This window comes from Thioalkalivibrio sp. ALE30 (assembly GCF_000377465.1).
GTDB lineage: Bacteria > Pseudomonadota > Gammaproteobacteria > Ectothiorhodospirales > Ectothiorhodospiraceae > Thioalkalivibrio.
Map to the genome: position 1 here is coordinate 329,799 of NZ_KB898169.1, position 48,638 is coordinate 378,436.

Below are 48,638 nucleotides of genomic sequence, written 5' to 3' on the forward strand. Positions count from 1 at the left end.
GGTCGTTCATGATGTCGTAGATCAGGCCCTGGACCTCTTTGTGGTCCATGACCGGCACATTCACCCGGCGCATGTCGCCGTCGATGCGCACCATCGGCGGCATGCCGGCGGAGATGTGCAGGTCCGAGGCCCCGTTCTTGACCGCGAAGGCCAGCAACTGCGTGATATCCATGCATCCCCCTGTTGTCGGGCGCCACGCCAAGGCGCGCCAGCACCCGGGTGGCAGCCGCAACCACCACGCCCTGTCGCTTGATGAAGGGCCGCGTAAAAATCCGCGGTGACCTTGTGTTCTTCCGGACTATATCATAGGGAAATGACCACACCAGACCATGCCCTGAGCGCCGTTCGGACCCGTATCGAGGCCGCCTGCCGCGAGGCCGGACGCGACCCGGATACGGTCCGGCTGCTGGCCGTCAGCAAGACGCGCGACGCGGACGAGATCCGCGCCCTGCACGTCTGCGGCCAGTCTGCGTTCGGCGAGAACTACGTGCCCGAACTGGTGGACAAGTACGACGCCCTGGAGGCACCCCCCGCGCCGCTCGGACTCGAATGGCACTTCATCGGCGCACTGCAGGGCAACAAGACCCGCGCGGTGGCCGAGCGGGCGGCCTGGGTGCATACCGTCGATCGCGAACGCATCGCGCGGCGCCTGTCGGACCAGCGCCCGGCGGGCCTGCCGCCGCTGCAGATCTGCCTGCAGGTCAACATCAGCGAGGAACCGCAGAAGGCCGGCGTGGCGCCCGCCGAGGCCGCCACCCTGGCCGATGCCGTGCGTGACCTGCCGGGCCTGGAACTGCGCGGCCTGATGGCCATCCCCGCCGCCGAGGACGACCCGCGGCGCCAGCGGGAACCCTTTGCGCGCCTGCGCGCCCTGCGCGATACCCTGAACAGCCGGGGGCATACACTCGACACCCTGTCCATGGGCATGTCCGGCGATCTCGAGGCCGCGATCCTCGAAGGCGCCACCCTGGTGCGGGTCGGCACCGCCCTGTTCGGCCCGCGTCCACCCAAATAAGGAGTCTGCATGACGGAACACCGCTTCGAGGTCGGCTTCATCGGGGCCGGCAACATGGGCGAGGCCCTGATCCAGGGGCTGGTCCAGTCCGGCCACGCCGCCGAACGCATCGCGATCGCAGACAAGAGCGCCGAGCGCGTGCGCGACCTGCAGGCCCGCTACCCGGGTCTGGCCAGCGCCGAGGCCACGGAACTGGCCGCCGAAGCCGCCACCCTGGTCCTCGCCGTCAAGCCGCAGACCCTGCCGGATCTGGCCCCGACCCTGCGCGAGGCGGTGTCCCGCGGCGAGCCCCTGGTGATCTCCGTGGCCGCCGGCATCACCACGGCCCAGCTGGCCAGCTGGCTGGGCGACGCCACGCGCACGGTCCGGGCGATGCCGAACACCCCGGCCCTGGTGGGCGCCGGGGTCACCGGGCTGTACGCCGCCCCCACCGCCGGCCCCGCGGACCACACCACCGCGACCCGGCTACTGGAAGCGGTCGGACGCGCGATCTGGGTCGAGGACGAGGAGCAGATGCACGCGGTGACCGCCACCTCCGGCAGCGGGCCTGCCTACGTGTTCCTGATGATCGAGGCCATGCAGGAAGCGGCGCAGTCGCTGGGCCTGCCGGCCGATACCGCGCTGGAGCTGACCCTGGGGACCCTCGCCGGCGCCACCCGCCTGGCCACCGAGAGCGACGAGAGCGCTGCCGAACTGCGCCACCGCGTGACCTCCCCCGGGGGCACCACTGAACGCGCCCTGCAGGTACTGGAGGACGGCGACCTGCGCGACCTGATGCGCCGCGCAATGACCGCGGCCGCCGACCGCTCCCGCGAACTCGGCCGCTGAAACCCCAGGGAGACGCTGATTTAATCGCACGTCCGCGCTCGAGTCGCTTTTGCGTGCGAACAAGGCGCGGTGACCGCCGTGCAGTCATTCTGCACAAGGGAACCGCAACGCCGTTCCCGCGCCCGTTTTTGATCAACAACGGGCGGCCGAGCCCCTGCTCTCAATCGCTTGTGGGGTTGGTGGCCCCCGATTCTGAATGAATATGGCCCGATCCTGCGTTGCGCCGCTTGCGGGTAGAACCACTACCCGCTGCACGACGCGCCTTGTCTCGGAAAACAGGGGGCACCAACGCGGACGTGCGATTAAGTCAGCGTCTCCCTAGTTCACCACGGAGCGCACGAAGGCACGAAGAAGGGCCAGGTCAAGAGCGATTCACAGGAAGTTCGGAAGGAGGAAAATGGGTTGGGGGCTGAGGCCGGCGCCAGCCGCGACCGCAAAGGCAAAAGCGCGGGGCCGCGCCCCGCAGCCGCCCCACAAGACCTCTTCCTGACTTCCCTTCTTCCTGTAAACCCGCCCTTGACCTTCTTCGTGCCTTCGTGAGCTTCGTGGTAAAACCGCCCTTGCCTTTCAAAGTCTCGACGTGGGCCGTCAGCGCAGTTCGGCGAGGAGCTGGCGGATCATGCGCTCGGCCTGGGCGCCGTAGCCGCCGCCGAACAAGTGGTCGTGATTGAGGATGTGGTAGAGGTTGTAGAGCGTACGGCGCACGCCATAGCCCGGGTCGATGGGCAGGATCTCCTCGTACGCGGCCACGAAGTCCTGGCCGGGGTGGCCGAACAGCTCCATCATTGCCAGATCGGCCTCGCGGTCGCCGTAGTACACCGCCGGATCAAAGATCGTCGCGCGCCCGTCCGCCAGGAATCCCCAGTTGCCGCTCCACAGGTCGCCGTGCAGCAGCGATGGCTCGGGCCGGTAGTCGACGAAGAAGCCGTCCAGGGAGGCCTCCAGCTCCTCCAGCGCTCCCAGCAACGAGCGCGAGGCCCCGCGCTCGCGCGCCAGCCGGCGCTGGAAGCCCAGGCGCTCGTCGCGATAGAACGAGACCCAGTCGTCGTGCTCGGTATTCGACTGCGGGGTGCTGCCGATGAAGTTGTCGTGATCCAGCCCGAAGCGCGTCCGGGTCTTCTGGTGCATGTCGGCGATCCCGTGCCCCAGGGCCACACCGTCGCGACGCCCGCCCAGCGCGAGATCCTCCATCACCAGGAAGTGGGTACTGCCGGCGGAGCCAGTCCCCACCACCTCGGGGATCTTCAGCCGTTCGCAGCGCGCGAGTTCTTCCAGGCCGCGCGCCTCGGCGGCGAACATCGCGGCGCCATCGCCCCCGCTCAGCTTGACGAAGAAGCGACGCCCGTCGGTCCCGGTCAGGCGCTGCGCCTGGTTGATGGAGCCCCCGGAACAGGCCTGGCTTCCTGTCGGCTCGAACGGCGTTCCGGTATGGTCGGCAATGCACTGGGCCACCGCCGCCGTCACGGCATCGGGGCCCGCTGAATCGAATCGGTTCATCCTCGGCATCCGGGTTGCTCTGCAACATGCAGGGTACCGGCTGACGCAGGATTCGTCAGGAGACCCCCATGGCCTTTCGCAAGCTCGAACCCCTGTGCGACAAGATCGGCGCCGAGCGCATCCGCGCGGTGATCGACGACTTCTACCGCCGCCTCTCGGCCGACCCCGAGATCGGTCATCACTTCGAGCGCATTCAGGACTTCCCGGATCACGTGAACCGGATCGCCGATTTCTGGTACCAGAACCTGGGCGGGCGCCTGGAACAGCCGCCGACCATCGACATGGTCGGCAAGCACGCGCCGCTGAACCTGACCGAGGCCGACCTGGCCATCTGGATGCGCCACTTCAAGGCCACCACCGAAGAACACCTGGAGGCCCCGCTGGCGGCCGAATGGCAACAACTGGCCGACGGCATCGCCAGCCGCATGCGCGAGGACATCATCCGCGGCTAGTTCCAGCACCCTGTTCTTCACCACGAAGCGCACGAAGACACGAAGAAGGTCAAGGGCGGTTTTACAGGAAGAAGGGAAGTCAGGAAGAGGTCTTGTGGGGCGGCTTCGGGGCACGGCCCCGCGCTGTTGCCTTTGCGGTCGCGGCTGACGCCGGCACCCAGCGGCGGCCCCAGGCCCTCAACCCATTTCCCTACTTCCGATCTTCCAACCTTCCTGTGAATCGCTTTTGACCTGGCCCTTCTTCGTGCCTTCGTGGGCTTCGTGGTGAACAAACGTCCTAGCAGGCGTTGTCGGTGTAGCCCGGGGCGTCGCAGAAGGCGCGGCTGAGGGTGATGCCCGCATCGCCCGGCAGGGCGGCCAGGTGGCGTTCGCGGCTGGCGGCCAGGCGGTCCTGCGGCGTGACTGGATACAGCAGCGTGGACAGCGACGGCGGCTCCTGCCCCAGGCGCACCGCGTACAGGATACGGTAGGCAAACACCCGGCGAATGTAATCGCGGGTCTCGGAGAACGGGATCAGTTCGGCCCAGATATCCGGGTCCATCGCCCGATCCTCCGGCAGCCAGGAACGCACGCGGTGGGCCCCGGCGTTGTAGGCCGCGGTGGACAGCAGGCTGTGACCGCCAAAGCGGTCGAGGTTGCGCCGCAGGTAGTAGGTCCCGAGCCGGGCGTTGGTCGCCGGGTCGAGGATGTCCCAGTCGGAGTTCACCCGTACCCCGGCCGCCGAGGCGATCGAGCGGCCGGTCGCCGGCATCACCTGCATGATCCCCAGCGCGCCGGCCCCGGAACGCACGTCATGCAGGAACGCGCTCTCCTGGCGCGCGATGGCCATGGCCCAGGCCGGGTCGATGGCCTGTTCGCGGGCCCCGGTCACGATGAGGTCGTCAAAGGCCAGCGGGAAACGCAGCTCGATATCGTCCCAGTTACGCGCCCGCGCGGCGGTGAAGATGGCGCGGTCATGCCAGCCCCAGTCGGCGAAGGTGCGCGCCGCCGACTCCAGTTCCGGCGTATCCCAGCCCGCGATCGCATGGGTCCACTCGCGGCGGGCCTCGGCGTAGCGATCCAGGCGAACCAGCTCGCGCATGCGCTGCATGCCGGCATGCTCACGCATGGCCGCCCGGCGCCCGTCGTCCAGCACCAGGGGCTCATGCCCGATACGGTAGGGCTGGCCCAGCCGGTCAGCGGCCAGGAAGCCGTGGAAGTTGCGCTCGCGGGCGGCGCGCTCGTAGAAGCGACGGGCAGCCTCCAGCGACTCGGTCTGCTCCAGCGCCCGGGCGTACCAGTACTGCCACGCCGCCTCGTCACGCACGTCGCGATCCATGGCCCGGATCGCATCCATCACCGTCGCCCAGTCGCGCTCGTACAGGGCCGCCCGCACCTGCCACTGGCGCAACTGGGTATCGAACACCTCGGGTTCCAGGCGGGCCATGAAGTCCAGGGCCTCGGGGCGATAGCGCAGGGCCAGACGCAGGGCAAGTGCGTGCTGCACGCGCCCGGCGGCCTCGGTCGACAGCCCGAGCGCGTCTCCGGACGCCTCCCACCCCTCCAGCGCGGCGTCCAGATCCTGCCGGACCCAGCGGGTAAAGGCCCGCTCCAGCAGCGCCTCGGCCGAGCGGTGATCGTCGGCCTGGAAGTCGACCTCCACCACCCGCGGGGGGCGGCTGGCCAGGTCCAGCCAGCGTTCCGCCCAGCGGCGATCGGCATCCGCCAGATAGCGCCGCAGATAACGGGCAAGACCGGTCTGGCCAGCCTTTACGGCAAGCTCGAAACGCTCCCAGGCAAGCTCGCCGGTCAGACCGTCGGCGTCGCGCCAGGCGGCCAGCACGGGGTCGCAGGCGGACGGACGGGATTGTCCGTGCAGCCAGATGGACTCCATGTCTTCCAGCGCGGCATCGCGGTCGCCGGCCTTCAAGAGCGCCTGGCGCCGATAGCAGTCCTGCTCGACCGACAGCGACGGCTTCGCCCCGGTGGCCGCGACAAACTCAAGGTAGTCCTCCCACTGCTCCTCGCGCGCGAGGTGCGTCAGGTAACTACTGCGCAGCCGCGCGGCCAGCGGGGTGTCGTCATGTTCGCGCACGAAGTCGCGCACGGCGTCGGGTTCGGCGCGACCGAGATTGCGCGCGAGTTCGCGGTAATCCAGATAGGGGGTCAGCGGATAGCCGGTCAGGGTGCTGCGCGCGGCGCGGTAGGCGGTCATGTCGCCTCGGTTCAGCGCCCGCTCCGCCAGCAGGAACAGACTGCGCTCGAAGACGTAGCGGTCGTCCTCCGCGGCCGCCGCCGGCAGCGACGCGGCCAGAGCCAGCAACAGGCCGGCGAGCCCGACGATTACGTTCCTGGAAAGGCGCATGCCCTGCCCTCGCTTCAATGGTTGTTCATCATCGGCCAGCCCCGGGGCGCTTGCAACGGCTTCCGGGCGGTTTCGCGGGGGCATGTCGGCAGATCCGGCAAGAAGCGGCTCTGGATCAGGAATCCAGCACGCGAACCTCGCCGCGTGCCAGGCCGTCGAGGGTCCACGATCCGACCCGGTAGCGCACCAGACGCAGGGTCGGGTGACCCACTGCTGCGGTCATCCGGCGCACCTGGCGATTGCGCCCCTCGCGCAGAGTGATGGCCAGCCAGCGGGTCGGGATATGGCGGCGGAAACGCACCGGCGGATCACGCTCCGGAAGATCCGGTGGATCCATGCGCTCCACCTTCGCCGGGCGCGTGAGGCCATCCTTTAGCTCGACGCCCTCGCGCAGGGCAGCGAGCGCGGCATCGTCGGGCTCGCCCTCGACCTGGACCCAGTAGGTCTTGCTGGTCTTGTGGCGTGGCTGAGTCAGGCGGGCATTCAGGCGGCCGTCGTCGGTCAGGACCATCAGGCCCTCGCTGTCGCGATCCAGGCGTCCGGCCGGGTAGACGCCGGGGATTTCGATGTAGTCGGCCAGCGTCGGCCGCCCCTCGGGGTCGGTGAACTGCGGCAGCACACCCCAGGGCTTGTGGAACAGGACAATCCGGGCCATGAACGGCGCGTCAGTCGCAGCGCAGGGTGACGCGCTCGGCGAAGTAGCGACCGAGGTCGTAATCGACGCTGGCGCCGTAGTCCAGCGCCATCGCGCGCGCCACCATGGCCGGATCCGGGCGCGGACGCTCGAGCTGCGCCTGGCAGGTCGCATCCACCAGGCCGGAGGCATCGACAATGCGCGTGCCGTGCGGCTCCTGGTGCAGGATCTCGATGAAATACGTCGGGTCGTAGACCTTGTACTCCAGCGGCGCGACGGCGGGATCCACGGGGGTCTCCAGCTCCAGCCGGAAGCGGAAGTGCAGCAGCCCGTCCTCCATCGCCATGCGCGGTTCCGCGGCGGCGGCGATGCCGATCGCGTCGTCCGCCACCTGCAGATGGCTGTACCAGCGGTACTCGTCGAGGTTGTCCAGGATCTCGCGGGCCAGCCCCTGCAGGCGCGCCTCCGGGGTATCCCCCGGCTGATGCTCCTGGGCATCGTCGTGGAGGTATTGCCCGTAGGTCGGATCGAAGCGCCAGTGGTGGAGCATGTGGGTGATCTGCCCCGTGGCGTCGCGCTCGAAGCTGACGCGCAGGTCGATCCACGCATGCGGGTGGGCCTGCGCAGCGGCCGGCAGCAACAACGCCATCAGGATCAGGATCGCGGGGAATGTGCGGCTTGCGGTCATGCAGTCTGTCTCGTATCGGCGCCGGCCCAGGCATTGGCGGCGGCCAGGAGCGGTGCATGATAGGTTGGGGCCACCCCCAGATCCCGGAGCCAGACCGCTGCATCCGGGTCGGGGCCCCGGGGCAGCATCTGGTTGACTGCGGGCAGCCCCGGGATCCGGTCGGCGAGACCCGTCAGCCGGCGCGCACGGCGCAGGCGATCGGCCGCCCCGGCGATGGCCGCGGCGACCGCCGGGGCACGGCGGATATTGCAGCGGGCAACCGCCGCCGGGGCCGCCAGCACGGTGTCGAGGTCGCGCAGCCGGCGCAGGATGCGCGCGGCGGTTTTCGGGCCGACCCCATCGATCCCCGGAATGTTGTCGCTGGCGTCCCCGGCCAGCGCCAGCATGTCCGCGACCTGTTCCGGCCGAATGCGGAAGCGCTTCTCGATCCCGCGACGATCCACGTCGGTGCCGCGTTCCGGGTCATGCAGCCGGTCCGCCTCACCCAGAATGACCTGGGTCAGATCCTTGTCCGCACTCTTCACGTCGATGCGATACCCGGCCGCGCGGCCGGAGCGGGCCAGGCTGGCGATCAGGTCGTCGGCCTCGTATTCCGGGTCGGCCAGGGTCGTGAAGCCGAGCCTTCCCAGAAGCTCGCGGATCCGTTCAAACTGCTCGCGCAGCTCCGGCGGTGCCGGCGGACGGTGGGCCTTGTAGGCCGGTTCGATGCGGTGCCGAAAGCCCTGGCGCAGCCCGGTATCGAGGCAGAACGCCACGGGCCCCGGCGCGCAGGCCGGGAGCCACTGGCAGAGCGAATGGACCAGGCCGTGCAGCGCGCCGCCCGGACGGCCCTGCGGGTCGGGATCCAGGCCGCGCGCGAACCAGGCACGGAAGACGAAGATGCTGCTGTCGATCAGCGTCAGCGTCGGCAGCGCACCCGGGACCGGGGCACGGGATTCAGGCGAGGCGTTCAAGGTCCTTCCGCACCCCGGCGATCGACTGGTCGAAGGCGGCGCGTTCCTCGGCGTTCAGGCCCAGCTCGATGGCGCGTTCCATGCCGCCCTGACCGAGGATACAGGGCACGCCCATGGCAACATCGCGCTCGCCGTACTCGCCGTCCAGCAGCGCAACCGTGGGCAGCACCCGGCGCCGGTCCAGGGCGATCGCCTCGACCATCTCGGCGATGGCCGCGGCCGGGGCGCCGTAGGCGCTGGAGGTCTGTTTCAGGGCGAGGATCTCGGCCCCGCCGTGGCGGGTGCGCTCGACGATGTTGTCCAGCGCGGCCTGATCCATGAAGTGATGCAGCGGCACCCCGTTGACCGAGGAATAGCGCAGCATCGGGACCATCGCATCGCCATGGCCGCCCAGTACCAGCGCCTGGATGTCGTGGGTGGACAACCCGGTCTCCAGCGCAATGAAGGCGGCCATGCGCGAGGTATCCAGCACCCCGGCCTGGCCGAATATCCGGTCGCGGCTCCAGCCGGTCTTCTGCCAGGCGCGGTAGGTCAGCACGTCCACCGGGTTGGAGACCACCAGGATGCGGCTCTGCGGGGCATGGACCAGGATGTCCTGCAGGATCAGGTCGAGGATCTCGACGTTCTTGTCCAGCACGTCGGAGCGCGACATGCCGGGCTTTCGCGGCAACCCGGCCGTAATGATCACCAGTTCGGCACCGGCGATCACCGAGGGCTCGTGGCTGCCGCTCAGCCGGGTGTCGAAGCGCAGCAGCGGGGCGGTCTCCTGGATATCCAGGGCAGCACCGGCCGCCGCGCCCTCGCGCACATCCAGCAATGCGATCTCGCGGGCGACGTCACGCCGTGCAAGGAACTGGGCGGTGGATTCACCGACGCGCCCGGCGCCGACGATGGCGATCTTCTGCATGCGCTGCTCCTCCTCTGCGGTTGGGGCGGGCTACAAGCGGGCGACCCCGCTGTCGCGGGCAGCCTGACTGATCGCCTGTGGCACGGTATCGATCAGGCGCGGATCGAACGGGGTCGGCAGGATGTAGTGCGGGCCGAACTCGAGCGCATCCCGCCCGTAGGCATCCAGCACGGACTGCGGTACCGGCTCGCGGGCCAGCCCGGCGAGCGCGTGGACCGCCGCGACCAGCATCTCGTCGTTGATGGTCCGCGCGCGCACATCCAGCGCGCCGCGGAAGATGAACGGGAAGCCGAGCACGTTGTTCACCTGATTCGGGTAGTCCGAGCGCCCGGTGGCCATGATCAGGTCGTCGCGGGTCTCGTGCGCAAGCTCCGGGCGGATCTCCGGGTCCGGGTTGGACAGCGCGAAGACCACCGGCTTCGGCGCCATGGACCGCAGCATCTCCGGGGTCAGCAGGTCCGGACCGGACAGGCCGATGAAGACGTCGGCGTCACGGCAGGCATCCGCCAGGCTGCGCGCCTCGGTGTCCACCGCGAAGATCTGCTTGTACTCGTTCAGGTCGTCGCGCTGGCTGTGGATCACGCCCTTGCGATCCACCATGTACAGGTTCTTCTTGGCCGCGCCCAGGCGGACCAGCAACTGCATGGAGGCGATCCCGGCGGCGCCCGCCCCGACGCAGACGATCTTCGCCTCACTGAGCTTCTTGCCCTGGATCTCCAGCGCGTTGACCAGGCCGGCCGCGGTGATGATCGCAGTGCCGTGCTGGTCGTCATGAAAGACCGGGATGTCCAGGCGCTCGGACAGGCGGCGCTCGATCTCGAAGCAGTGCGGCGCCGCGATATCCTCGAGGTTGATGCCGCCGAACCCGCCGGCGATGCGCGCGACGGTGTTGATGAAGTCCTCCGGCTGCGGTGCGTCCACCTCGATATCGAAGACGTCGATATTGGCGAAGGTCTTGAACAGCACGCCCTTGCCCTCCATCACCGGCTTGGAGGCCAGCGCACCGACGTTGCCCAGCCCCAGCACGGCGGTCCCGTCGGTGATCACCGCGACCAGATTGCCCTTGCCGGTATAGCGATAGGCCAGCTCCGGATCCTCGGCGATCGCGCGCACCGGCGCGGCGACACCCGGCGAGTAGGCCAGGGAGAGGTCGTCCTGGGTCGCCGTGGGCTTGGTGACCTGGATGGCCAGTTTTCCGGCTGGCTGCTGTTCGTGGTACTCCAGCGCGCGCTGATTGAAATCCTTGGACATGGTGTAGCGGGGCCTTTTTTCGATCGGGAACAAATAAACGGCGTGCCGCCCGGCGCGAGTCCGGGCGACGGAAGAGATCCTTCAGTTGACCGGGTGCGTGGGGACGCGGCTGTTGCGCGCCTCTTCGTACAGTGGCCGGAAGCGATCGGCCATCCGGGTGAGGTCACGCTGGCGCGATTCCGGCGCCGGGTGGGTACTGAGGAAGACCGGGTGGCGCCCGTTGGACTGGGCCGCCATCTTGCGCCACAGGCTCGCCGCGGCGTCGGGGTTATAACCCGCGCGGGCCGCCAGCTCCATACCGATCTCGTCGGCCTCGGCCTCCATCGCGCGACTGTGCGGCAGCTGGACCGCCAGTGCCGCGCCCAGCGCCGCCCCGGTCAGGGCAATCTGCGAACGATCCCCCGTCATGGCGTAGCCGGCAACCGCCATGTTGCTGGCCAGCGCCACCGACATCTTCTCCGCGGTGTGGGCCGACAGCGCATGGGCGATCTCGTGCCCGATGATCTGGGCCAGTTCGTCGTCGGTCAGCTCCAGCTGCTCGATGATGCCCGAGTAGATCGCCATCTTGCCGCCCGCCATGGCGAACGCGTTGATGGTGTCCGGGGCCTCGATGACCACGATCTCCCAGTCCCAGTCCGCGGTCTCGGAGCGGTACTTCACGGCCTGGGCGACGACCTTTTCGGTAATGCCATGCACTCGCGCGGTCATCTCGGGGTCGGCATTGATCCGGCCTTCCTCCCGTGCCGGTGCCAGCATCTCCACGTAGGCGGTACGCGAGGCACTGATGGCCTGGCTCTCGGAGACCAGCATCAGCTGCGAGCGACCGGTCACCGGGTTGGTGGTGCACCCGGGGATCGCCACCGCAAGGCCACCGGCAACCAGCACCGCCAGGAGCAGAGAGCCCAGGCGACCGCGGACCGGCCGCCACGACTTGGGAAACGCACGCATTATTCCAGCACCTCGCTAGTCCTCTACCTCGAGATCGAGCGGATGCCGAATGCGCATCCGGAGTCGGTCTCTCCAAGGATACACCTGACCGCGCGCGACCACCGCCTCGCCGATCAAGGATTCGGGATCCAGCTCGGGCCAATGATCGCGGTCATCCCCGCGGATCAGCAAATCCAGGGGGCCCTCCAGCACCAGCACCCAGTGGCGCCCGGTCGCGCGCACCGCGGTCACCTCGGCCATCACCCGCAGCCGGCCCTGACGCAGCGCGCCATCCAGCGGGTCCAGCACCCGGGCGGGCATGGCCGCCGGGCGCTCCAGCCACAGCCCCCGTTCTGCGGCTCGCGCCTCGGCCTCGGCCGCGTACAGGCAGGCATCCAGCGGCACCGGTCGCGGCCCCGGCCGCGGCATCGCCGCGCCCGCCGCGATCAGATCCGCCGCCAGCAAGGCGCCATCTTCACTCCAGGCATGCATGCGCGGGGCACCTCCCGGGTCCCGCGCGGGGTCCGCGGGGCGCAGCGTCAGGCGCTGCCCCGCCGCAGCCAGGCGGGTTTCAAGGGCTTCACGTATTCCCTCATGCAGGCGCAGATCGCGCAGCGGAGTCAAGGCCTCCGGCAACGGGGCGGCCGGGGCCAGACCGATCAGGCGGATCGTCCGCCCATCGGCCAGGTGCAACCGGTCGAACCCCACGACACGCTCGACCTCGACCTCCTGCAACCCGCGCGGGTCCTGATCCGCCAGCCGGCACTCCGCCGCAGCCATTCCGGCCAGCAGCAGGAGCACAGCCCCCACAACGCAGACGAGGGCGCCCCGCAGGACGCCCTCGTCGGTTCGGACACGCCCCGCCATCGCGGTCACGTACCCGGTCGCGTTGCGCGCCTGACGGCGCGCCGCGGCTTCAGAATGCGAAGCGGCGGTTGAACTTGTCGACCTGGCCGGCGGTATCAACGATCTTCTGCTTGCCGGTGTAGAACGGGTGGCACTGCGAGCACACGTCCACATGCATCTCGTCGCCGGAGGCGAGAGTGGAGCGGGTCTCGAACTGCGTACCGCAGCTGCAGATAACCTTGACGTTGTGGTAGTTCGGATGGATGTCGGCTTTCATGGTCGGCTCACGCAGGTTCTGGCGAAAAGTCCAATAGGATAGCCGGCCCCGGGCCTTCAGCGCAAGACCGGTTTACGGTGCCATTTGGGCAGGGCATTTGAAATCCAGGCGGCAAACCCCTGAATGGCCACGTGGTTTTGCCCACCGAACAACCTGTGGATAACTTTGTGGACGAATTGTCGCCCCCGGAACGAGACGCTCGCGGGACGTCAAGGGGCGCCGCCACCGATGAGACAAGAAACCCACGCAACACCTTGATCTCAATTGTTTTACCCTCCGAAAACCACCACGACCCGGCGTCCCTGACGGAGACAGGCGTACCCGCTCGGACTGCGGAGACGGCTGTGCATAAAGCCGCGGTCCGCCCTCATCGCCCTGGCGAGTCCGGGACAATCGCCGTGTAGATGGCAGAGTAATCCGCGTCCGCCAGGCCCTGGGCCTGCGCCCGATCCAGCAGATCCGCCAGCAACGGCAACCATGGACCCACCAGATGGGCATCCTCGACCGCCTGCTCGGTCAGGCGCACATCCTTCAGCAAGTGCTTGACCGGAAAATTGGCCGTGCCGAAGTCGCCGGAGACCATCTTGCCCAGCTTCTTGTCGAAGGTCGGGGCGTACAGGGCGCTGTCACGCAGGATGTCCATGAAGGTATCCACCTCCACGCCCTCGCGGCGCACCAGCCCCAGACTCAGGGAAAACGCGGCGGTCAGGCTGGCGATCAGCTGGTTGAAGGCGAGCTTCAGGGCCGCGCCCTGGCCCACTGGGCCGACATGTCGCGGGGTCTCGCCCAGAGCCGCCAGCACCGGCTGCGCCCGAGCAAAGTCCGTGTCGCTGTCGGCTCCCGCCATGATCAGCAGCCGGCCGTCGCGCGCCTCCGGTATGGAGCCCAGTACCGGCGCCTCGAGATAGCATGCCCCGGCGGCCCGCACCCGCTGTGCCAGGGCGCGACTTTCGGCCGGCAGAATGGTCGCCATCTGGATCACGCAGCGCCCATCCAGCGCCCCGTCCGGCAGGTCGTCGAGCACCGCGCCAATGGCGCCGGCATCGCTGAGCATCAGCACCAGCACATCGGCCTCCGCGACGGCCGCGGCGGGGGCGTTGTGGACGGTGACCCCCTCGGCCGCCAGATCGCTCGCGCGAGCGACCGTGCGGTTGTAGGCCACCACGGGAAATCCGGCCTGCAAAAGACGCAGGCCCATGGGTTGCCCCATGAGCCCGCATCCCAGCAGCGCCACTCGGGACGCAGTCATGCTGACCCCCTACTTGATCTTGTCGTCCAGATCATCCGTGTACCCGAGCAGGGTATGCGGCGGCGGGGCCTCCTTCTGGTACTTGCTCGGCGTGACCGCCTCGGTCTGGTGCAAGCTTCGCCACAGGCCGATCACCATGATCAGCATGATGACCGAGAACGGCAGACCGACACTGATCGCGGCCGCCTGCAGCGCGGCCAGTCCGCCCGCCAGCAGCAGGATGGAGGCGACCACCCCTTCGAGGATGGCCCAGTACACGCGCTGGGTGACGGTCGGGTTACGCACGTCGCCGGAGGCCAGGGTATCGATGACCAGCGAACCGGAGTCCGAGGAGGTCACGAAGAACGTCACGATCAGCAGCGTCGCCGCCGCCATCACCGCCACGGCCAGCCAGTCGAAGAGCGGCAGGGCCTGGAGGGTGACGAACAGCGCGGTGGACACGTTTTCCGAAACGGCGCCGGCCAGGTCCGCAACGCCGTCGAGCTCGTAGCTCATCGCGGTACCCCCGAACACGGCCAGCCAGACGAAGGCCGCGGCGGTCGGGGCCAGCAGCACCCCGGCGACGAACTCGCGAATGGTGCGCCCGCGCGAGACCCGCGCGATGAACATACCGACGTACGGGGCCCAGGAGATCCACCAGCCCCAGTAGAAGATGGTCCAGGAGGTGGCCCAGCCGGAGTCCTCGATGGTGTCGGCCCACAGGCTCATCTCGGGCAGGGACTGCACATAGACGCCGGTGCTTTCCACCAGCAGACGCAGGATGAACAGGGTCGGCCCCATCACCAGCAGCAGGGCGATCAGGATCGCCGCCAGGCCAATGTTGAAGTTGGACAGACGCTTGATGCCCTTGTCCACACCCAGCGCCACCGAGACGACGGCAATCAGGGTGATGATCGCGACCAGGACGATCTGCATGAAGGTGGATTCCTCGATCCCGAACACGAAGTTCAGGCCCGAGTTGATCTGCATGACGCCAAGGCCCAGCGAGGTCGCCACCCCGAACATGGTGCCAAACAGCGCCACTACGTCGACGAGGTGCCCCCACGGACCATAGATCCGATCACCGATGAACGGGTACAGCGACGAGCGGATCAGCAGCGGGAGGTTGTGGCGGTAGGCGTAGTACGCCAGCGACAGGCCAACGACGATGTAGATCGCCCAGGCGTGCAGGCCCCAGTGGAAGAAGGTGTAGCGCATGGCCTCGGTGGCCGCCTCGGCACTCTCGCCCTCCGCATGCGGCGGACTGAGGTAGTGGAACATCGGCTCGGCGATGCTCCAGAACAGCAGCCCGATCCCCATGCCCGCGGAGAACAGCATCGCGAACCACGCGGCGTAGCTGAAACGCGGGGTCTCGAACTGGTCGCCCAGGCGCACGCCGCCGTAGCGGCTGAACATCAGATACAGGGAAAAGACCAGGAACACCGTCACGACCAGCATGTAATACCAGCCGAGATACTCCCCGATGCCACTTTGGAGCTGCTCGAAGATCGCCTCGGCGCGATCCGGGAAGATGGCCCCGAAAGCCACGAAGGCTGCGATTATCAGGCTGGCGGTATAGAAGACCGGGCTGCAGATCACGCCAAAGCCGCCGAGGCGGGTTTGCGTCAGACCCGGGGTGGACTGCTCATCCATTCGGTTTCCCCTTTTGTTCCTGTGGCAAGCGCAAGACCGAGCGGTCCGGTTCCGGAGTTTTCCGGAAGCCGCGCGGGGAGGCGCCCGATGGGCGTTGTCGCGGTAGGTGGGACAGCATCACCGTAGCGAAAGACTCGCCGCACTGCAAAACCGCGACAGGCGTCACGGCCCGCGCGGCCTCACGCCTCGGCGCGGGTCGAATTCCGGGCCAGCAGCAGGGCCCGAGCCTGCCCGCCCTGGCGCTCGCGCTCGATCTGCCAGCCCCCCGCGGCGAGAAAGGCGAGATCCGCCTCGGACTCGAGCTCCACATAAACCCGGCTGTCGGCGTGCAGCCAGCCCTGCGCGAGCAGGGCCTCCAGCACCGGTGGGACATGCCCCTGCCCGAACGGCGGGTCCACCAGCACGAGATCGTAGGCAAGGCCCTCGGGGGGCGGGCCGGCCAGCAGGCGCCGGGCGTCATCCCGACGCACGCTGACCTGCCCGGCGCCCAGGGTCTCGCAGTTGGCCTGGAGCTGGGCCGCGGCGCGCGCATCGCGCTCGACCAGCAGCACCGCATCGGCCCCGCGCGAGGCCGCCTCCAGCCCCAGCGCCCCGGTTCCGGCGAACAGGTCCAGCACCCGTGCGCCCGGCAACCGGGGCTGCAGCCAGTTGAACACCGTCTCGCGCAGGGCATCGGCAGTCGGCCGCAGGCCGCCCACCGCAGGGACCGGCAGCCAGCGTCGCCGCCAGGCGCCGCCGATGATGCGGATGCGCGCCGGGCGCCCGGCGGGGGCCCGCCTACTCCTGCCCACCCACGATCACCGTGACCATCGCATCCGGGTTGATGCGCTCGCGCAGCCGGGCATTCAGTTCATCCAGCTCCACCGCCTCCATGCGCTCGATGTAGCGCTCCAGGTAGTCCAGCGGCAGGTCGTAGAAGGCCATCATCCCCAGCAATCCGACGATATCGCTGTTCGAGGCCAGCGACAGCGGGAAGCTGTTGACCACATTCTCGCGCGAGGCCTCGAGTTCTTCGGCATCGACCCCGTCGGCGTGCCAGCGCACGAGCGCCTCGCGCAGGGCGGTCACCGCCTCGTCCGCCTGGTCCACGCCGGTCTGCATCCCGATCCGGAAGGGGCCCTCGGCCGCCATCGGCTGCAGGCGACTGCTCACGGAATAGGCCAGACCACGCTGGCTGCGGATCTCCCGAAACAGCCGCGAGGTAAAGCCGCCGCCCCCGAAGGCGTGATTGGCAAGCGTCAGGGCGTAATGATCCTCGTCGCCACGTCGCAGCGCCGGGGCGCCCATCAGGATATGGGCCTGCTCGGAGGGAAACTCGATACGCTCCTCCACCGGCTCGTCGCGCGGCTCCACGGCCGGCAGCGGCTCCGCCGCCGCGCCCTGCGGCAGCGCCGCGGAGATCCGGTCGGCCACCGCCTCAGCCTCCTCGCGCGTCAGGCCACCAGTGATCGCCAGGGCCCCGTTGCCGGTGGTGTAGAAGCGCTCATAGAACGCACGGGCATCCGCCGGCGCCAGGGCCTCCAGGGTCTCGCGCTTGCCGCCCGGCCAGTTGGCGTAGGGGTGGTCGCCATACATCAGTTCGTAGAAGCGCCGGCTGGCGACGCTGCCCGGGTCCTGGCGCTCGCGCTGCAGCCCCTGCAGGGCCTGGCGCCGGGCCCGCTCGAAGTCGGCCTCGGGGAAGGCCGGCGCGGCCAGCACGGCGGTCAGGGTCTCCACCGCGGTATTCATCCAGTCCGGCTCGGTCAGGCTGCGCAGGCTGACGATGGCCATGTCGCGCAGCGAATCGGTGCTGAATTGCGCGCCCACCGACTCGAAGCGCTCGGCCAGTTCGTCCGAATCCATCTCCTCCGTGCCGTGGCGCAGGGCGCTGCTGGTCAGCGAGGCCAGGCCGTGGTGGTCACCGTCGCGCGAGGCGCCGCCGTCGAACGTAAGACGCAGGTCGACCATCGGCAGGTCCGGCGCGGCCACATAGAGCACGCGCAGGCCCTCGTCGGTCTCCCACTGCTCGATCTCCACCGCCTGGGCCGGCAGCGCCAGCGCCAGCAGCCACACGAAGGCCGTCAGCCATCCCGCACGCATCATCTTGCCTCCCGTCATCACATGCCCCCCGCGGTTTCGCCATAGGGTTGCGCCGCACCCGGATCAGGCGGGTCTTCGCCATCCAGGGGCTGCGGGTCGAGGATTCCGACCGTGCGGCGCTGCGGCACCAGGTATTCGCGGGCCACGCGCTGCACGTCCTCGGCGGTGACCGCCCGCACGCGCTCGACGAAGCGATCGCCTTCCTGCCAGCCGACCCCGATGGTCTGCAGCATGCCCAGCTGGAAGGCCTGCGAGCGCACCGAATCGCGCTGGTACACCTCGGAGGCGATCACCCGCGCCTGCACCCGCTCGAGCTCGCTGTCGCTGACCGGCTCGTCCTTCAGGCGCTCCACCTGTTCCAGCAGGGCGGCCTCCAGCGTGTCGACGTCGGTATCCGCCGTGGGCACGGCCGCGATCAGGAACAGGTCATCCAGCCGGCTGAAGGGGCTGTAGCGGGCCGACGTCGCGCCGGCCAGCTCCTCGCCGCGCACGATCTCGCGGGCAAAGCGCGAGGCCTCGCCGGAATCGAGGATCCCGGCCGCCACCATCAGGGCATAGGCATCCACCGGATCCTCGACGGTGTTCAGCACCGGAGTCTTCCAGCCCATCATCAGGTAGGGGAGTTCGGCCGGGGCCTCCACCGTGATACGGCGCTCGCCCTTCTGCGGGGTCTCGCTGCGCGGCTTCGCCTCCGGCAGCTCCCCGGCGGGGATGTCGCCGAAGTGCTCGCGGGCGGCGTCGATCACCCGCTCGGCGTCGACATCGCCTACCACCACGACGACCGCGTTGTTGGGGTGGTAGTAGCGGTCGTACCACGCCTGGTTGTCCTCCAGGGTGTAGGCCTCGATGTCGCTCATCCAGCCGATCACCGGGTTGCCGTAGGGGTGGTTGAAGAACGCGGTGGCCATCAGCTGCTCGCGCAGCAGGGCGTTCGGCTGATCCTCCACCCGCAGGCGGCGCTCCTCCTGGACCACGCTCAGTTCCGGGCGGAACTCGTCTTCCTGCAGCTTGAGGTTCTGCATGCGTTCCGCCTCCATCGCCATCACCGTCTCCCAGTGATCGCGCCCGATCACCTGGAAGTAGCCGGTGTAGTCACGACCGGTAAAGGCGTTCTCGCGTCCGCCCAGGCGCGAGATGATGCGCGAGAATTCGCCCGGCTCGTAGCGTTCGGAGCCGCGGAACATCATATGTTCCAGCATGTGCGAGATCCCCGTCACACCGCTGTGCTCGTCGGCCGAGCCGACCCGGTACCAGACCATATTGGCCACGACCGGAGCCCTCCGGTCCTCCAGCACCAGCACCGTCAGCCCGTTGTCCAGCGTGGCCTCGACCACGTCCGATTCGATCTCCGGCGGCGCGGCCGACCCGACCGCCGGCCAGGCGCACACCAGCGCTGTAATGAGCACTGTGACCAGTTTTTTACCGCGCATGATTCATGAATCCTCGTGCTAGCATTGGCGAACTCTCTACTTGACCACATCGAGCATGTTCGGTTTCCGCAAGAAGAAGTCCGAAGACTCCACGGCCGCCCCGCCGGAGACGGCGAACGCCGAGCCGGAAAAGCCTGCCAGCGGGGGCTGGTTCCAGCGCCTGCGCCAGGGCCTGGCCAAGACCGGGCAGGCCCTGGGCGGCGATCTGGGGTCGCTGTTCCGGCGCAAGATCGACGACGAACTGTTCGAGGAGCTGGAAGAACGCCTGCTCCTCGCGGACGTGGGCCTGGATGCGACCCAGCGGATCATGGATCGTATCACCCGCGAGGTAAAACGCGGCCAGCTGGATGATGCCGAGGCGCTGATGGACGCCCTCGAGGCGGCCATGATCGAGATCCTCGAGCCGGTCTCGCAGCCGCTGGAGATCCCGGAGGCCGAACGCCCGTTCTCGATCCTCGTGGTCGGCATCAACGGCGCCGGCAAGACCACCACCATCGGCAAGCTGGCGCACCACCTCCAGGCCAACGGCCGCTCGGTGCTACTGGCGGCCGGCGACACCTTCCGCGCCGCGGCGGTGGAACAGCTGCAGACCTGGGGCGAGCGCAACAACGCCCCGGTGATCGCCCAGGGCACCGGGGCCGATTCCGCATCGGTGGTCTACGACGGGCTGCAGGCGGCGCAGGCGCGCGGCATCGATGTGATGATCGCGGACACCGCCGGGCGCCTGCATACCCAGACCAACCTGATGGACGAGGTGCGCAAGGTAAAGCGCGTGATGGGGCGACTGGACGAACACGCCCCGGACGAGGTCCTGCTGGTGGTGGATGGCGGAACCGGGCAGAACGCGCTGAATCAGGCGCGCCAGTTTCACGAGGCACTGGGCCTGACCGGGATCGTGGTGACCAAGCTGGACGGGACCGCCAAGGGCGGCGTGCTGTTCGCGCTGGCCGAACAGCTGGGGGTGCCGGTGCGCTTCATCGGGGTCGGGGAGAAGGCCGAGGACCTGCAGGTCTTCGATGCGCACGCCTTCGTCCGCGCCCTGCTCGGCCGCGACAGCGACTGACCCGCTCCGGATGATCCAGCTGCAACGCGTCACCAAGCGGTTCGGCAGCGCGGCAGAGGCGCTCAGCAATGTCAGCCTGCGCGTGGATGCGGGCGCGATGGCCTTCATCACCGGGCCCTCCGGTGCCGGCAAGAGCACGCTGCTGCGACTGATCGCCGGGCTCGAGCGGCCCACCCGCGGCCGCATCCGCGTCAACGGCCACGACCTCGACCGCCTCTCCAGCCGCGCCATCCCCGGCTTTCGCCGCAGTATCGGACTGGTGTTCCAGGATCACCGCCTGCTATTCGACCGTCCGGTGTTCGACAACGTCGCCCTGCCGCTGGAGATCCTCGCCTATCGCCGCCCGGAGATGCGCAAGCGCGTACGCGCGGCCCTCGACAAGGTCGGTCTGCTGCACAAGGAGGCGGTGAACCCGCGCACCCTGTCCGCGGGGGAACAGCAGCGGGTCGGGATTGCCCGGGCCATCGTCCACCGCCCGGTCCTGCTGCTGGCGGACGAGCCCACCGGGAACCTTGACCCGGCGCTGTCGCGCGAGATCCTGCAGCTGTTCGACGACTTCAACCGGGTCGGCATGACCGCGTTGATCGCCAGCCACGACCTGGGGCTGGTGGAGCGCATGGGCAAGCCGGTCCTGCACCTGGAGGACGGCCGCATCGAGGCGCGCGGCGCCGCGGAGTCCGCGACGTGAAACCCGGACGCCGCCTCCTGGACACCGTCCCGGCCTGGCTGGAGGCGCACCGGGATGCCGCCCGGCGCAGCCTCCAGCGCCGCCTGCAGGCACCCGTCCTGAGCCTGATCAGTATCGCCGTGCTGGGGTTCATCCTCGCCCTGCCCGCCTACCTCTGGGTCCTGCTGGACAATGCGCGCGCATTGTCCGCCCACGTCGACCACGAGCCGCGCATCGCCCTCTATCTCGATGCCGTGGAGCCGGACACGGTGGCGGCGCTCGAACGCCACCTGGAGACCGATGCGCGGATCGAGCGCTGGACCTGGATCGACGCCGACGAGGCCCTGGCACGCTACCGCGAGGGCCTGAGCGACCCGGGCCTGCTGGACTGGCTGGATGACAACCCCCTGCCGGATGTCGTGGACGTGCTCCCGGCCACCGCCGAGCCGGAAACCGTCGCGGCCCTGCGCCAGGCGCTCGCCGACACGGCACCGGGCGCCACCGTGGTCAGCGACGACGAGTGGGTCCGGCAACTCAACAGCCTGCATCAGCTGGGGCTGCGCATCCTGGCGGTCGTCGGGGCGCTACTGGGTCTGGGGGCCCTCCTGATCCTCGCGCTGGCCACCGCCTCCGAACTGCGCGAACGCCGCGAGGAGATCGCCATCTCGCGCATCAGCGGGGCCACCCACCGCTTCCTGCGGCGGCCGTCGCTGTACGGTGGTCTGATCACCGGGCTGGGGGGCGGGATCTTCGCCGGCCTCCTGCTGCTGGTCGGGATCGGCCTCAGCCGGGCACCCCTGGAACAGGCGGCCGCGGCATTCGACCTTCCGTTCCAGCTCGCGCTCCCCGGAGGCAGCCATCTGCTCACCCTGCTGCTGGCCGGGCTGCTCCTGGGCTGGCTGGGGGCCCGACTGGGCAGCGGTCATGCGCTGCGGGATGCCCCATAGGGTGCGCCCATTGGCAGAAAGTGGCCGGAACTTTTACAGGGTTTAGCACTCTCACTATCAGACTGCTAATCTAGAGCCATAGAATCGGGAGGAATCACCACGCATGACCCAGGCCCTGACCACCCCGCGCGTCGACATGCCCGTACCGGTGGGCGACCTCGATCACTACATGCAGGCCGTCGGCCGCATCGAGGTGCTGGACGCCGAACAGGAACGCGAACTGGCCGTGGCGCTGCACGAGCGCCAGGATCTGGATGCCGCGCGCCAGCTGATCCTGCACAACCTGCGCTTCGTGATCCACGTCGCGCGCGGCTACCAGGGCTACGGCCTGCCGCTGGGTGACCTGATCCAGGAAGGCAACGTGGGCCTGATGAAGGCCGTGCGCCGCTTCGACCCCAACCAGGGCGTGCGCCTGGTGTCCTTCGCCGTGCACTGGATCCGCGCCGAGATCCACGAGTTCATCCTGCGCAACTGGCGCATCGTGAAGGTGGCGACGACCAAGGCGCAGCGCAAGCTGTTCTTCAACCTGCGCAGCGCCAAGCAGCGCCTCGGCTGGCTGTCGAACAACGAGGTCTCCGCCGTGGCGCAGGATCTGGGCGTGTCGGAGAAGGACGTCTGGGAGATGGAGCGCCGCCTGTCGAGCCAGGACGCGAGCTTCGACCCGGGCCCCGAGGCGGACGACGAACAGGGCTACCAGGCCCCGTCCGAACGCCTGAGCCTGGAGGACCTGAGCGACGACCCGGCGCACGTCACCGAAGACGAAGACTGGGACCGTCACTACCAGGAGCGACTGAGCCAGACCCTGGGCGAACTCGACGAGCGCGCCCGCGACATCCTGATGCGCCGCTACATGGCGGACCAGAAGGCGACGCTGCACGAACTGGCTGCGGAATATGGCGTCTCGGCGGAGCGCATCCGCCAGATCGAGAACAACGCAATCAAGCGCATCCGCGCCGCCTTCGACGACTGACCCGGGCCTGCGGCCCGGCGATCCCGGCCCCGAACGCAAAAAGGCCCCGGCACAAGCCGGGGCCTTTTGGGTTACCGAACGGGGCGAGATGGCCCCGCCGGCCCGTTCCGCGCCGGATCAGCCGAACAGGATCACCGAGAAGAAGCTGATCCAGGACCAGATGATCAGGGCTGCCGTAAAGGTCAGCGGGAAGTTCTCAAAGGTAAACCAGTCGCGCATCTCGCAATCCTCGGAATTTTCCAACCAGAATAGGCGAAGGGTAAGCGGCACCGCGACGCGGCGCAAGTTCGACCGACGTCAGCGCTCGGACTTTTGGCCCGGACGGCCCTCGCGGTCCCGCCCGGGCGGGTCGTCTCCCGAACGGGTGGGGATCCGCGGGTCGTCGTCATCCATCAGGATGCGGTGCGCCGGTCCCTGGAGATCGTCGTACTGGCCGGAACGGATCGCCCAGAAGAGCACCAGCCCCACGACCAGGGCAAACAGCATCGCCAGCGGAATCAGGAGGTACAGGATGGTCATGACCCCAGTGTACCCAGCCAGACCAGCCGCTTAAACCAGCACCTACACCGGCGGCCGCGGCGGCGCCACGGGCTCGGCAGGGCGAACGGGGCTGCGCTCCGCGGTCTCCCGCGCCGGTCGCAGCCGCAGGGCGTTGCCCACCACCAGCAGCGAACTGAGGGACATGCCCAGTGCCGCCAGCCAGGGGGTCAGCAGGCCGGCGGCCGCCACTGGCAGCGCCACCACGTTGTAGCCGATTGCCCAGGCAATGTTCTGACGGATCACGCGCCGGGTGTGCCGCGCCTGATCCAGGGCCTGCGGCAAGTGGTCCAGGCGATCCGACAGCAGGACCAGGTCGGCCTGGGTCTGGGCCAGCTGGGTGCCGCCGCCCATCGCCATCGACACGTCGGCGCCGGCCAGCACCGGGGCATCGTTGATGCCCTCGCCGGCCATCAGCACCACCCGGCCCTCGGCCTGGCGCGCCCGCACGTACGCGAGCTTGTCCTCCGGCGTCAGTCCCCCCTCGGCCTCGGCGATGTCCATCTGCGCGGCAAACGCCTTGGCGGCCTCGGGGCGGTCTCCGGTCAGCAGGACCACCCGCAGGCCGCGCGCCCGCAGGTCACCGAGCACATCCCGCACCTCCGGACGCGGGGTGTCGGCCAGCCAGAACAACGCGACGGGCTGATCGTCGACGACCAGCCAGACCGGCGTGGCCAGCGGATAGTCCGCGGGTGCGGCCGGACTCGGTGCGTCGACGCCGGAGGGCAGCATGGAGGCCCCGCCAATCGACAACCGGCGCCCCTCGATGCTGCCCTCGAGGCCCCGGCCCGGCAGGTTCCGGACCCCGGTGGCGTGGATGCGGGAGGCCCCCGCCGACCCGGCCAGGGCCCGGGCCAGGGGGTGTTCGGAATGGGACTCCAGCGCCGCCGCCCACGCCAGCCAGTCGTCGCCCTCGGGGGCGGGCTGCAGGTCCTCGCGGGCGACCAGGCGCGGCATGCCGGCGGTCAGGGTACCGGTCTTGTCGAGGCAGACCATGTCGACCCGCGGCAAGGCCTCCAGGGCACTGCCGCGGGTCACCAGCAGACCCATGCGCGAGAGTGCGCCGGTGGTGGCCGTCAGCGCGACCGGGGTCGCCAGCGCCAGGGCGCAGGGACAGGTCGCGACCAGCATCGCGACCATCACCCAGAGGGCGCGGGCCGGGTCGATCCAGGCGTACCAGACCAGGCCGGCCAGTGCCGTAAGCACCAGTACCGCGCCCACGAACCAGCCGGTACCGGCCTCGGCGATCCGAGCCATACGGGGCTTCTCGGTCTGCGCGCGGTCGAGCAGGCGCTGGATCGCGGCCAGGGTGGTCTCCGCGCCGACGCGCTGGACCTCGACGGACAGAGGGCCGTCGACGTTGACGGTGCCCCCGGTCACGGCATCGCCGGGGCGCGCCGGGTGGGGCTCCGGCTCGCCGGTCAGCAGGGCGCGGTTGACCGTGGATTCGCCCGCGCGCACGACACCGTCGGTCGGGATGGTCTCGCCGGGGCGGACCCGCACCCGGTCGCCGGGGGCCAGTTCGCCGACCGGGACCGCCTCGATCTGCCCGTCGGGGCCCTCGCGGTTGGCAATCGCCGGCACCAGTCGGTCGAGGCGGTCGATGGCATGGCTGGCGCGCTGGCGCGCGATCAGCTCCAGGTAGCGACTGGTCAGCAGGAAGAACACGAACATGACCACGGATTCGAAGTAGACGTGTTCACCGGTGGCGAGGATCACCGCGTAGAGGCTGGCGAGGTAGGTGACGATGATCGCCAGGCTCACCGGTACGTCCATGCCGAGCTGGCGATGGCGCAGGTCGCGCCAGGCGCTCTGGTAGAACGGGATCGCGGAGTAGAGCACCACTGGCGTGGTGAGCGCGGCGGCGACCCAGCGCATGAACTGCAGCAGGTCCTCGTGCTCGGTGTCCTCGGCGCCCAGCCAGAGGGCCACGGCCAGCATCATCACCTGCATCATGCCAAGGGCGGCCACCGCGATTCGGCGCAGGGCCAGCCCGCGTTCGCGGGCGATGGCCTGCTCGCGGGTGCCGGGGTCGTAGGGGTGGGCGTGATAGCCGATGTCGCGGATCGCCTTGAGGATATCCGACAGGGCGATCCGTTCGGGCTCCCAGACGACCTGGGCGCGATGGGTGGAATAGTTGACGCGAAAGCTCTCCACACCCGGGAGGGCCTGGACATGGCGCTCGTTGAGCCAGACACAGGCCGCGCAGGTGATGCCTTCCAGCATCAGGGCCGCTTCGCGGCGCTCGCCGGCCGCACCCGCCGGCGTGACGAACTGCTGCTGCACGCCGGGATGATCGAACAGTTCCAGCTCGCGCAGCTCGTCAGGGATCAGGGGACTGCCGCTTTCCGCCGGCGGGGCATCGCGGTGATGGTAATAGGCCCCCAGGCCGCGCTCGATAATCGCCCCGGCCACGGCCTGGCAGCCAGGGCAGCAGGTAGGCTCTTCCCGCCCCTCGAAGGTGACGGGATAGCACGCGCCTGCGGGCACTTCGAGCCCGCAGTGGAAACAGCGGGTCGGGGCCGCGGACGCTGCCGGGGCCTGCGAGTCGGACGCGAGCGCCACGGCGGGAGCGCGGGGGATCAGCCGGACTGGGCGCTGCGCACGCGGGTCCGCGCCTGCTGCTCCAGCAGCTGGTCATCGCGCTGGATCTGGAAGCGCAGATCCCAGCGCCCGGGCGCCGGCAGGGCGAGCTCGACCTGGTACATCCCGTCGCCCATATGCTGCATCTCGAAGCCCTGGTCGCGGCGCTCGTCGGCGAGCCACATGAAGATGCCGCGGATGCTGGCGTCGTTGATCGGGACGCCATCGGCATCCCGGACCTCGACCTGGAGCGTGGCGGCCTGGCCCTCGGTGGGACGCTCGACCCACCCCTGACGAACCTGCCAGCCCTTCTCGCGCTGGGCCTGCAGCTCCGAGACGCGATGGACGGCGAGCGCCTGCTTGCGGCTCTCCATGCCGGCCACGGTGCCCGGGAATGCCGAGGTTACCTGCTCCGCCCGGTTCTCCGGCTCCGGCAGGATGGAACCGATAAACTGCTGCGGCATCCCGTTATGGGCCAGCGTGATCAGGACGGCCTGGACGGACGCGACGATCGTGAAAAACCCCACGAGAACCAGCGGAGCCCAGTGCAGCCGGCCAATCTTGGCCTTGCCGCCACTCTCGGCCTCCGCCTCTTTCTGCGTGAAGACGATCCCCAGCCCGTAGGGCACGATGATGTACAGCGCGAGATGGATGGCGAAGACATCCGCGCCCTGCCAGGTCAGGATCGAGTAGGGAATGAACACAAACAGCATGAGGGCGACGACCACCGCCGATGTGCTGTAGGCCTTGAGCCGCGTGAAGCGGTAGATCAGCGCGAACAGGATGGCCAGGGCCGCGGTACCGACGCCGAGGGTAATGACGAGATTGCTCATGATTTCTTCTTCGTTTCCTGCGTGATCGCAAGCTAGGGGCTCGCGGGGTGCCGCGCGATTTCCGGCAGCACGATTACTGTTTCTCGCCCGGGCGCAGTGCGCAACGGAACACCGTTAGCGATGACTGAACTGGGACGTCACTTCGAGCGGTTCAATATGACCCTCGCGATCCGTAATCACAAAACGGAACGGCTGCGGCGAGGGGGCGCCCTCGGGCACCTCGTGGCGCACGCGCGCGACCACGGTGAGTCGCTCCCCGGGCTCCAGGCGGATCCGCTCCACCTGCCCGAGGTCGAGCTCGGCGCCGTCGAGCCCGGCGAGTCCGATCTGGAAGTCCAGCTCCCGGTCCGCAGTATTGTTCAGGCGAATCTCGTAGCCGTTCTGGATGCGCCCGTCGGACATCTGCACATACAGCGGCTGGCGCACCTGGTTAACGTTGGCGTCCACGGGCGGGCGGCCCACGATGCTGGCGACCAGGGCGACGATGACGACGACCACCGCCGTACCATACCCCAGCGTCTTGCCCTTCAGGAATCGCGTCTTGCCGCCCTCCTGCTCGCGCTCCGAGGTATATGCGATCAGCCCGCGCGGCCAGCCCTGCTTGTCCATGATCGTGTCGCAGGCATCGATACACAGCGCACAGTGAATGCACTGGAACTGCAGCCCATCGCGGATATCGATGCCGGTCGGGCACACCTGCACGCAGTAGCCGCAGTCAATGCAGTCCCCGACGCCGGCGGCCTGGCGCTCCTCGCGGGTCTTCAGGCCGGCCTGGACCTTGGCGCGGCCGGCGGTGCCCTCGCCGCGTGATTCGTCGTACGACACGATCATGGTGTCGCGGTCGAACATCACGCTCTGGAAACGCGCGTAGGGGCACATGAACGTGCAGACCTGCTCGCGGGCCAGCCCGGCAAACGTGTAGGTGGTGGCGGTCAGGATCCCCGCGGTCACATAGGCGGCGTACACTGCCTGGCCGGTAAAGAAGTCCGCCACGATGGAAGGCGCATCGCCCCAGTACAGGACGAACCCGAGCCCGGTGGCGAACGCCACCAGCAGCCAGGACGCATGGGTGAGGCCGTATTTCGCCAGCTTTTCGGCGTTCCAGGGCTGTTTGGCGAGCCGGAGGCGCGCGGGCCGCTCCCCCTGAATCTTGCGCTCCAGCCACATGAAAACATCGGTCCACAGGGTCTGGAAGCAGAAGTAGCCGCAGAACACGCGCCCGGCCACACCGGTCACAAAAAACAGCAGCAATGCGGCGAGGACCAGAAAGCCTGCCAGCCAGAAGATATCCTGCGGATAGACGACCAGGTCGAAGATATGGAACTGGCGCCCGGGGATGTCGAACAGCACCGCCTGGTCCGGCCCGTATTCACGTTCCCAGCGGATCCACGGCAGACCGAAGAACACCCCGTAGGCCAGGAGGAGAATCCCGGTCTTCAGGTTGCGAAACCGCCCCTTGACCGACCGCGGGTGGATCGGGATTCGCGCCTCGTACAGCGGCTGGGACTGGGACATCGGATCCTCCCGGAGCGTATCCGGCAGTGCGGCCCGGCGGCAATACGCGGGCCGCGGCAACAGTTCAAAACAAAAAGGGGCACCCTCGGGCGTCAATCCACCCGGCGGGCACCCCTGTCAACGCGTGCATCCTGGCAGGCCTCCGCACCCCCGGGGCTCGCCAGGTCGACGGAGCCGGCCTATTGCCCCCCGCCCAGGGAATGCACGTAGGCAGTCAGCATCTTGATCTCCGCATCCGACAGTCGATCACCGAATGCCGGCATCTCACGCTGGATACCATCGCGAATGAAATTGGCGACCAGGCGCTGACGCTCGCTATCGCTTTCCGCGCCGCGCACGTCGACCAGACCCCACAGATCGTTGGTCAGGTTGGGCGCGCCCTGCGAGGTCAGCCCCTGGGCGTCCATGCCGTGGCACTGGAAGCAGCCACCGTCGGTCCCGGTAAAGATCCGGGCGCCGGCATCGGCGTCGTCCTGATCCACGCTGTAGTCGTTCAGCGACAGCACGTAGGCGGCGACCTGACTCAGCTGGTCGCTGCTCAGGGTGTCGCGGTACCCGGGCATGTAGCCCAGGCGGCCCTGGTGCAGGGTTTCCTCGATCTGTTCGACCGTTCCGCCCCACTTCCAGTGGTCATTGCGCAGGTTCGGGTACTGCCCGACCACGCCCGCGCCACCGACCTGGTGACACGCCGCACACCAGGTACCGAAGGAGCCCTGGGCGTACGCGTTGACGAAGCTCATGCTTTCAGCGTCCTGCAGGATCGTTTCGTAATCCTGGGCGGCCACCTGTTCCAGCATCTCGCGCTGGCGCACCGCGTAGGTGCCGGTCTGCATGTCCTTCGCGAGCAACGCACGGGTGTTCCAGTGCATGGTGCGCTCTTCGCCGCCCTGCTCGAAGGTGATGGTGTTGAAGCCCTTGGTGAAGCTGTCGCCAATCGGCCAGGCCGGGTAGATCAGCCAGTACACCAGCGCGAACACGATCGTGGCGTAGAAGCCCCACAGCCACCAACGCGGGAGCGGATTGTTGTATTCCTGAAGGTTGCCGTCCCAGACGTGCCCAGTGGTCTCGACCTGGTTCGGGTCCTTATCACGGTTGTCCTGTGTGCTCATTGCTCGTCACTCTTGGTTTTGTCACGCCGGGCCACGGGCTCCCGATGTGAATCATCGTCGTCCAGAGGAATGTAGCGATACGTCTCGAACTTCCGGGCACGCCGACGATTGGAAAACAGGAAGATCACGACCCCGATAAAGGTGCTCATGAAGAGGATGAGGGCAACGATCTTGCTGTTGCCCATATCCGTGATCCATTCCCAAAGTCCCGTCATCGTGGCGCCCGTCCTCCCTTACCGGAATTCGGCAAAGTGCCCGTCGTCGTATTCGCTGAAGTCGACCATGGTCCCGAGGACCTGGAGATAGGCCACGAGGGCATCCATCTCGGTGATCGTCCCGGGGTTGCCGTCGAAGTTCTCGGCCTGCGCCTGCGCCACCAGATTGTCCTCGGCGTCGCGGATGTCGAACATCCGGGCGTGTTGCTCCCCGAACTTCTCGACGTTGGCCTGGTATTCCTCGTCGGTGAGCGAGTACGGCACGCCCACGCGCTTCAGCGCGATCATGCGACGATCGATATCGGAGTAATCGAGCGGCGTGGTCGCCAGCCAGGGGTAGCCCGGCATGATCGACTCCGGCACCAGCGACTGCGGGTCGATCAGGTGCTGGACCTGCCACTCGTTGGAGTACTTGCCTCCCACGCGCGCCAGGTCCGGACCGGTGCGCTTCGAGCCCCACTGGAACGGATGGTCGTACTGCGATTCGGCCGCCAGCGAGTAGTGACCGTAGCGCAGCATCTCGTCACGGAACGGACGCACCATCTGCGAGTGGCAGGTGTAGCAGCCCTCGCGGACGTAGATGTCACGCCCGCGCTGTTCCAGAGGCGTATACGGACGCACGCCGTCCACTTCCTCGATCGTGTCGTCGATGTAGAACAGCGGCACGATCTCGACTAGGCCGCCGACGCTGATCACCGCCAGGGTGAGGATGATCAGCAGGCCGGCATTGGTTTCAACGCTTTCATGCTTCATGGATCTAGTCTCTCCCTAATCAGGCCGTGCGGGCTTCGGCGGACGCGGCCTGGGCCTCGCGGGCCTCGGCCTTGATGCCCGAGCGAACGGTCATCGCGATGTTGAACGCCATGATCAGCATGCCGGCCAGGAAGAACCCGCCACCAATGGCACGCACCACGTACGGCTTGTGCAGGAACACCACCGACTCGGTGAAGGTGTAGGCCAGGTTCCCGTACTGGTCAAAGGCGCGCAGCATCAGGCCCTGACCGATACCGGCCACCCACATCGCGGTGATGTACAGCACGATCCCGATGGTCGCCAGGAAGAAGTGCACATACACCAGCTTCAGGCTGTACAGGTTGACGTTCCACAGCCGCGGGATCAGGTGATACAGCGAGCCGAAGGAGATCATCGCCACCCAGCCGAGGGCGCCGGAGTGCACGTGGCCCACGGTCCAGTCGGTGTAGTGCGACAGCGCGTTCACGCTCTTCAGGGACATCATCGGACCCTCGAAGGTCGACATGCCGTAGAACGCCAGCGCGGTGATCAGGAACAGCATGATCGGGTCGGTGCGCAGCTTATCCCAGGCGCCCGACAGGGTCATGATGCCGTTGATCATGCCGCCCCAGGAGGGCAGCAGCAGCAGGATAGAGAAGGTCGCCGCCAGGGTGGAGACCCAGTCCGGCAGCGCGGTCCAGTGCAGGTGGTGCGCACCCACCCACATGTACAGGAAGACCAGCGCCCAGAAATGGATGATGGACAGCTTGTACGAGTAGATCGGGCGACCGGCCTGCTTCGGCACGAAGTAGTACATCATCCCGAGGAACGCGGCCGTCAGGAAGAAGCCCACCGCGTTATGGCCGTACCACCACTGGGTCATCGCATCCTGCACCCCGGAGAAGATGGAGTAGGAATGCGGGTGGAACAGGCCGACCGGGACCTGGATGTTGTTGAAGATGTGCAGCAGCGCGGTGGCCAGGATAAAGGCCATGAAGAACCAGTTCGCCACGTAGATATGCGGCTGGTTCCGACGCAGCAGGGTCATCAGGTAGATCATGAAGTAGGCGACCCAGACCACCAGGATGATGATGTCGATCTGCCAGTTGAACTCGGCGTATTCGCGGCCCTGGGTGATCCCCATCATGTAGGTGATCACGCCGAGGACCAGCGCCAGGTTCCACCCGTAGAAGGTGAAGCTCGCCATGGAGTCACTCCACAGCCGGGTCTGACAGGTCCGCTGCACCACGTAGTAGGACGTGGCGAACAGCGCGTTACCCCCGAAACCGAAGATCACGGCCGTGGTGTGGACCGGACGGAAGCGCCCGAAGGTGATCTGCGCGATATCGAAGTTCAGGAACGGGAACGCCAGCTGCGAGGCGATCCAGACACCGGCGGCCATCCCGAACACGCCCCAGAGGACGGCGGCAATGGCAAACCGCTTGATAATCGCGTAGTTGTACTGCTCGGAAGTCGCGACTGACGCTGCGGGTGCGGCACCCGCCGTAGTGGCTGCTTGTGACATGACTTTTCCACCTTGCTGCGGGGAACACGGATGTCCCGATGGTTCGGGGGCGTGAACTCTACCCCATTCCGGGCCCACAAAAAACCAATACCGCCTGTGTCACTCGGATATTGAGCGGGACGGGCGGAACTTTTCCTGCCAAAGAGAATACATCTTCCGGTGGATCGCCCGCGAGGGACGCGGGCGGCATTTTCGTTGATCCAGATCAACGAACCGGCTGAACCGGGATCACGCGCCCGTCTGGCCGCGACGGGGGCGGCGCATCCGGCACCCAGGCATGGCCGTAGACCACCTCCCAGGTCGCGGGCAGGCGACCCTCCACGCCGAAGTCGCGGGCATAGGCCTCGGCGACGGCCACCAGACGCCGGGGGCCAAACAGACCCGACGAACGCCCCGCCAGGGCGTTGCGCACCCCGACCCCGCGCAGGTCGCGGATCAGGCCGGTCAGATCCGGGTAGGTCAGGGTCAGGGCCTCCTGGTCCATCACCGGATCGGCAAAGCCGGATCGCACAAGGGCATCGCCGATGTCGTGCATGTCCATGAAGGCGTTGACATGTGCCCCGGCGCCGCCATCCACAGCCGCGAAGGCGGCGCGCAGCTCGCGCAAAGTGTCCGGGCCAAAGGTGGTAAACAGCCACAGCCCGCCCGGGCGCAGGATACGCCGCACCTCGGCGAAGGCCTGGTCGAGGTCGCTGCACCACTGCAGGGCCGAGCTGGAGACCGCCAGATCAAAGGACCGCTCGGCCAGCGGCAGGGCCTCAAGGTCACCGCAGACCACCTGCGGCCGCCGCAGCCAGCGCCCGCGCCGCCGCGCCCGCGCAACCATCTCCGGGGCGAAGTCCACGCCGGCCAGGCGCGCCCCGCGGTAGCGGCGGCTCAGGTGATCCAGGGCCTCGCCGATGCCGCAACCCAGATCGACGATGCGTTCCGGCTCCATCCGGATCCAGTCCAGACGCTCCAGCATCCGCTCCTGCACCTCGCGCTGCAGGACCGCATGCTCCTCGTAGGTGGCAGCGGCCCGTGCAAAGGCCTCGCGCACCCGCGCCTTGTCGAGATCGAAGCTGTCGGGTCGGGTCATGCGGACTCCCCTGCACTGCAGTGATCCAGAAACTCGGAAACAAATCCGGCCAGCCGCTGCGGCCGCGCCCACCAGTCCGCATGACCGCCCGCCCCGCGACCGGTCCGGCCATCGGGGCGCAAGCTCGTCAGTCCCACCTCCACCGCGGCCGGCACCAGCGCGTCCTCCGGCTCCAGCCAGCACGCCACCGGCGCATGTACCTCGGCCCAGGCGGCACGCAGGTCGGCGCCCTGCAGCAGGTCCAGACCCGCCGCCAGCCCATCCGGCGATGCCGGGGCCTCCTGCATCCGGTCCGCCAGTGCGCGCGCAAGCGAGGCCGCATCGGGACTGCCACGAGCACAGAGCATCGCCAGACGCCGATTGAGTCGGCGGCGGTCGCCTCCGAGGGCGGCGCGGAAGTCCTCCAGCTCGTCCAGCGGCAGGGCGGCCGGCCAGTCATCATTACGGATGAAGCGTGGCGTTGCCCCAATCAGTACAAGCCCCTGCGGGCCCGTCCACTGGCGCGCCGCCGCGAGCGCCACCAGGCCGCCCAGGGACCAGCCAGCCCAGACCGGGTACTCGACGTCCGCGGGCAGCGCGGCGATCAGGGCCGCGGCGGCGCCCCCCGCATCCGCCAGCCGCCAGCCGTCGCCCGCGGCCCCATGACCGGGCAGATCCGGCGCCAGCACCCGCGTGCCGGCCGGCAGCTTGGCCCGCAGGGGCGCCCAGACCGCGCCGGAAAAGCCCCAGCCGTGCAACAGCACCAGCGTCGGGTCATGGACCGGGCGGGTCGCAGCCTCCATCTCAGCGCGCTGAACGCCGGCCACCGGCTTGCGTATCATGTGCGCTCGCAATCTCTTGCCCATCCGCGCAGACAGGCTCACCGCTCATGGCTATTACAATCGGCATCATCATCGCGTATCTGCTGGGATCGCTTTCCACGGCCATTCTGGTCAGCAAGCTGCTGCGTCTGCCGGACCCGCGCACCACCGGTTCGAAGAACCCCGGCGCCACGAATGTCCTGCGCTCGGGCGGCAAGAAGGCGGCCATCATCACGCTCATCGGGGATGTCGGCAAGGGCTGGCTGCCGGTATTCGTCGCGCTCCAGCTGGAGCTCTTCCCCGGCTGGGCGATCGGCCTGATCGGCCTGGCCGCCTTCCTCGGTCACGTGTTCCCCGTGTACTACCGCCTTCAGGGCGGCAAGGGTGTGGCCACCGCGCTTGGCGTGATCCTCGCGATCAGCCCGGCGGCCGGCGGACTGGTGCTGCTCACCTGGCTCGTGGTCGCCGCGATCTGGCGATATTCGTCGCTGGCGGCCCTGGTCGCGGCCGGCATGGCGCCGGTGTACACGATCCTGCTGGGCATGGATCACTGGATCAGCGCCGCCGTCGCGCTGATGAGCGTAATCCTGTTCATCCGCCACGACAGCAATATCCGCCGTCTGATGCGCGGTGAGGAATCTCGGATCGGCCAGAAGAACAAGGCCCCGGCCCCCGGAGACTGACGGCCCGCCGAGCACGGGCCGGGCAGGGCTTCAGCCCGGTCCGGCCGGAACCGGCGCCTCCAGTTCGGCCAGGGGCCAGCGGGCCCGCGCGGCGACAACCGGGGCCCCGGCATCCCCTACGCCACCGGCCTGCAGCCGCCGCAGCCCGGCCAGCGCGATCATCGCCCCGTTGTCGGTGCAGAACTCCGGGCGCGGAAAATACACCGGCACCCCCTGGCGTTGCGCCATGGCCTGCAGCCCCGCGCGCAGCGTGGTGTTGGCGGCCACGCCACCGGCCACCACCAGCGCCGGGGCCCCGGTCTGCTCCAGACCGCGCCGGGTCTTTTCGACCAGGGTGTCAGTCACGGCCTCCTCGAAGGCGCGGGCGACATCCTCCGGGCGGTAACTTTGCTTCTTCAGCGCGGTCAGGACGGCGGTCTTCAGGCCGGAGAAGCTCATGTCCAGCCCCGGGCGATCCAGCATGGGGCGCGGCAGCCGCAGGGCATCCGGCGCGCCCTGTTCCGCCAGGCGCGCCAGCGCCGGGCCACCCGGATACCCCAGCCCCAGCAGCTTGGCGGTCTTGTCGAAGGCCTCGCCGGCAGCATCGTCGATGCTCTCGCCGATCAGGTCGTAGTCGCCCAGGGCCCGGGCATGGATCAGCTGGGTATGCCCCCCGGAGACCTGCAGCACCAGGAACGGGAAGTCGAGCCCGGTATCCTCCAGGAACGGCGCCAGCAGGTGGCCCTCCAGGTGATGCACCGCCAGCGCCGGGATACCCCAGCCCCAGGCCAGGGAGCGAGCCACCGAGGCACCGGTCAGTAGCGCCCCCAGCAGTCCCGGCCCGCCGGTGTAGGCCACCGCATCCAGGTCCGGCCCGTCCACGCCCGCCTCCTCCAGCACCGCGCGCACCAGCGGCAGGAGCCGCCGGATGTGGTCACGCGAGGCCAGTTCCGGCACCACGCCGCCGTAGATTGCGTGCAGATCCGTCTGGCTGTACAGCCGGTGCGCGAGCAGGCCACGGTCGCTGTCGATCAGCGCCACGCCCGTCTCGTCACAGGAGGTTTCGATACCCAGTACCTTCATGGCGCCAGCATGCCGGGTTTCGTCGATGCCACCAAGCATCCCCGGAACGACCGCGCCATTGCGCCAGGACCGGGGTTCACAGGCGCCCCCGGCGATCGGGGATACCCCCCAGCGGCAGATGCGCGCAGCCGCGACCGAGAGCCATAACCTGGAAGCGCTCGCCCATCTCGCCCGGCAGGGTCAGCATGCGCACGGCCTGCGCCGCCTGCATGGTCAGGCGGGCATCCTCGCCGCTACCGACGCGGGCCTCGAAACGCTGCGGCAGCCCCGCCCCCAGGAGGAATTCGCCCTGCCCGGCGTAGGTCAGCACATCGAGGCCCGCGGCATCCGCCGCCTCGGCCACAGCGGTGAAGTCGACACTGGCGGTCAGGTCCATCAGCCCCGGATGGGCCAGAGGGTCCTGGATCATCTGCTGGCGGTAGTAGCCGACCAGGGTCCCCTGGTGCCGTTCCGGGGCGTAATAGGCGGCCCGCGGGAAGCCGTAATCCACGATCACGGCCACCCCCTGCTCCAGCCCCTCGGCGAGCGCACGCACCCACGCCGCCTGCGCCGGCCGCCACTCGGACAGGTAGCCCTCGGGCCAGGGGCCATAGTCGGCCGCCAGCCGCGTCACGGGTTCGGCCAGGGCTGGCGGGGCCTCGCGTTCGGCCAGGGTCAGCGCCCCGTCCGCCTCGGTAGTGACGCCGACCTGCCACACGCGCCCCTCGCGCCAGCGGAACAGCTCCACCGGCAGGGCATCCAGCACCTCGTTGGCCAGCACCACCCCACGCAAGGGGGCCTCGGGGAGGGCATCGAGCCAGGCCACACGCGCGTATTCCGCCGGCTCCAGCTGGGCCTGCAGGTGGGCCTGCTGCCGGGCGCGCAGGTCCGGGCTCACCTCGATGATCCAGTACCGCCCCCAGGCCACCCCGAGCTCGCGCAGGGTGGTGATCACGTCCCCCGCCAGGCGGCCACTGCCGGCACCGAATTCCAGCAGCGTGCCGGCGCCGTCGAGGTCATCGCGCAGCACCGGGGCCAGCCAGGTCGCCAGGGTCTCGCCGAACAGCGGCGAGAGCTCCGGCGCGGTGACGAAGTCCCCGCCCTCGCCCAGCTTGTGGGCCCCGTTCACGTAATAGCCCAGGCCCGGCGCATACAGGGCCGCCTGCATGTAATCGACGAACGGAAGGAACCCCTGGCCCGCCGCAATACTCTGTTGCAGGTGAATGCGCAGACGCGCGGCGATCTCCCGGGCGACCGGATCGTCGGCGGCGTTTGTGCTAGGTTTCGGCGGCAACATGGCGACGCATGGTACCAACCCGGGGATGGACGTGGCGCAGGCACCCACCGACAATTTGAGCAGGACACCCGACCCGGCGGGCGTGGTGCTGATCACCGGGGCCGCACGGCGCGTCGGCGCCACCATTGCCCGGCACCTGCACGCGGCCGGGTTGCGGGTGCTGATCCATTACCGCGGCTCGCGTGACGAGGCCGACGCGCTCGCCGCCGATCTGAACGCGGTGCGCCCCGACAGCGCCCGCACCCTGCAGGCCGACCTGCTCGACCCCCAGGCCATCGAAGTCCTCGCCCGCGACGCCGAGGCGGCTTGGGGGCGGCTGGACTTTCTCGTCAACAACGCCTCGACGTTCTATCCAACCCCCGTTGGCGAGATCCGCGAATCCGCCTGGAACGACCTGATCGGCTCCAACCTGAAGGCGCCGACCTTCCTCACCCAGGCCTGCAACCCGGCGCTGCAGCGGGCGCGGGGCGCGGTCGTCAATATCGTGGATATCCACGCGCTGCGCCCGCTCAAGGGCTACCCGGTATATTCGGCGGCCAAGGCCGGGCTCTGGGCCCTGACCCAGGCCTTTGCCCGCGAACTGGGGCCCGGCGTGCGGGTCAATGGGGTTGCGCCCGGCGCGATCCTCGCGCCGGAGGATGCGCAGAATACCGGCACCCACGAGGCCATGATCGAGCGCACCGCCCTCAAGCGCGAGGGCAGCCCGGAGGATATCGCCCGCACCGTGCGGTTCCTGCTGCTGGATGCGCCCTACATTACCGGCCAGGTTATCCCGGTGGATGGCGGCCGCTCCGCGTCGCAGTAGCCGTACCCGGGGTCAGCCGCGCTACACTGGCCAGAACCAAGAACACGCGTCAGGAGACCACCCGATGATCGATTCCAAACGCTTCGACGACCTGGCTCGCCGGATCACCGAAAGCCTCCCGGAGTCCGTGCGCCATATGCAGGAAGACGTGCAGCGCCAGGTCCGCTCATCGCTGCAAAGCGGCTTCGAGCGCATGGACCTGGTCACCCGCGAGGACTTCGACATCCAGGTCGCCCTGCTGGAGCGCACCCGCGAACGCCTCGCCGAACTGGAGGCCCGCGTAGCCGCGCTGGAGGGGCGGCCGGACGACACCCCGGGGCAGTAGCCACCACTGAAACCACCCGCCGGGGACGGACCCCTGGCGGCCGAACGGAGGGGCACGGATGCCCGTCACCATCGCCTACGCCCGCGCCATCGATGGCATTCATGCCCCGCTGGTGACCATCGAGACCCACCTGGCCAATGGCCTCCCGGCCTTCCAGATCGTCGGCCTGCCGGAGGCCGCGGTGCGCGAGAGCCGTGATCGCGTGCGCGCGGCGATCCAGACCAGCGGCTTCGAATTTCCGCGGCGGCGCATCACCGTCAACCTGGCCCCCGCGGACCTGCCCAAGGACGGCGGCCGCTTCGATCTCGGGATCGCGCTCGGCATCCTCGCCGCCAGCCAGCAGATCCCGGCCGAAGCCCTGGCGGCACACGAATTCCTCGGCGAACTGGGGCTGGACGGCCAGTTGCGGCCGGTGGGCGGCACACTGGCGGCCGGACTCGCCGCCGCGGATGCCGACCGCGCCCTGGTGGTCAACCCGGAGGACGGCGCCGAGGCGGCACTGGCGAGCCGCGCGCGAGTCCTCACCGGGTCACACCTGACCGCGGTATGCGCGGCGCTGGCCGGGCGCGACGCCCTGGCACCCGCCCGGCCGCCCGAGCCGGAACCGCCGAGCCACCCGGACCTCGCGGACGTACGCGGCCAGCACCAGGCACGGCGCGCCCTGGAGATCGCCGCGGCCGGCGGACACCACCTGCTGATGGTCGGCCCGCCCGGGAGCGGCAAGTCGATGCTCGCGGCGCGCATCCCCGGCATCCTGCCGCCGATGGACGAGGCCGAGGCGCTGGAGACGGCCGCCATCCACAGCCTGCGCGGCAGCACCCACCTGCGGGGTGACTGGCGGGCCCGGCCGTTCCGCTCCCCCCATCACACCGCGTCGGGCGTGGCCCTGGTGGGCGGCGGCAGTACCCCGCGCCCCGGGGAGATCTCGCTGGCGCACCAGGGCGTGCTGTTTCTGGACGAACTGACGGAGTTCGACCGCTCGGTGCTGGACGTGCTGCGCGAGCCGCTGGAAACCGGCGTAATCCACATCTCGCGCGCCGCGCGCCAGGCCGAGTTCCCGGCCCGCTTCCAGCTGGTGGGGGCGATGAACCCCTGCCCGCAGGGTTTCGACTGCGACCTGGCCGAACGCTGCGAATGTACCCCGGAGCAGCGGGCCCGGCACCGCAAGCGCCTGTCCGCCCCCCTGCTGGACCGGATCGACCTCGCCATCGAGGTGCCCCGGATCCCGCCGGCCGACCTGGCTGGCGCGACCGAGCCCACCGAGACGTCCGCCGCGGTCGCGACGCGCGTGACCCGGGCGCGCGACCGGCAGCAGGCGCGCCAGGAGGGGCTCAACAGCACTCTGGATGGCGCGGGACTCGACCAACACGCCGCCCTTGCGTCCACCGACCGCGAGCTACTGGACAAGGCGGCCGAGCGCTTCCGTCTCTCGGCACGGGCCTATCACCGCATCCTGCGCGTGGCGCGCAGCATCGCCGATCTGGAGGGCGCGGAAGCGATTGCCACCCGACATCTCACCGAGGCGCTGAGCTACCGCGCCCTGGACCACTGGCGTACCCAATAAACGGGGAAGCGTCGGCCCGCAAAGAAAAGGCCCCGCCCGGTCTACCGGGCGGGGCCTTTGTACGCGGCAACGGCGCGACGATCAGTCTTCGAAGGTCGCCACGTAGACCGCCAGATCGGCGATGTCCTGATCCGACAGGTTCGCGGCATTCGGCGCCATCAGGGCCGTCTGGTCACCGACGGTCTCGCCGGCGCGGTAGCGCACCAGCTTGTTGGCGATGTACTCGGCATCCCGGCCGGCCAGCTTCGGGAACACCGGGGTGCCCTGACCCTGCGCACCGTGGCAGGCCACGCAGGTGTTGTAACGCGACTGACCGCGCTCAACATCACCCTCGTCGACCGCAATAGCGGCCACGGCTTCGGCCTCTTCCTCGGCGGCCGCTTCGCCCGCGTCGGTGGTGGCCACCGGCTCCTCGCCTTCAGCGGCGGCGTCGTCCGCGGCGGTGTCGCCGTTGCCGTTGCCATCGCCGTTACCGCTACCTTCGTAGTCGTGATCGACGCCCGCCTGGTCGAGCATGTAGGCCACGGCCTCGTGCATCTGCTCGTCGGTCAGGCTCGAGTCGCCACCGCGCGCCGGCATGGCGCCGATGCCGTTGATCGAGTTCTCGAACAGGGTCTCCAGACCCTTGTCGTTCAGACGGTTGCTCCACTCGTCCGTGTCGTCCTTGAGCGGGGCACCGGAGGCGCCCGAGTCATGGCAGGCGGCGCAGACGTTGGCGTAGATGTCGCCCGGGCTGAGGTCCGCGGCTTCCTCGGCGGTATCCACCTCGCCAGAGACCACCCGGCCGATCGGCGCGATGCGCTGGGCAATACGCTCCTCACTCACGGCCTCCGCCTGGGAACCCATCATGCCCCCAATCCAGCTCGCGAGGTGCGACACCAGAAACAGCACCGTGGCCAGCAGGGCCAGGGATGCGATAAAAAGCAACACCTTGTTCCCGGTGTCCATCTTGATCGGTTGATTTCCCACTTCTCTCCCTCCGAGATCCTGGCCATGCGTGGCCTTGTGGTGTGCCCTGTCAAAAAGCGCTCGCGCGGTACGCGCAAATCGGGCGCAGAGTATAGGGCATCATGCCAGGCGCGACCACAAACCCAGCGGCGCGGTCAAATATGGCTGGACGCACCCGCGGCCCCGCCCGTATCATTGCAGCCCTTGCGCCCGTAGCTCAGCTGGATAGAGCGCTGCCCTCCGGAGGCAGAGGTCAGAGGTTCGAATCCTCTCGGGCGCGCCATTACGCAAAAAGGGACCCTCGTGGTCCCTTTTTGCGTAATGGGGTGTCTGAGGGCCCGATTCGAACCTCCGTTCGAGCCGAGGCCCGCAACGCGGGCCGACGCGCGGTACCGCCGCAGGCGGTGCCGGCCCGAAGGGCCAAGCGACCGCAGGTCGCGCAGCCATCCTCTCGGGCGCGACGCCCGAACACCCCGGGCGTAGCCCCAAGCTCCATTCAAGCCGAGACCCGCAGCGCGGGCTGAGCGCGCCACAGCCACGGCCCGTGCCGGCTCGAAGGACCGGCGGCGCAACGAGCCCAGCCCCTCGGCGGCAGCCTCGGGACGTTCGCCGACACGAAGCCAGCCTCGCGCCCCCACCCTCTCGGGCGCGAAGCACGAACACCCCCGAATCCAACCCGGCGAACCTCCAGTTCGAGCCGAGGCCCGCGCAGCTGCGCTGACATCCCCGTCCGCCGGATACAGCCCGAACGTTCCGCCAGCCTTCCGTTCCGCCCTTACCCGCCACAGCGCCCGCGGCGCACTGTCCGAATCGACTCCCGGCATGATCTGGATCAAATCGGAGGCCGGCTCCGGGGGCTAGCGTCGAAGGTGCATGGACCCAACTAGAGGAAAGATCATGCTGATGGAAATCATGTTTCAGTCGCCCATCGGGATCCTGACGATCGTGACGCTGGCGGGCATCGCGGCCTTCTTCGCGTACGTGATTTACTTCATCGTTCACGGGATGCACGAGAACGACAAGGGGCAATAGGCCCGGACGGATCCTGCCCGGGGCAGCCCCTCCAAACAGAAAAGGCCGGGGCGTCGGTCATCCAACGCCCTGGCCTTTGGTACGGGTTACCCGGAGCGCCCGGGTAACCCGTATGGTTGCGTCCGACTCAGGAGCCGGAGCCCCCGGGCGTATCGCCCAATTCGGCGCGCGGTGCGTCGCCACGGCGAGCATCCGCGGCCACTTCCGGGCCGACGCGGCTCGGCTCGGCCAGGGAGTCGGTGCAGGTCTGGGCACCGTGGTACAGGCGCACGACGTGCTTGGCCTCGGCGAAGAACAGCCAGCGCTCCATGCCGATCCCGACCAGGCTCGACACCGCCGCCAGCCAGGCGATACCGGCCGGCGCACCGGAAAGGATAGAACCGAAGACCAGTACCGGGGCGATGAAGCCGAGCAGGAAGACGCCCATCTTGATGTTGTCGATGGTGTCCTTGCGCGGGTCGTAGCCGAATTCGTCGGTCAGGAAGGTGCCGGCGGTGTGGCCGGTATCCAGCAGACGCACGGTCGCCCGGTTGAAGGTGGTCGCGGTGTTGATGGTCGGACCGTTCACGCGCGAGATCCAGAAGTAGTAGATCCCCTTGAGCAACGCGGCGGCCAGCAGCGCGACGATGGCCACGCCCGCGTGCAGCGTGGTGGCATTGCCGAACACCGCGGCGATGGCGGCGAACAGCGTGGTTCCGGTCGCGATGCCCAGCATGATGTAATTCGCCGGGGTCAGCGCCGTGTTCCACTGGCGGATGGTCTTCAGGCAGCCGTAGATCATGCCGGTGGAGAACAGGGTGATCACGGCCAGCACGGCAGCGATCGCGCCGGCCATAGCGGGCAGCGGCCCGATGGCCGAACCCTGCAGCAGCACACCCAGACCGTAGATACCGGCGAAGGGGTAGAACAGCACCGCGAACACGGCCTCGCGCGACAGCCAGGAGGTCTTGAAGCGCATGAAGGAACGCCAGGCGTTCTTCTTGTTCGCCAGGTGACCGGTGGAGAGCATCAGCCCCAGGGTGATCATCCCCAGCGACACCAGGCCGTGCGCCAGCAGCTCGCCGTGGCTCATGGCCGGGCCGATACCCGCGAGATGGAAGGCCGCCAGCAGGATGAACAGGCCGTAGCCCGCACCCGAGATGACGGTAAACAGGATGACGGAAAATGCCGGATGCATATGAATTCTCCCGTTCGGGCCGCGCCTAGCGCGCGACCATCTTGTTGACCCAGTCCTTCACCGAGGTGACGAGCTTGTTGGCGCGCACGTCGTCGGTGGGGATCGGGCGGGTGATACGCGGGGGCAGATAGGTGTTGACCGGCTTGTAGCCCAGCTCCGGCATCTGCTTCACGCCGCCGCGCTCGCGCACCAGGCGGCTGACCTCGGAGTCCTGGTCGTCGAAGTCACCGAAGAACCGGGCGTGCGCCGGGCAGGTGATCACGCAGGCGGGCTGGCGCTCTTCCGGCGGCAGCTGCTCGTCGTAGATTCGGTCCACGCACAGCGTGCACTTCTTCATCACGCCGTCTTCGCGGTCCAGCTCCCGGGCGCCGTAGGGGCAGGCCCAGGCGCAGTAGTTGCAGCCCATGCACTTGTCCTGGTCGACCAGCACGATGCCGTCTTCCGGGCGCTTGTAGGAGGCGCCGGTCGGGCAGACGTTCACGCAGTCAGCATGCTGGCAGTGCATGCAGGACATCGGGATGTTCACGGTCTTGTTGTTGGGGTAGTCGCCGACTTCGTAGTGGCGAATACGGTTGAACCACACGCCGCTGGGGTCCTCGCCATAGGGGCGATAGTCGGTCAGCGCGCCGGTGGTACCGCTGGTGTTCCACTGCTTGCAGGCCACCGCGCAGGCGTGACAGCCCACGCAGGTATCCATGTCGATTACGAGTCCAAGTCGCATTTCAGGTACTCCTCAAATTCTCTCGGGCCGCCGGCTTCGGCCGGCGGCATGGCCCGGATCCGTGATGCCTACTGTTCGTCGTCCAGCGAGCCGCGCGTCAGCACGTCGCGGATGGAACGGTTCAGGTGCACCGGCTTGTGCGCCGCGTAGCGGAGCTGGTCCGGGGCCTCGGACATGCCGGGCGCCGGCTTGATCGTGTCGAAGTCGGGCCAGGTGCTGGCCTCTTCCGGGTCGGCCGGGGTGATCTTGACCTTCAGGTCGTACCACGCGGCCTGGCCGGTGACCGGGTCGGAGTTGGTGATGTTGTCCACCGGGTCGCCCTTCTTCGGCAGCAGCTCACTGATCAGGTGGTTCATCAGGAAGCCCTTGTTGGACTCGTTCGCGTCCGGCTTCAGGCCCCAGGCGCCCTTCTGCTTGCCGATGGCGTTCCAGGTCCAGACGGTGTTCGGCTCGCAGCCCTCGATCAGCTTGACCTGCACGCGGATCTTGCCGTTGTGCGACTCCAGCCAAACCCAGGACATGTCCGCGATGCCCATGGACTCCGCCTTGCCACGGTTCATGTACAGATAGTTCTGGGCGCAGATCTGACGCAGCCAGGCATTCTGCGAATCCCAGGAGTGGTACATGAACATCGGGCGCTGGTTGACCGCATAGAACGGGTACTCGTCCTCGTCGATCCGGGTCTGCTCCAGCGGCTTGTGCCAGATCGGCAGCGGATCGAAGAACTGGGTCAGGCGATCCTTGTGCTCCTGCTTGGTCGGCTGCGGGCCGTCATACAGGCCCTGGCCGGCCAGCTTGAAGCGCTGCTGGGTCTCGGAGTAGAGCTCGATGGTGATCGGATCGGTCTTGCCCACCCAGCCGGCGTGCTTGGCCAGCTCCAGGTAGTCCTTGTTGGCGAAGCGGTAGAACTGCTGGCTCGGTGCCAGGTGATGCACGAAGAACCCCTGATTCTCGATGTACGCCTCCCACTGCTTCGGGTTCGGCTCGCCACGCAGGTGGGTCTTGCCGTCCTTGCCGCGGTAGCCGGACAGGAAACCGATGCCGGGCTCCTTCTCGAAGTTGACGATGAAGTCCTTGTAGTCCTCGAACTTGCGGCTGCCATCGTCGTTGGTGAACGCCGGGAACTTCAGGCGGCCGGCCAGCTCGACCATGACCTCCTGCCAGGGACGCACGTCGCGGTCGACCTCGAGGATCGGGTGGCGGATGGAGTCCGCCGCCGCGGCCGGCTCGGAGATCGGGCGGTCCAGCATGGAGATGGTGTCGTATCGCTCCAGATAGGTCGTATCCGGGAGCACCAGATCGGCAAAGTTGACCGTCTCCGAGTGGAACGCATCCGCGACCACCAGGAACGGGATCTTGTACTCGCCGCTGTCGTCCTTCGCCCGCAGCATGTCCATCACCTCGGCGGTATTCATCGAGGAGTTCCAGGACATGTTCGCCATGAAGAAGATCAGCGTGTCGATCGGATAGGGATCGCCGTTGACCGCATTGGTCACCACCATGTGCATCAGGCCATGGTTGGAGATCGGCGCATCCCAGGAAAAGGCCTTGTCGATGCGCAGCGGGTTGCCTTCGTCATCGATGACCAGGTCCTCCGGCGCGGTCGGGAAACCGAGCGGCGGGCTCTTCAGCGGGGTGTTCGGCGCGCATTCCTTGGCCGGCTTGATGCCCGGCGGGACGTGCTTGGGATACGGCGGCTTGGCCAGGTGACCGCCGGGGCAGTCCACCGAGCCCAGCATGATCTGCAGCAGATGGATCGCGCGGCAGGTCTGGAAGCCGTTGGAGTGCGCGGAGATGCCGCGCATCGCGTGCATGGACACCGGGCGACCGAACACCTTGTCGTGCTTGCGGCCCCAGGAGTCGGTCCACTCGATATCGAGTTCGATCGTCTCCTTGAACGCGACGTGCGCCATCTCCAGCGCCAGGCGCTCGGTCTGGTCGGCCGGGACGCCGGTGACCTCGGCGGTGTTCTCCGGGGAATACTCGTCGCTCAGGTAGCGCTCGGCCAGCAGCGTCATCACGGTCTTGACCGGGCGGCCGTCGGGCGCGGTGTACTCGCCGAACAACGCCGGCTTGATGTCGACCTGGGTGCCGTCGACGAACGCCTCCTGTTCCAGCTCCCAGACCAGCGGGTTGCCGGCCTCGTCACGCAGGATCAGGCCATCGCCCTTCTGCCCCGGGGTCTGCACCACCAGCTGGGTGGCGTTGGTGTAGCGCACCAGGAAGTCCCAGTCGAACTGGTCGTTCTTCAGCAGCACGTGCAGCATCGACAGCGCGAACAGGCCGTCGGTACCGGGCTTGATGCCCACCCACTCGTCGGCGATCGCCTGGTAGCCGGTGCGCACCGGGTTGATCGCGACAAACTTGCCGCCGCGGCGCTTGAGCTTCTCCAGACCGATCTTGATCGGGTTGGAGGCATGGTCTTCCGCCACGCCCCAGAGCATGTGGTACTTGGTGCGGTCCCAGTCGGGGTCGCCGAATTCCCAGAAGGCGAAGCCGGTGGTATACAGACCGCCGGTGGCCATGTTCACCGAGCAGAAGCCGCCGTGGGCCGCCCAGTTGTAGGTGCCGAACTGGGTCGCCCACAGACCGGTCAGGGCCTGCATCTGGTCGCGGCCGGTGAAGAACGCCAGTTTGCGCGGGTCGGTCTCGCGGATCTTCTGCAGCCGCGTGGACAGCATGTCCAGGGCCTCGTCCCAGGAGATCGGCTCGAACTCGCCGGCGCCGCGCTCGGTGCCGGGCTTGCGGCGCATCGGCTGGTGCAGGCGCGCCGGGGACTGCTGCTTCATGATCCCCGCGTTACCCTTGGCACACAGCACCCCCTTGTTGATCGGGTGATGCCGATTGCCCTGGATATAGCGGACCTTGTTGTTCTGGACGGTAACCTTGATGCCGCAGCGGCAGGCACACATGTAGCAGGTGGTGTACTTGATCTCCTGCTCGCTGTGGTTCTCGAACTCGGGCAACGCGCTCATTCAGACGACCCCATAGATTACGGTTTGCTTATTCATGGGCCATATTGGCCATAAGCCGGGCTTTTGGCCAACGAAAAGTTCTTATCTTGGAATAAGACAAAATTATCTGTGAGAGATTTTGTTTATTGACGCAACGATTCTGAGGCATTGTTGTTGCGTTCCCGGAGAAGTGGTCTACGATGTGTGTGATGAAACATATCGCCCCCATCGGCAGGACGGAGCACCCCATGGAACAGCCCCTCAAGGACGAGAACGCACTGGTGGATGCCTTCGGCCGCCGCATCGAATATGTCCGCCTCTCGGTCACCGACCGCTGCGACCTGCGCTGCTTCTACTGCATGCCCAAGGGCTTTCGCGACTTCGAGGAGCCGGATCACTGGCTCAGCTTCGAGGAGATCGAGCGCGTCATGGGAGCCTTCGGACGTCTGGGCACCCGCCGCGTGCGCCTGACCGGCGGCGAGCCGCTGGTACGCAAGAACCTCCCGGACCTGGCCGCACGCCTGAACGCCCTGCCTGGCATCGACGACATCTCGCTGTCCACCAATGCCACGCGCATGGCGCGCCATGCCCAGGAACTGAAGGATGCCGGCGTGGCGCGCATCAACGTCAGTCTCGACTCGCTCAAGCCGGAAGTCTTCAAGGAGATCACCGGCGGCAAGCTGGAGAAGGTCCTGGACGGGCTGATGGCCTCCAAGGCCGCCGGGCTCGACCCGATCAAGATCAACATGGTGGTAATGGGCGGGATCAACGAGCCGGAAGTCGAGGACATGGTGGACTTCTGCATCGAGCACGGCTTCACCCTGCGCTTCATCGAGACCATGCCGATGGGCGACACCGGCCGCGAGGCGAAAGAGGGCCACTACGTGAACCTGCAGGACGTGCGCGCCCGTCTGGAGCCGCGCTACAACCTGGTACCCGGCGTGATGCCCGGCGGCGGCCCGGCGCGCTACATGCAGATCCCGGACACCCCCGTGCGCATCGGCTTCATTACGCCGATTTCGCAGCACTTCTGCGATACCTGCAACCGCGTGCGCCTGTCGGTGGACGGCACCATCTACACCTGCCTGGGCAACGACCACAGCCTGAACCTGCGCCCCTACCTGCGCGAGGGCTGCACCGATTCCGAACTGGAGGATCTGGTGGTCCAGGCCATCAACCTGAAACCGGAACGCCACGAATTCTCCGAGCGCCCGGAAAAGGTCATGCGCTTCATGTCCATGACCGGCGGCTAGCGTCACGGCGGGGCTGGCCCCGATCCCGTAGGAGGCCAGCCTTCTGGCCGATGGGGTGTGACAAGCGTCCCATCGGCCAGAAGGCTGGCCTTGTATGTTTACCCGTGGCAGGCCTAGAAAGGGTCTGTCGGGGTGGAGGGACGAAGCTGGCATCTGGCCTGTGGCACAGACGGTAGGAGAGTTCGTCCCACCCCTCACCTTAAACGCCGATAAGGAATCGATCGGCTCGGGACCGACGATAGATGGCAAGCCAGCGTTCGGTGAGGCCCCGACAGACCACTCCAAGCTAGCTCGGGAGGTGTGATGATGGCAACGCATCGGATCGGGGTCGATGTCGGCAAGGCCGAGTTGTGGATCAGCATCGACGGTGAAACCGCACAGCTGTGTCCCAACGAGCTCCCGGCGATCCGCCGGTGGGTCCGTGGTTTGCAGGGTCCGGCCGACTTCGCCCTGGAAGCCACCAACGACTATCACCTGGCCCTGGCGCTGGAGGCCCATCATCAGGGCCACCGGGTGTATCTGATCAATGGCTATCGCCTCAATCGCTACCGCGAGAGCATCGGTGGCCGGGCCAAGACCGATGCCGGGGATGCCCGGCTGCTGGTGCGTTATCTGCAACGCGAGCAGGACGAACTGCGCCCCTGGACACCGCCGCCCGAGGGCTACCGGACCCTGCAAAAGCTGCTGCGCCGGCGTGCCACGCTGGTACGGGCACGGGTCATGCTGGAGCAGAGTCTGCGAGGCGTACCCGAACTGCAGGCCCACCTGAAGCACCTGCTTCGGGAGATCGTTCGGCTGGATACCGTCCTCCAGCGTGTGCTGCGCGAGACGGTCAGTCGCGCCGGCTGGTCGGATCACACTCGGCGCTGCCAGCAGATCGAGGGTGTGGGCCCGCTCACCGCCACCGGCTTGGCGATGGCGTTCCATCGCGGCGCGTTCCGCAGCAGTGATGCGTTCGTCGCCTTCCTGGGGCTGGATGTCCGCATCCGCGACTCCGGCACAAAACGGGGGCAGCGCAAACTCACCAAGCAGGGCGATCCAGAGTTGCGACGGCTGCTCTACCTGGCCGCGATGCAGGCCAAGTCCAAACCCGCCTGGAGCGACTACTACCAGCGCTGCCTGGACCGTGGCCTGGCGACGACTCAGGCGCTGAATGCCTTGGCTCGCAAACTGGCCCGCGTCGCCTTCGCCCTGATGAACCATCAGACCGACTATCAACCTAAGACCCCTTGTGGAGAGACATAGAATCTCCTAC

The 48,638-nt window shown here is 68.1% G+C and carries 46 protein-coding genes and 1 tRNA gene (1 of these 47 only partly in view); 15 read left to right on the forward strand and 32 right to left on the reverse strand.

All coding sequences use genetic code 11. From position 1 onward, the window contains the following. Positions 1-172, reverse strand: the start of a protein-coding gene (locus D107_RS0104660) for a type IV pilus twitching motility protein PilT (RefSeq protein ID WP_018865967.1). Its footprint begins 863 nt before the window's first position; only the first 172 of its 1,035 coding nucleotides appear in the window; it begins with the start codon at positions 170-172; the stop codon falls past the left edge of the window. A 141-nt stretch (positions 173-313) separates the two neighbouring features. On the opposite strand from D107_RS0104660, the gene D107_RS0104665 reads away from it, so the two are divergent. Next, on the forward strand, positions 314-1,015 hold the full coding sequence (locus tag D107_RS0104665) for a YggS family pyridoxal phosphate-dependent enzyme (protein WP_018880880.1): 702 nt from the start codon (positions 314-316) through the stop codon (positions 1,013-1,015). 9 nt (positions 1,016-1,024) lie between these two features. Continuing rightward, positions 1,025-1,843 carry a pyrroline-5-carboxylate reductase gene (gene proC / locus D107_RS0104670; protein WP_018880881.1) on the forward strand — a complete coding sequence of 273 codons (819 nt, stop codon included), beginning with the start codon at positions 1,025-1,027 and terminating at the stop codon, positions 1,841-1,843. Between the two features lie 588 nt (positions 1,844-2,431). Here the strand turns inward: proC and D107_RS0104675 are convergent. Beyond that, entirely contained in the window at positions 2,432-3,340 is a 909-nt protein-coding gene (locus D107_RS0104675; RefSeq protein ID WP_018880882.1) for a fructosamine kinase family protein, read from the reverse strand. Positions 3,341-3,408: 68 nt separating this feature from the next. Between D107_RS0104675 and D107_RS0104680 the strand changes: the two genes are divergently transcribed. Further along, positions 3,409-3,792, forward strand: coding sequence for a group III truncated hemoglobin (locus D107_RS0104680; protein WP_018879352.1), 384 nt, complete (start codon positions 3,409-3,411; stop codon positions 3,790-3,792). A 277-nt stretch (positions 3,793-4,069) separates the two neighbouring features. Here D107_RS0104680 and D107_RS0104685 read toward each other — a convergent pair whose 3' ends face one another. The 14 genes from D107_RS0104685 to D107_RS0104750 all read right to left on the reverse strand — a co-directional run bounded on the left by D107_RS0104685 (position 4,070) and on the right by D107_RS0104750 (position 19,009). Next, positions 4,070-6,136, reverse strand: a complete 2,067-nt coding sequence (locus tag D107_RS0104685; protein ID WP_038035143.1) for a transglycosylase SLT domain-containing protein — start codon at positions 6,134-6,136, stop codon at positions 4,070-4,072. Between the two features lie 115 nt (positions 6,137-6,251). After that, the gene (locus D107_RS0104690) at positions 6,252-6,791 is read right to left on the reverse strand and encodes a pseudouridine synthase (RefSeq protein ID WP_018867776.1); all 540 of its coding nucleotides are present in this window, start codon (positions 6,789-6,791) and stop codon (positions 6,252-6,254) included. 10 nt (positions 6,792-6,801) lie between these two features. Beyond that, positions 6,802-7,458, reverse strand: a complete 657-nt coding sequence (locus D107_RS0104695; protein WP_018880884.1) for a DUF1007 family protein — start codon at positions 7,456-7,458, stop codon at positions 6,802-6,804. Continuing rightward, the gene (locus D107_RS0104700; protein WP_018880885.1) at positions 7,455-8,411 is read right to left on the reverse strand and encodes a 5'-3' exonuclease H3TH domain-containing protein; all 957 of its coding nucleotides are present in this window, start codon (positions 8,409-8,411) and stop codon (positions 7,455-7,457) included. The genes D107_RS0104695 and D107_RS0104700 overlap by 4 nt, the downstream gene beginning before the upstream one ends. Continuing rightward, entirely contained in the window at positions 8,395-9,318 is a 924-nt protein-coding gene (mdh, locus tag D107_RS0104705; protein WP_018880886.1) for a malate dehydrogenase, read from the reverse strand. The genes D107_RS0104700 and mdh overlap by 17 nt, the downstream gene beginning before the upstream one ends. A gap of 30 nt (positions 9,319-9,348) precedes the next feature. Beyond that, positions 9,349-10,569, reverse strand: coding sequence for a malic enzyme-like NAD(P)-binding protein (locus D107_RS0104710; protein WP_018867772.1), 1,221 nt, complete (start codon positions 10,567-10,569; stop codon positions 9,349-9,351). A gap of 81 nt (positions 10,570-10,650) precedes the next feature. After that, positions 10,651-11,517, reverse strand: coding sequence for a M48 family metallopeptidase (locus tag D107_RS0104715; RefSeq protein ID WP_018867771.1), 867 nt, complete (start codon positions 11,515-11,517; stop codon positions 10,651-10,653). A 15-nt stretch (positions 11,518-11,532) separates the two neighbouring features. Beyond that, positions 11,533-12,363 (reverse strand): hypothetical protein, encoded by an 831-nt coding sequence (locus D107_RS0104720; protein ID WP_018880887.1) that lies wholly within the window; start codon positions 12,361-12,363, stop codon positions 11,533-11,535. A 49-nt stretch (positions 12,364-12,412) separates the two neighbouring features. Beyond that, positions 12,413-12,619, reverse strand: coding sequence for a 50S ribosomal protein L31 (gene rpmE, locus D107_RS0104725; protein WP_018867769.1), 207 nt, complete (start codon positions 12,617-12,619; stop codon positions 12,413-12,415). A 367-nt stretch (positions 12,620-12,986) separates the two neighbouring features. Next, the gene (locus D107_RS0104730; RefSeq protein WP_081618653.1) at positions 12,987-13,868 is read right to left on the reverse strand and encodes an NAD(P)-dependent oxidoreductase; all 882 of its coding nucleotides are present in this window, start codon (positions 13,866-13,868) and stop codon (positions 12,987-12,989) included. A 9-nt stretch (positions 13,869-13,877) separates the two neighbouring features. Next, a complete protein-coding gene (locus D107_RS0104735; RefSeq protein WP_018867767.1) occupies positions 13,878-15,500 on the reverse strand; it encodes a BCCT family transporter in 1,623 nt (540 codons plus the stop codon). A gap of 179 nt (positions 15,501-15,679) precedes the next feature. Further along, positions 15,680-16,291: a 16S rRNA (guanine(966)-N(2))-methyltransferase RsmD gene (rsmD, locus tag D107_RS0104740; protein ID WP_018879344.1), complete on the reverse strand. Its 612-nt coding sequence runs from the start codon at positions 16,289-16,291 to the stop codon at positions 15,680-15,682. Continuing rightward, the gene (locus D107_RS0104745; RefSeq protein ID WP_018880889.1) at positions 16,278-17,582 is read right to left on the reverse strand and encodes a pitrilysin family protein; all 1,305 of its coding nucleotides are present in this window, start codon (positions 17,580-17,582) and stop codon (positions 16,278-16,280) included. The genes rsmD and D107_RS0104745 overlap by 14 nt, the downstream gene beginning before the upstream one ends. A gap of 14 nt (positions 17,583-17,596) precedes the next feature. After that, a complete protein-coding gene (locus D107_RS0104750; protein WP_026280266.1) occupies positions 17,597-19,009 on the reverse strand; it encodes a pitrilysin family protein in 1,413 nt (470 codons plus the stop codon). Between the two features lie 55 nt (positions 19,010-19,064). Here D107_RS0104750 and ftsY point away from each other — a divergent pair, with 55 nt between their 5' ends. The 4 genes from ftsY to rpoH all read left to right on the forward strand — a co-directional run bounded on the left by ftsY (position 19,065) and on the right by rpoH (position 22,656). Continuing rightward, the gene (ftsY, locus tag D107_RS0104755; RefSeq protein WP_018880890.1) at positions 19,065-20,072 is read left to right on the forward strand and encodes a signal recognition particle-docking protein FtsY; all 1,008 of its coding nucleotides are present in this window, start codon (positions 19,065-19,067) and stop codon (positions 20,070-20,072) included. Positions 20,073-20,082: 10 nt separating this feature from the next. Then, on the forward strand, positions 20,083-20,760 hold the full coding sequence (gene ftsE, locus D107_RS0104760) for a cell division ATP-binding protein FtsE (protein WP_018867762.1): 678 nt from the start codon (positions 20,083-20,085) through the stop codon (positions 20,758-20,760). Next, the gene (locus tag D107_RS0104765; RefSeq protein WP_018880891.1) at positions 20,757-21,686 is read left to right on the forward strand and encodes an ABC transporter permease; all 930 of its coding nucleotides are present in this window, start codon (positions 20,757-20,759) and stop codon (positions 21,684-21,686) included. The genes ftsE and D107_RS0104765 overlap by 4 nt, the downstream gene beginning before the upstream one ends. Positions 21,687-21,789: 103 nt before the next feature. Continuing rightward, positions 21,790-22,656, forward strand: coding sequence for an RNA polymerase sigma factor RpoH (rpoH, locus tag D107_RS0104770; RefSeq protein WP_018879340.1), 867 nt, complete (start codon positions 21,790-21,792; stop codon positions 22,654-22,656). Positions 22,657-22,953: 297 nt separating this feature from the next. Here the strand turns inward: rpoH and ccoS are convergent, their stop codons facing one another. The 10 genes from ccoS to D107_RS0104825 form a co-directional block, all read right to left on the reverse strand. Then, positions 22,954-23,175 carry a cbb3-type cytochrome oxidase assembly protein CcoS gene (ccoS, locus tag D107_RS0104780; protein ID WP_018867758.1) on the reverse strand — a complete coding sequence of 74 codons (222 nt, stop codon included), beginning with the start codon at positions 23,173-23,175 and terminating at the stop codon, positions 22,954-22,956. Between the two features lie 42 nt (positions 23,176-23,217). Beyond that, positions 23,218-25,758: a heavy metal translocating P-type ATPase gene (locus tag D107_RS0104785; RefSeq protein WP_038035146.1), complete on the reverse strand. Its 2,541-nt coding sequence runs from the start codon at positions 25,756-25,758 to the stop codon at positions 23,218-23,220. 17 nt (positions 25,759-25,775) lie between these two features. Continuing rightward, positions 25,776-26,609, reverse strand: coding sequence for a FixH family protein (locus D107_RS0104790; protein WP_018880893.1), 834 nt, complete (start codon positions 26,607-26,609; stop codon positions 25,776-25,778). A gap of 114 nt (positions 26,610-26,723) precedes the next feature. After that, entirely contained in the window at positions 26,724-28,124 is a 1,401-nt protein-coding gene (gene ccoG / locus D107_RS0104795; RefSeq protein ID WP_018880894.1) for a cytochrome c oxidase accessory protein CcoG, read from the reverse strand. A 179-nt stretch (positions 28,125-28,303) separates the two neighbouring features. Then, positions 28,304-29,233, reverse strand: a complete 930-nt coding sequence (ccoP, locus tag D107_RS0104800; RefSeq protein ID WP_018880895.1) for a cytochrome-c oxidase, cbb3-type subunit III — start codon at positions 29,231-29,233, stop codon at positions 28,304-28,306. Further along, a complete protein-coding gene (locus tag D107_RS0104805) occupies positions 29,230-29,448 on the reverse strand; it encodes a cbb3-type cytochrome c oxidase subunit 3 (protein ID WP_026279315.1) in 219 nt (72 codons plus the stop codon). Before D107_RS0104805 ends, ccoP begins: the two co-directional genes overlap by 4 nt. Before the next feature lie 18 nt (positions 29,449-29,466). Then, positions 29,467-30,201, reverse strand: coding sequence for a cytochrome-c oxidase, cbb3-type subunit II (ccoO, locus tag D107_RS0104810; RefSeq protein ID WP_018877206.1), 735 nt, complete (start codon positions 30,199-30,201; stop codon positions 29,467-29,469). A gap of 19 nt (positions 30,202-30,220) precedes the next feature. Further along, positions 30,221-31,705: a cytochrome-c oxidase, cbb3-type subunit I gene (ccoN, locus tag D107_RS0104815; protein ID WP_028485053.1), complete on the reverse strand. Its 1,485-nt coding sequence runs from the start codon at positions 31,703-31,705 to the stop codon at positions 30,221-30,223. Positions 31,706-31,910: 205 nt separating this feature from the next. Next, complete coding sequence (gene bioC, locus D107_RS0104820; protein ID WP_018880896.1) at positions 31,911-32,783, reverse strand: malonyl-ACP O-methyltransferase BioC; 873 nt, start codon at positions 32,781-32,783, stop codon at positions 31,911-31,913. Further along, complete coding sequence (locus D107_RS0104825; RefSeq protein ID WP_026280745.1) at positions 32,780-33,604, reverse strand: alpha/beta fold hydrolase; 825 nt, start codon at positions 33,602-33,604, stop codon at positions 32,780-32,782. The genes bioC and D107_RS0104825 overlap by 4 nt, the downstream gene beginning before the upstream one ends. 47 nt (positions 33,605-33,651) lie before the next feature. On the opposite strand from D107_RS0104825, the gene plsY reads away from it, so the two are divergent. Further along, entirely contained in the window at positions 33,652-34,266 is a 615-nt protein-coding gene (plsY, locus tag D107_RS0104830; protein ID WP_018875941.1) for a glycerol-3-phosphate 1-O-acyltransferase PlsY, read from the forward strand. A gap of 30 nt (positions 34,267-34,296) precedes the next feature. Here plsY and tsaD read toward each other — a convergent pair whose 3' ends face one another. After that, complete coding sequence (tsaD, locus tag D107_RS0104835) at positions 34,297-35,328, reverse strand: tRNA (adenosine(37)-N6)-threonylcarbamoyltransferase complex transferase subunit TsaD (RefSeq protein WP_026279313.1); 1,032 nt, start codon at positions 35,326-35,328, stop codon at positions 34,297-34,299. Positions 35,329-35,404: 76 nt separating this feature from the next. After that, positions 35,405-36,604, reverse strand: a complete 1,200-nt coding sequence (locus D107_RS0104840) for a class I SAM-dependent methyltransferase (protein ID WP_018867746.1) — start codon at positions 36,602-36,604, stop codon at positions 35,405-35,407. An 82-nt stretch (positions 36,605-36,686) separates the two neighbouring features. Here D107_RS0104840 and D107_RS0104845 point away from each other — a divergent pair, with 82 nt between their 5' ends. The 3 genes from D107_RS0104845 (at position 36,687) to D107_RS0104855 (ending at position 39,298) form a co-directional block, all read left to right on the forward strand. Next, the gene (locus tag D107_RS0104845) at positions 36,687-37,409 is read left to right on the forward strand and encodes a pteridine reductase (protein ID WP_018880898.1); all 723 of its coding nucleotides are present in this window, start codon (positions 36,687-36,689) and stop codon (positions 37,407-37,409) included. A 64-nt stretch (positions 37,410-37,473) separates the two neighbouring features. Then, positions 37,474-37,734 (forward strand): accessory factor UbiK family protein, encoded by a 261-nt coding sequence (locus tag D107_RS0104850; protein ID WP_018867744.1) that lies wholly within the window; start codon positions 37,474-37,476, stop codon positions 37,732-37,734. Between the two features lie 58 nt (positions 37,735-37,792). Further along, on the forward strand, positions 37,793-39,298 hold the full coding sequence (locus tag D107_RS0104855; RefSeq protein ID WP_018880899.1) for a YifB family Mg chelatase-like AAA ATPase: 1,506 nt from the start codon (positions 37,793-37,795) through the stop codon (positions 39,296-39,298). Between the two features lie 81 nt (positions 39,299-39,379). Here D107_RS0104855 and D107_RS0104860 read toward each other — a convergent pair whose 3' ends face one another. Continuing rightward, positions 39,380-40,267 (reverse strand): c-type cytochrome, encoded by an 888-nt coding sequence (locus D107_RS0104860; protein ID WP_026280746.1) that lies wholly within the window; start codon positions 40,265-40,267, stop codon positions 39,380-39,382. 185 nt (positions 40,268-40,452) lie between these two features. On the opposite strand from D107_RS0104860, the gene D107_RS0104865 reads away from it, so the two are divergent. After that, positions 40,453-40,529 (forward strand) — tRNA-Arg (locus D107_RS0104865). A gap of 620 nt (positions 40,530-41,149) precedes the next feature. Continuing rightward, complete coding sequence (locus tag D107_RS14230; protein WP_255349387.1) at positions 41,150-41,278, forward strand: hypothetical protein; 129 nt, start codon at positions 41,150-41,152, stop codon at positions 41,276-41,278. A 127-nt stretch (positions 41,279-41,405) separates the two neighbouring features. Here D107_RS14230 and D107_RS0104875 read toward each other — a convergent pair whose 3' ends face one another. From D107_RS0104875 to D107_RS0104885, 3 genes are all read right to left on the reverse strand, one after another. Continuing rightward, on the reverse strand, positions 41,406-42,455 hold the full coding sequence (locus D107_RS0104875; RefSeq protein WP_018867740.1) for a DmsC/YnfH family molybdoenzyme membrane anchor subunit: 1,050 nt from the start codon (positions 42,453-42,455) through the stop codon (positions 41,406-41,408). 25 nt (positions 42,456-42,480) lie between these two features. Next, the gene (locus D107_RS0104880; protein WP_026279312.1) at positions 42,481-43,176 is read right to left on the reverse strand and encodes a 4Fe-4S dicluster domain-containing protein; all 696 of its coding nucleotides are present in this window, start codon (positions 43,174-43,176) and stop codon (positions 42,481-42,483) included. A 68-nt stretch (positions 43,177-43,244) separates the two neighbouring features. After that, on the reverse strand, positions 43,245-46,151 hold the full coding sequence (locus D107_RS0104885; RefSeq protein ID WP_018879331.1) for a molybdopterin oxidoreductase family protein: 2,907 nt from the start codon (positions 46,149-46,151) through the stop codon (positions 43,245-43,247). 227 nt (positions 46,152-46,378) lie between these two features. Between D107_RS0104885 and moaA the strand changes: the two genes are divergently transcribed. Beyond that, positions 46,379-47,383: a GTP 3',8-cyclase MoaA gene (moaA, locus tag D107_RS0104890; protein ID WP_018875933.1), complete on the forward strand. Its 1,005-nt coding sequence runs from the start codon at positions 46,379-46,381 to the stop codon at positions 47,381-47,383. A gap of 303 nt (positions 47,384-47,686) precedes the next feature. Beyond that, entirely contained in the window at positions 47,687-48,628 is a 942-nt protein-coding gene (locus D107_RS0104895; protein ID WP_018880901.1) for an IS110 family transposase, read from the forward strand. The last annotated feature ends 10 nt before the right edge of the window (positions 48,629-48,638 follow it).

What these genes read in the sequence shown, in the direction of transcription:
- D107_RS0104690 (WP_018867776.1), bottom strand. Translation starts at nt 6,791, where the DNA reads ATGGCCCGGATTGTCCTGTTCCACAAGCCCTGGGGTGTGCTGCCGCAG.
- ccoN (WP_028485053.1), bottom strand. Translation starts at nt 31,705, where the DNA reads ATGTCACAAGCAGCCACTACGGCGGGTGCCGCACCCGCAGCGTCAGTC.
- D107_RS0104730 (WP_081618653.1), bottom strand. Translation starts at nt 13,868, where the DNA reads ATGACTGCGTCCCGAGTGGCGCTGCTGGGATGCGGGCTCATGGGGCAA.
- D107_RS0104880 (WP_026279312.1), bottom strand. Translation starts at nt 43,176, where the DNA reads ATGCGACTTGGACTCGTAATCGACATGGATACCTGCGTGGGCTGTCAC.
- ftsY (WP_018880890.1), top strand. Translation starts at nt 19,065, where the DNA reads ATGTTCGGTTTCCGCAAGAAGAAGTCCGAAGACTCCACGGCCGCCCCG.
- D107_RS0104735 (WP_018867767.1), bottom strand. Translation starts at nt 15,500, where the DNA reads ATGGATGAGCAGTCCACCCCGGGTCTGACGCAAACCCGCCTCGGCGGC.
- D107_RS0104710 (WP_018867772.1), bottom strand. Translation starts at nt 10,569, where the DNA reads ATGTCCAAGGATTTCAATCAGCGCGCGCTGGAGTACCACGAACAGCAG.
- D107_RS0104875 (WP_018867740.1), bottom strand. Translation starts at nt 42,455, where the DNA reads ATGCATCCGGCATTTTCCGTCATCCTGTTTACCGTCATCTCGGGTGCG.
- mdh (WP_018880886.1), bottom strand. Translation starts at nt 9,318, where the DNA reads ATGCAGAAGATCGCCATCGTCGGCGCCGGGCGCGTCGGTGAATCCACC.
- ccoS (WP_018867758.1), bottom strand. Translation starts at nt 23,175, where the DNA reads ATGACCATCCTGTACCTCCTGATTCCGCTGGCGATGCTGTTTGCCCTG.
- D107_RS0104695 (WP_018880884.1), bottom strand. Translation starts at nt 7,458, where the DNA reads ATGACCGCAAGCCGCACATTCCCCGCGATCCTGATCCTGATGGCGTTG.
- moaA (WP_018875933.1), top strand. Translation starts at nt 46,379, where the DNA reads ATGGAACAGCCCCTCAAGGACGAGAACGCACTGGTGGATGCCTTCGGC.
- D107_RS0104685 (WP_038035143.1), bottom strand. Translation starts at nt 6,136, where the DNA reads ATGCGCCTTTCCAGGAACGTAATCGTCGGGCTCGCCGGCCTGTTGCTG.
- D107_RS0104715 (WP_018867771.1), bottom strand. Translation starts at nt 11,517, where the DNA reads ATGCGTGCGTTTCCCAAGTCGTGGCGGCCGGTCCGCGGTCGCCTGGGC.
- D107_RS0104720 (WP_018880887.1), bottom strand. Translation starts at nt 12,363, where the DNA reads ATGGCGGGGCGTGTCCGAACCGACGAGGGCGTCCTGCGGGGCGCCCTC.
- bioC (WP_018880896.1), bottom strand. Translation starts at nt 32,783, where the DNA reads ATGACCCGACCCGACAGCTTCGATCTCGACAAGGCGCGGGTGCGCGAG.
- rpmE (WP_018867769.1), bottom strand. Translation starts at nt 12,619, where the DNA reads ATGAAAGCCGACATCCATCCGAACTACCACAACGTCAAGGTTATCTGC.
- tsaD (WP_026279313.1), bottom strand. Translation starts at nt 35,328, where the DNA reads ATGAAGGTACTGGGTATCGAAACCTCCTGTGACGAGACGGGCGTGGCG.
- D107_RS0104805 (WP_026279315.1), bottom strand. Translation starts at nt 29,448, where the DNA reads ATGACGGGACTTTGGGAATGGATCACGGATATGGGCAACAGCAAGATC.
- D107_RS0104745 (WP_018880889.1), bottom strand. Translation starts at nt 17,582, where the DNA reads ATGATGCGTGCGGGATGGCTGACGGCCTTCGTGTGGCTGCTGGCGCTG.
- ftsE (WP_018867762.1), top strand. Translation starts at nt 20,083, where the DNA reads ATGATCCAGCTGCAACGCGTCACCAAGCGGTTCGGCAGCGCGGCAGAG.
- D107_RS0104895 (WP_018880901.1), top strand. Translation starts at nt 47,687, where the DNA reads ATGATGGCAACGCATCGGATCGGGGTCGATGTCGGCAAGGCCGAGTTG.
- D107_RS0104840 (WP_018867746.1), bottom strand. Translation starts at nt 36,604, where the DNA reads ATGTTGCCGCCGAAACCTAGCACAAACGCCGCCGACGATCCGGTCGCC.
- ccoG (WP_018880894.1), bottom strand. Translation starts at nt 28,124, where the DNA reads ATGTCCCAGTCCCAGCCGCTGTACGAGGCGCGAATCCCGATCCACCCG.
- D107_RS0104680 (WP_018879352.1), top strand. Translation starts at nt 3,409, where the DNA reads ATGGCCTTTCGCAAGCTCGAACCCCTGTGCGACAAGATCGGCGCCGAG.
- ccoO (WP_018877206.1), bottom strand. Translation starts at nt 30,201, where the DNA reads ATGAAGCATGAAAGCGTTGAAACCAATGCCGGCCTGCTGATCATCCTC.
- D107_RS0104790 (WP_018880893.1), bottom strand. Translation starts at nt 26,609, where the DNA reads ATGAGCAATCTCGTCATTACCCTCGGCGTCGGTACCGCGGCCCTGGCC.
- D107_RS0104825 (WP_026280745.1), bottom strand. Translation starts at nt 33,604, where the DNA reads ATGATACGCAAGCCGGTGGCCGGCGTTCAGCGCGCTGAGATGGAGGCT.
- ccoP (WP_018880895.1), bottom strand. Translation starts at nt 29,233, where the DNA reads ATGAGCACACAGGACAACCGTGATAAGGACCCGAACCAGGTCGAGACC.
- rpoH (WP_018879340.1), top strand. Translation starts at nt 21,790, where the DNA reads ATGACCCAGGCCCTGACCACCCCGCGCGTCGACATGCCCGTACCGGTG.
- D107_RS14230 (WP_255349387.1), top strand. Translation starts at nt 41,150, where the DNA reads ATGGAAATCATGTTTCAGTCGCCCATCGGGATCCTGACGATCGTGACG.
- proC (WP_018880881.1), top strand. Translation starts at nt 1,025, where the DNA reads ATGACGGAACACCGCTTCGAGGTCGGCTTCATCGGGGCCGGCAACATG.
- D107_RS0104855 (WP_018880899.1), top strand. Translation starts at nt 37,793, where the DNA reads ATGCCCGTCACCATCGCCTACGCCCGCGCCATCGATGGCATTCATGCC.
- D107_RS0104850 (WP_018867744.1), top strand. Translation starts at nt 37,474, where the DNA reads ATGATCGATTCCAAACGCTTCGACGACCTGGCTCGCCGGATCACCGAA.
- D107_RS0104675 (WP_018880882.1), bottom strand. Translation starts at nt 3,340, where the DNA reads ATGAACCGATTCGATTCAGCGGGCCCCGATGCCGTGACGGCGGCGGTG.
- D107_RS0104750 (WP_026280266.1), bottom strand. Translation starts at nt 19,009, where the DNA reads ATGCGCGGTAAAAAACTGGTCACAGTGCTCATTACAGCGCTGGTGTGC.
- D107_RS0104885 (WP_018879331.1), bottom strand. Translation starts at nt 46,151, where the DNA reads ATGAGCGCGTTGCCCGAGTTCGAGAACCACAGCGAGCAGGAGATCAAG.
- plsY (WP_018875941.1), top strand. Translation starts at nt 33,652, where the DNA reads ATGGCTATTACAATCGGCATCATCATCGCGTATCTGCTGGGATCGCTT.
- D107_RS0104665 (WP_018880880.1), top strand. Translation starts at nt 314, where the DNA reads ATGACCACACCAGACCATGCCCTGAGCGCCGTTCGGACCCGTATCGAG.